The organism is Morganella sp. TYF_1 (genome assembly GCF_043105645.1).
GTDB classification, from domain to species: domain Bacteria; phylum Pseudomonadota; class Gammaproteobacteria; order Enterobacterales; family Enterobacteriaceae; genus Morganella; species Morganella morganii_B.
This window is the reverse complement of record NZ_JBICLU010000004.1, coordinates 1-57,671: the sequence shown is the minus strand read 5'-3', so window position 1 is coordinate 57,671 and position 57,671 is coordinate 1. Positions and strand designations below refer to the sequence as shown.

General features: G+C 51.4%; 52 protein-coding genes (1 of these 52 running past the window's edge). 37 read left to right on the top strand and 15 right to left on the bottom strand.

The window, feature by feature from the left end; translation table 11 throughout:
- From ACF8OF_RS01170 to ACF8OF_RS01145, 6 genes are all read left to right on the top strand, one after another.
- Nucleotides 1-109, top strand: partial view of a C40 family peptidase gene (locus tag ACF8OF_RS01170; protein WP_153642502.1) — the end only. 599 nt of this gene lie to the left of the window's left edge; only the last 109 of its 708 coding nucleotides appear in the window; its start codon lies beyond the left edge, outside the window; it ends in the stop codon at nt 107-109.
- Nucleotides 110-165: 56 nt separating this feature from the next.
- Complete coding sequence (locus ACF8OF_RS01165) at nt 166-507, top strand: hypothetical protein (RefSeq protein ID WP_262881878.1); 342 nt, start codon at nt 166-168, stop codon at nt 505-507.
- A 51-nt stretch (nt 508-558) separates the two neighbouring features.
- Nucleotides 559-1,167 carry a tail assembly protein gene (locus ACF8OF_RS01160; protein ID WP_153642501.1) on the top strand — a complete coding sequence of 203 codons (609 nt, stop codon included), beginning with the start codon at nt 559-561 and terminating at the stop codon, nt 1,165-1,167.
- A 32-nt stretch (nt 1,168-1,199) separates the two neighbouring features.
- A complete protein-coding gene (locus ACF8OF_RS01155; protein ID WP_392495441.1) occupies nt 1,200-4,403 on the top strand; it encodes a host specificity protein J in 3,204 nt (1,067 codons plus the stop codon).
- On the top strand, nt 4,403-5,440 hold the full coding sequence (locus ACF8OF_RS01150; protein ID WP_025155064.1) for a hypothetical protein: 1,038 nt from the start codon (nt 4,403-4,405) through the stop codon (nt 5,438-5,440). The genes ACF8OF_RS01155 and ACF8OF_RS01150 overlap by 1 nt, the downstream gene beginning before the upstream one ends.
- A 69-nt stretch (nt 5,441-5,509) precedes the next feature.
- Nucleotides 5,510-6,895 (top strand): hypothetical protein, encoded by a 1,386-nt coding sequence (locus tag ACF8OF_RS01145; protein ID WP_392495440.1) that lies wholly within the window; start codon nt 5,510-5,512, stop codon nt 6,893-6,895.
- A 39-nt stretch (nt 6,896-6,934) separates the two neighbouring features.
- On the opposite strand, the gene ACF8OF_RS01140 is transcribed toward ACF8OF_RS01145, so the two are convergent.
- Entirely contained in the window at nt 6,935-7,219 is a 285-nt protein-coding gene (locus ACF8OF_RS01140) for a DinI-like family protein (RefSeq protein ID WP_392495439.1), read from the bottom strand.
- Between the two features lie 356 nt (nt 7,220-7,575).
- Between ACF8OF_RS01140 and ACF8OF_RS01135 the strand changes: the two genes are divergently transcribed.
- Nucleotides 7,576-7,932, top strand: coding sequence for a helix-turn-helix transcriptional regulator (locus tag ACF8OF_RS01135; protein WP_025155068.1), 357 nt, complete (start codon nt 7,576-7,578; stop codon nt 7,930-7,932).
- Nucleotides 7,933-8,056: 124 nt separating this feature from the next.
- On the top strand, nt 8,057-8,482 hold the full coding sequence (locus ACF8OF_RS01130) for an ImmA/IrrE family metallo-endopeptidase (protein ID WP_025155069.1): 426 nt from the start codon (nt 8,057-8,059) through the stop codon (nt 8,480-8,482).
- 317 nt (nt 8,483-8,799) lie between these two features.
- Here the strand turns inward: ACF8OF_RS01130 and ACF8OF_RS01125 are convergent, their stop codons facing one another.
- Nucleotides 8,800-9,882 carry a site-specific integrase gene (locus ACF8OF_RS01125; protein ID WP_274765780.1) on the bottom strand — a complete coding sequence of 361 codons (1,083 nt, stop codon included), beginning with the start codon at nt 9,880-9,882 and terminating at the stop codon, nt 8,800-8,802.
- A gap of 98 nt (nt 9,883-9,980) precedes the next feature.
- Here ACF8OF_RS01125 and dusA point away from each other — a divergent pair, with 98 nt between their 5' ends.
- On the top strand, nt 9,981-11,027 hold the full coding sequence (dusA, locus tag ACF8OF_RS01120; protein ID WP_392495436.1) for a tRNA dihydrouridine(20/20a) synthase DusA: 1,047 nt from the start codon (nt 9,981-9,983) through the stop codon (nt 11,025-11,027).
- A gap of 63 nt (nt 11,028-11,090) precedes the next feature.
- On the opposite strand, the gene ACF8OF_RS01115 is transcribed toward dusA, so the two are convergent.
- The gene (locus tag ACF8OF_RS01115; protein ID WP_392495435.1) at nt 11,091-12,074 is read right to left on the bottom strand and encodes an NADPH:quinone reductase; all 984 of its coding nucleotides are present in this window, start codon (nt 12,072-12,074) and stop codon (nt 11,091-11,093) included.
- Between the two features lie 231 nt (nt 12,075-12,305).
- Between ACF8OF_RS01115 and dnaB the strand changes: the two genes are divergently transcribed.
- The 3 genes from dnaB (at nt 12,306) to ACF8OF_RS01100 (ending at nt 16,123) form a co-directional block, all read left to right on the top strand.
- Nucleotides 12,306-13,712 carry a replicative DNA helicase gene (gene dnaB / locus ACF8OF_RS01110; RefSeq protein WP_015422419.1) on the top strand — a complete coding sequence of 469 codons (1,407 nt, stop codon included), beginning with the start codon at nt 12,306-12,308 and terminating at the stop codon, nt 13,710-13,712.
- A gap of 79 nt (nt 13,713-13,791) precedes the next feature.
- Nucleotides 13,792-14,871, top strand: a complete 1,080-nt coding sequence (gene alr / locus ACF8OF_RS01105) for an alanine racemase (RefSeq protein WP_392495434.1) — start codon at nt 13,792-13,794, stop codon at nt 14,869-14,871.
- 55 nt (nt 14,872-14,926) lie between these two features.
- Nucleotides 14,927-16,123 carry an aromatic amino acid transaminase gene (locus tag ACF8OF_RS01100; RefSeq protein ID WP_392495433.1) on the top strand — a complete coding sequence of 399 codons (1,197 nt, stop codon included), beginning with the start codon at nt 14,927-14,929 and terminating at the stop codon, nt 16,121-16,123.
- Between the two features lie 51 nt (nt 16,124-16,174).
- On the opposite strand, the gene ACF8OF_RS01095 is transcribed toward ACF8OF_RS01100, so the two are convergent.
- Complete coding sequence (locus ACF8OF_RS01095) at nt 16,175-16,441, bottom strand: DksA/TraR family C4-type zinc finger protein (protein WP_108655594.1); 267 nt, start codon at nt 16,439-16,441, stop codon at nt 16,175-16,177.
- 131 nt (nt 16,442-16,572) lie between these two features.
- The gene (uvrA, locus tag ACF8OF_RS01090; RefSeq protein WP_392495432.1) at nt 16,573-19,407 is read right to left on the bottom strand and encodes an excinuclease ABC subunit UvrA; all 2,835 of its coding nucleotides are present in this window, start codon (nt 19,405-19,407) and stop codon (nt 16,573-16,575) included.
- 278 nt (nt 19,408-19,685) lie between these two features.
- On the opposite strand from uvrA, the gene ACF8OF_RS01085 reads away from it, so the two are divergent.
- Nucleotides 19,686-20,207, top strand: coding sequence for a single-stranded DNA-binding protein (locus ACF8OF_RS01085; RefSeq protein ID WP_032099136.1), 522 nt, complete (start codon nt 19,686-19,688; stop codon nt 20,205-20,207).
- A gap of 68 nt (nt 20,208-20,275) precedes the next feature.
- On the opposite strand, the gene ACF8OF_RS01080 is transcribed toward ACF8OF_RS01085, so the two are convergent.
- Together ACF8OF_RS01080 and ACF8OF_RS01075 are read right to left on the bottom strand one after the other, a co-directional pair.
- Nucleotides 20,276-21,076 carry a hypothetical protein gene (locus tag ACF8OF_RS01080; RefSeq protein ID WP_392495430.1) on the bottom strand — a complete coding sequence of 267 codons (801 nt, stop codon included), beginning with the start codon at nt 21,074-21,076 and terminating at the stop codon, nt 20,276-20,278.
- A 125-nt stretch (nt 21,077-21,201) separates the two neighbouring features.
- Complete coding sequence (locus tag ACF8OF_RS01075; RefSeq protein WP_025154694.1) at nt 21,202-21,669, bottom strand: hypothetical protein; 468 nt, start codon at nt 21,667-21,669, stop codon at nt 21,202-21,204.
- A 1,332-nt stretch (nt 21,670-23,001) separates the two neighbouring features.
- Here ACF8OF_RS01075 and ilvB point away from each other — a divergent pair.
- Together ilvB and ilvN are read left to right on the top strand one after the other, a co-directional pair.
- Entirely contained in the window at nt 23,002-24,693 is a 1,692-nt protein-coding gene (gene ilvB / locus ACF8OF_RS01070; protein WP_392495429.1) for an acetolactate synthase large subunit, read from the top strand.
- Nucleotides 24,694-24,710: 17 nt separating this feature from the next.
- Nucleotides 24,711-24,995, top strand: coding sequence for an acetolactate synthase small subunit (gene ilvN, locus ACF8OF_RS01065; RefSeq protein WP_004238249.1), 285 nt, complete (start codon nt 24,711-24,713; stop codon nt 24,993-24,995).
- A 42-nt stretch (nt 24,996-25,037) separates the two neighbouring features.
- Here the strand turns inward: ilvN and ACF8OF_RS01060 are convergent, their stop codons facing one another.
- Nucleotides 25,038-25,595: a helix-turn-helix domain-containing protein gene (locus tag ACF8OF_RS01060; protein WP_072872452.1), complete on the bottom strand. Its 558-nt coding sequence runs from the start codon at nt 25,593-25,595 to the stop codon at nt 25,038-25,040.
- 171 nt (nt 25,596-25,766) lie between these two features.
- Between ACF8OF_RS01060 and ACF8OF_RS01055 the strand changes: the two genes are divergently transcribed.
- Nucleotides 25,767-26,516, top strand: coding sequence for a sulfite exporter TauE/SafE family protein (locus ACF8OF_RS01055; RefSeq protein ID WP_262860256.1), 750 nt, complete (start codon nt 25,767-25,769; stop codon nt 26,514-26,516).
- Between the two features lie 6 nt (nt 26,517-26,522).
- Here the strand turns inward: ACF8OF_RS01055 and ACF8OF_RS01050 are convergent, their stop codons facing one another.
- Nucleotides 26,523-27,317: a M15 family metallopeptidase gene (locus tag ACF8OF_RS01050; protein WP_392495428.1), complete on the bottom strand. Its 795-nt coding sequence runs from the start codon at nt 27,315-27,317 to the stop codon at nt 26,523-26,525.
- Between the two features lie 260 nt (nt 27,318-27,577).
- Here ACF8OF_RS01050 and ACF8OF_RS01045 point away from each other — a divergent pair, with 260 nt between their 5' ends.
- The 3 genes from ACF8OF_RS01045 (at nt 27,578) to ACF8OF_RS01035 (ending at nt 31,747) form a co-directional block, all read left to right on the top strand.
- Nucleotides 27,578-28,924 carry an NCS2 family permease gene (locus ACF8OF_RS01045; RefSeq protein ID WP_262860254.1) on the top strand — a complete coding sequence of 449 codons (1,347 nt, stop codon included), beginning with the start codon at nt 27,578-27,580 and terminating at the stop codon, nt 28,922-28,924.
- A 270-nt stretch (nt 28,925-29,194) separates the two neighbouring features.
- A complete protein-coding gene (locus ACF8OF_RS01040; protein WP_025154689.1) occupies nt 29,195-30,844 on the top strand; it encodes a Na+/H+ antiporter in 1,650 nt (549 codons plus the stop codon).
- A gap of 3 nt (nt 30,845-30,847) precedes the next feature.
- The gene (locus tag ACF8OF_RS01035; RefSeq protein ID WP_392495427.1) at nt 30,848-31,747 is read left to right on the top strand and encodes a carboxylate/amino acid/amine transporter; all 900 of its coding nucleotides are present in this window, start codon (nt 30,848-30,850) and stop codon (nt 31,745-31,747) included.
- Here ACF8OF_RS01035 and metR read toward each other — a convergent pair.
- Nucleotides 31,632-32,594, bottom strand: coding sequence for an HTH-type transcriptional regulator MetR (gene metR, locus ACF8OF_RS01030; RefSeq protein WP_392495426.1), 963 nt, complete (start codon nt 32,592-32,594; stop codon nt 31,632-31,634). The two genes, ACF8OF_RS01035 and metR, sit on opposite strands and share 116 nt — an antisense overlap.
- Nucleotides 32,595-32,699: 105 nt before the next feature.
- On the opposite strand from metR, the gene metE reads away from it, so the two are divergent.
- Entirely contained in the window at nt 32,700-34,985 is a 2,286-nt protein-coding gene (gene metE / locus ACF8OF_RS01025) for a 5-methyltetrahydropteroyltriglutamate--homocysteine S-methyltransferase (protein WP_392495425.1), read from the top strand.
- Between the two features lie 66 nt (nt 34,986-35,051).
- On the opposite strand, the gene prfH is transcribed toward metE, so the two are convergent.
- Both prfH and ACF8OF_RS01015 read right to left on the bottom strand, forming a co-directional pair.
- Entirely contained in the window at nt 35,052-35,660 is a 609-nt protein-coding gene (gene prfH, locus ACF8OF_RS01020; protein WP_392495423.1) for a peptide chain release factor H, read from the bottom strand.
- On the bottom strand, nt 35,660-36,796 hold the full coding sequence (locus ACF8OF_RS01015) for an RNA ligase RtcB family protein (protein WP_279800294.1): 1,137 nt from the start codon (nt 36,794-36,796) through the stop codon (nt 35,660-35,662). Before ACF8OF_RS01015 ends, prfH begins: the two co-directional genes overlap by 1 nt.
- A gap of 442 nt (nt 36,797-37,238) precedes the next feature.
- Here ACF8OF_RS01015 and udp point away from each other — a divergent pair, with 442 nt between their 5' ends.
- From udp to tatC, 10 genes are all read left to right on the top strand, one after another.
- Nucleotides 37,239-37,994: a uridine phosphorylase gene (gene udp / locus ACF8OF_RS01010; protein ID WP_392495421.1), complete on the top strand. Its 756-nt coding sequence runs from the start codon at nt 37,239-37,241 to the stop codon at nt 37,992-37,994.
- Between the two features lie 132 nt (nt 37,995-38,126).
- Nucleotides 38,127-38,909, top strand: coding sequence for a tyrosine-protein phosphatase (locus tag ACF8OF_RS01005; protein WP_392495420.1), 783 nt, complete (start codon nt 38,127-38,129; stop codon nt 38,907-38,909).
- A 23-nt stretch (nt 38,910-38,932) separates the two neighbouring features.
- Nucleotides 38,933-39,466 carry a DedA family protein gene (locus tag ACF8OF_RS01000; protein WP_262860281.1) on the top strand — a complete coding sequence of 178 codons (534 nt, stop codon included), beginning with the start codon at nt 38,933-38,935 and terminating at the stop codon, nt 39,464-39,466.
- 182 nt (nt 39,467-39,648) lie between these two features.
- Complete coding sequence (rmuC, locus tag ACF8OF_RS00995; RefSeq protein ID WP_392495477.1) at nt 39,649-41,028, top strand: DNA recombination protein RmuC; 1,380 nt, start codon at nt 39,649-39,651, stop codon at nt 41,026-41,028.
- A 60-nt stretch (nt 41,029-41,088) separates the two neighbouring features.
- Nucleotides 41,089-41,844, top strand: a complete 756-nt coding sequence (gene ubiE / locus ACF8OF_RS00990) for a bifunctional demethylmenaquinone methyltransferase/2-methoxy-6-polyprenyl-1,4-benzoquinol methylase UbiE (RefSeq protein WP_004238233.1) — start codon at nt 41,089-41,091, stop codon at nt 41,842-41,844.
- Nucleotide 41,845: 1 nt separating this feature from the next.
- Nucleotides 41,846-42,520 (top strand): SCP2 domain-containing protein, encoded by a 675-nt coding sequence (locus tag ACF8OF_RS00985; RefSeq protein ID WP_279800291.1) that lies wholly within the window; start codon nt 41,846-41,848, stop codon nt 42,518-42,520.
- Nucleotides 42,507-44,144, top strand: a complete 1,638-nt coding sequence (gene ubiB / locus ACF8OF_RS00980; RefSeq protein WP_392495419.1) for a ubiquinone biosynthesis regulatory protein kinase UbiB — start codon at nt 42,507-42,509, stop codon at nt 44,142-44,144. The genes ACF8OF_RS00985 and ubiB overlap by 14 nt, the downstream gene beginning before the upstream one ends.
- A gap of 105 nt (nt 44,145-44,249) precedes the next feature.
- Nucleotides 44,250-44,510 carry a Sec-independent protein translocase subunit TatA gene (gene tatA / locus ACF8OF_RS00975; protein WP_024475177.1) on the top strand — a complete coding sequence of 87 codons (261 nt, stop codon included), beginning with the start codon at nt 44,250-44,252 and terminating at the stop codon, nt 44,508-44,510.
- 3 nt (nt 44,511-44,513) lie between these two features.
- Nucleotides 44,514-45,038: a Sec-independent protein translocase protein TatB gene (tatB, locus tag ACF8OF_RS00970; protein WP_392495417.1), complete on the top strand. Its 525-nt coding sequence runs from the start codon at nt 44,514-44,516 to the stop codon at nt 45,036-45,038.
- 22 nt (nt 45,039-45,060) lie between these two features.
- Nucleotides 45,061-45,816: a Sec-independent protein translocase subunit TatC gene (gene tatC / locus ACF8OF_RS00965; protein WP_072872463.1), complete on the top strand. Its 756-nt coding sequence runs from the start codon at nt 45,061-45,063 to the stop codon at nt 45,814-45,816.
- A 71-nt stretch (nt 45,817-45,887) separates the two neighbouring features.
- Here tatC and rfaH read toward each other — a convergent pair whose 3' ends face one another.
- Nucleotides 45,888-46,379 (bottom strand): transcription/translation regulatory transformer protein RfaH, encoded by a 492-nt coding sequence (gene rfaH / locus ACF8OF_RS00960; RefSeq protein ID WP_262864642.1) that lies wholly within the window; start codon nt 46,377-46,379, stop codon nt 45,888-45,890.
- Nucleotides 46,380-46,584: 205 nt separating this feature from the next.
- Between rfaH and pepE the strand changes: the two genes are divergently transcribed.
- The 3 genes from pepE (at nt 46,585) to fre (ending at nt 49,566) form a co-directional block, all read left to right on the top strand.
- Nucleotides 46,585-47,310, top strand: coding sequence for a dipeptidase PepE (pepE, locus tag ACF8OF_RS00955; protein ID WP_392495416.1), 726 nt, complete (start codon nt 46,585-46,587; stop codon nt 47,308-47,310).
- Nucleotides 47,311-47,383: 73 nt separating this feature from the next.
- Nucleotides 47,384-48,856 carry a 4-hydroxy-3-polyprenylbenzoate decarboxylase gene (gene ubiD, locus ACF8OF_RS00950; protein WP_262860242.1) on the top strand — a complete coding sequence of 491 codons (1,473 nt, stop codon included), beginning with the start codon at nt 47,384-47,386 and terminating at the stop codon, nt 48,854-48,856.
- A gap of 8 nt (nt 48,857-48,864) precedes the next feature.
- On the top strand, nt 48,865-49,566 hold the full coding sequence (gene fre / locus ACF8OF_RS00945) for an NAD(P)H-flavin reductase (protein WP_262860241.1): 702 nt from the start codon (nt 48,865-48,867) through the stop codon (nt 49,564-49,566).
- A 133-nt stretch (nt 49,567-49,699) separates the two neighbouring features.
- On the opposite strand, the gene fadA is transcribed toward fre, so the two are convergent.
- Both fadA and fadB read right to left on the bottom strand, forming a co-directional pair.
- Nucleotides 49,700-50,866: an acetyl-CoA C-acyltransferase FadA gene (fadA, locus tag ACF8OF_RS00940; RefSeq protein WP_392495475.1), complete on the bottom strand. Its 1,167-nt coding sequence runs from the start codon at nt 50,864-50,866 to the stop codon at nt 49,700-49,702.
- 7 nt (nt 50,867-50,873) lie between these two features.
- The gene (fadB, locus tag ACF8OF_RS00935; protein ID WP_392495415.1) at nt 50,874-53,051 is read right to left on the bottom strand and encodes a fatty acid oxidation complex subunit alpha FadB; all 2,178 of its coding nucleotides are present in this window, start codon (nt 53,049-53,051) and stop codon (nt 50,874-50,876) included.
- 288 nt (nt 53,052-53,339) lie between these two features.
- On the opposite strand from fadB, the gene pepQ reads away from it, so the two are divergent.
- From pepQ to hemG, 4 genes are read left to right on the top strand one after another with little or no spacing between them, the layout of a single operon-like run.
- Nucleotides 53,340-54,674 carry a Xaa-Pro dipeptidase gene (pepQ, locus tag ACF8OF_RS00930; protein ID WP_392495413.1) on the top strand — a complete coding sequence of 445 codons (1,335 nt, stop codon included), beginning with the start codon at nt 53,340-53,342 and terminating at the stop codon, nt 54,672-54,674.
- Entirely contained in the window at nt 54,674-55,300 is a 627-nt protein-coding gene (locus ACF8OF_RS00925; RefSeq protein ID WP_279800285.1) for an IMPACT family protein, read from the top strand. Before pepQ ends, ACF8OF_RS00925 begins: the two co-directional genes overlap by 1 nt.
- Nucleotides 55,301-55,320: 20 nt before the next feature.
- Nucleotides 55,321-56,772 (top strand): Trk system potassium transporter TrkH, encoded by a 1,452-nt coding sequence (gene trkH / locus ACF8OF_RS00920; RefSeq protein ID WP_025154668.1) that lies wholly within the window; start codon nt 55,321-55,323, stop codon nt 56,770-56,772.
- 11 nt (nt 56,773-56,783) lie between these two features.
- The gene (gene hemG / locus ACF8OF_RS00915; RefSeq protein ID WP_262883437.1) at nt 56,784-57,308 is read left to right on the top strand and encodes a menaquinone-dependent protoporphyrinogen IX dehydrogenase; all 525 of its coding nucleotides are present in this window, start codon (nt 56,784-56,786) and stop codon (nt 57,306-57,308) included.
- Nucleotides 57,309-57,671 lie beyond the last annotated feature (363 nt).

Genomic DNA, 57,671 nt, shown 5'->3' with positions numbered 1-57,671 from the left:
GCTCCTGCATCACTTATACGGGCATTTGAGTCAGCGGGTACCGTATGGCGGTTACTGGCGTGATCGCACAGTTATGGTGCTGAGACATAAATTACACATGACAACGTGACTTGGTGCTATTACCCTGAATGACAATTGTTTATTAAATATGTATAGGGGTGGATAGTGAAGAAAATTATAACGCTGCTATTTATTTTTATTGGTACTGGATGCACAGGAATGGCAGAACTTCGTCAGCGGCCAGCAGATAATAAATTTCAATCAGATAAATCAACTCAAGAAGTAGCCAATTGCATTCTCTATGGATGGCAGGAAAAAAGCCAAACATACGGAAGCGTCTTTATACAGCCTGCAAAAGATGGGTGGTCTATTTATTCAGCGGGACAACTTGAATTAGTTGATGTGACCAGTACTGGAGATAAAACAAATATTAGTTTTTATCATCAGGGCGGAATGTTTAAATACAGAATAGATAATAGAATAAATTCCATAACTTCATGTATTTAAATTAATTTAAAAAATATAACCCGCTTCGGCGGGTTTTTTTATGGGGTAAATATGTCACAGGAAATCATGGTAAAAATAGAACTGGGTGGTGTGTTAGGCAAAACTTTTGGCAAAACACATCAGCGTTTAATAAGCACTACATCAGAAGCTATTCGGGCGCTATGTTGCACTATCACTGGTTTTGAACAATTTTTGAATACCAGTAAATCGCGCGGACTGACCTTTGCGGTTTTTCGTGGTAAGAAAAACATCGGTGAAGATGATCTCGGGTTTCCGGTAACAGGTGATGTTATCCGGATTGTACCGGTGGTGATTGGCAGCAAACGCGGCGGATTATTTCAGACCATTTTCGGAGCAGTGCTGGTGGCTGCGGCTGTATTTATGTCAGGTGGTATCGGTGCTGCTTTTGCGGCTGGTGGTATGACCGGTTTTATGGCCACAACCGGCGCGGCGATGATGCTGGGCGGCATTATCCAGATGCTGTCCCCGCAGCCAAACGGGATCGCCATGAAAGACCAGGGCGAAAACAAACCATCCTATGCGTTCGGCGCGCCGACGAACACCGTTTCTCAGGGCTACCCGGTACCGATCGGTTACGGTAAGCGCCGCATCGGCGGAGCCGTTATCTCAGCCGGAATTTACGTCGAAGATCAGCAGTAATCCTCTCTCCGTTATTCAGCAGGAATCCCACAATGACACAAATCACAGGCCGCAAAGGCGGCGGTGGCAGCCCGCGCACGCCCGTCGAACAGCCGGACGACTTACAGTCTGTTGCAAAAGCCAAATTGCTGATCGCCCTCGGTGAAGGGGAATTTGCCGGGGAACTGACCGGGAAGAATATCTTTCTGGACGGTACGCCGCTGCTGAATGTTGACGGATCCGAAAACTTTCCCGGCGTGGTATGGGAATACCGTCCCGGCACTCAGGCACAAACTTACATTCAGGGGATGCCGGCGGCGGAAAATGAAATTACGGTCGGCACTATGGTGCAGAGCAGTACGCCGTGGGCGCATGCATTCACCAATCCGCAGTTGTCTGCAATCCGTGTCCGCCTGAAATGGCCGTCCCTGTTCCGTCAGGAGGATAACGGGGATATGGTTGGCAACGAAGTGAAATACGCCATTGATTTACAGACTGACGGCGGCAGCTGGAGAACCGTTGTGGATGGTCGCGTAAAAGGCAAAACCACTTCCGGTTATGAGCGTACTCACCGTATTGATCTGCCGCAGTCGGTCACATCCTGGACGCTGCGGGTGCGAAAAATCACGCCGGATGCCAATAGCGCTAAAATCGGTGACACCATGGTGCTGCAGAGTTATACCGAGGTGATCGACGCCAAACTGACCTATCCGCATACCGCGCTGCTGTATATCGAGTTTGATTCAAAACAGTTTAACGGCTCGATCCCGCAGGTCACCTGTGAGCCGAAGATGCGGGTTATCCGTGTGCCGTCAAACTATGACCCGGAGCGCCGGACGTATTCCGGTACCTGGGATGGTTCGTTTAAGTGGGCGTGGACCAATAACCCCGCCTGGATATTTTACGATATTGTGATTTCCGATCGCTTCGGCCTCGGTGACCGCATCAAAATGCAGAATATCGATAAATGGGAACTGTACCGTGTTGCGCAGTATTGTGACCAGCCGGTACCGGACGGCAAGGGCGGCAGCGGTACTGAGCCGCGCTATATCTGTGATGTGTATGTGCAGGATCGCAATGAAGCTTATACCGTGCTGCGTGACTTTGCCGCCATCTTCCGGGGCATGACCTACTGGGGCGGCAACCAGATTATCACCCTGGCGGATATGCCGCGTGACATTGATTACAGCTACACCAAAGCCAACGTCCTCGATGGGAAGTTCACCTATTCCGGCAGCAGCAGTAAGGCCCGCTATTCCTCCTCGCTGGTATCGTACTCAGATCCGCTGAACGGCTATGCTGATGCGATGGAGCCGGTATTTGAAAATGAGCTGGTTTACCGGTTCGGTTTTAATCAGTTGGAAATGACGGCAATTGGTTGTACCCGGCAGTCAGAAGCCAACCGCAAAGGCCGCTGGGGCATACTGACCAACAACAAAGACCGGGTAGTGACATTCGGTGTAGGGCTGGACGGTAATATCCCGCAGCCTGGCTACATCATTGCGGTGGCGGATGAAAACCTGTCCGGGAAAGTGACCGGCGGTCGCGTCAGTGCAGTGAATGGCCGGAGTATCACACTCGACCGCAAGCCGGATGCCGCTCCGGGCGATCGCCTGATGCTGAACCTGCCGTCCGGCAAATCACAGGCCCGCACTATCCAGATGGTCACGGACAAGGTAATTACTGTCACCACAGCATACAGCGAAACACCGGAACCGGAGTGCGTCTGGGTGACTGAATCAGACGAGCTGTATGCCCAGCAGTACCGGGTGGTGAGCGTGACTGAGAATGATGATGGTACGTTCACGATATCTGCGGCTATGCATGACCCGGACAAATACGACCGGATAGACACCGGTGCGGTACTTGATGAGCGTCCGATCAGTGTTATTCCGCCCGGCAACCAGTTCCCGCCGAAAGATATCACTGTCAGCTCTTATTCTGTCGTGAACCAGGGGATCAGCATTGAAACCATGCAGGTTACCTGGTCACCCGCAGAGAACGCGATTGCTTATGAGGCGCAGTGGCGGCGTGATGACGGCAACTGGATCAATGTACCGCGCAATGCCACCACTTCGTTTGACGTGCCCGGGGTGTATTCAGGTCGCTATCTGGTGCGGGTCAGGGCGATTAACGCGGCTGAAATTTCCAGCGGCTGGGGATATTCAGAGGAAACCCGGCTGACTGGTAAGGTGGGAGATCCGCCGATGCCGCTGAACTTCCGTGCGGCCACACTGGTATTCGGGATCAAACTGAACTGGGAGTTCGGGAGATTCACGGAAGATACCCTGAAAACCGAAATTCAGTACAGCAAAACCAATGACGGACAGAATCTGTTACTGCTGGCCGATGTGCCGTACCCGTCCCGCTCTCATGAGCTTGCCGGTCTGGCTGCCGGTACCGCGTTTTATTTCCGCGCCCGCCTGGTGGATAAAACCGGCAACCAATCCCCCTGGACTGACTTTGTGCGCGGTGTGGCCGAGTTCGACGCCTCGACCATTATTGATGAAGTCGCTGCCGGGCTGGGTGACTCACAAATCATCAAAGACCTGCAGTCGCAGGCGGATGATAACTTCGAGGCCATTATCAACAACGCCAACAACGCCTACGGTCAGTGGGGATACTGGCAGCGCGAAACCGGCGCGATGAAAGCGGAAATTATCGAAGTCCGCAACTACACGGTCACGGAAACGACTGCACTTGCAGAGAAACTGGACGCGGTTAAGGTGACTGCAGACGATAGTTTCGCCATGGCGCAGAACTCCATCCGGGCGCAGTGGGATATGGCATCCGGTCAGGCATCGGTGGTTCACGATATGAAAATCCGCATTCATTACAACGGTGAGGACTATTCCGCCGGCATGGTTATCGGGGCCGAACTGAAGGGCGGACAGGTAAACACGCTTATCGGGTTCAGCGCCCAGCAGTTTGCATTTTATAACCCGGTGAATAAATCCATGGATCTGTTCATGTACATGAAAGACGGTCAGGTGTTTATGCGTGAGGCGTTCATTAATCAGGCGTGGCTTAACAGCGTGGTTGTCACTGATAAAATGCAGTCGGAGAACTATGTGCCGGTTAAAGCCGGATTTTTGATCGATGCAAAAACAGGAAATGCCGAATTTAACAGCGCGATATTCCGCGGGACTCTGGATGTCCGTAGTGCCGCATCTGGTGGTCGGATGGAGATTAATAACCAGACAATCTCTGTTTATGATACCGGCAATGTACTGCGGGTGAAGCTGGGGAAACTGTAATGTCATACGGATTATACGTAAATCCACAGAATGGCGGAAAACCATTTCAGCTGGATGATTCTGATTGCCAGATGCTAACCAAATTAAAGCATGTTCGCCTGATGTTGGGGCGGCTTGATATTCCTTTTCCTAAAGATGAGTGGGTTTATAACAAAGATAAGCGGGCCTATTACACGCCTGTTCCCGGCATTGGAAACTATGATGCCTTTCTGGTGGTTAAAAAAGGAACTCAAAGTGGTTATATACCGGGTTTAACTGGTGCGTGGCCAAACTGGATAGATAAGGCGTGGCTTGCAGATGGCGGGCTGTATGCTGCCCCGAAGGGTAGTCAGGTTTATCATGTCTGGGATGACCCATACCAGGAATATTTTGCATTTGATGTGTTTGGCACCCCTAAGCGCACAGCCGCAGATAATGTATATGGAATTCAGTTGATGGGAATGAATGGGGTAACCACACTGTCAGATTTTACCAAAACCGGATACTGCGTCTGGGCTGGTGAAGTATATGCGCCAAGATATGCAGGAATATCGGTACCGGGAATCAACATTGGTGATGAATATCGCTACTCTACATACGCCAGGCCAAAGTCCGGGGAGGCCATTTTAACAAGAATGGGGGGATCAATAAGGGCAGATCGTGAAACTACATTACAGGTTGCAGTCTTTGACCATCAGCCTAATTTGTCAAAAATGAGTGGATGGGGAGTTGAGATCTATAACAGCAGGGGACAGGTCACTTATAACACAAGGTATGCACCAATGCTCGGTGGTCAGGTTCTTGACGGCAACAAAGGCGGGTACTCTAAATATGCCCGTCCGATATACAACATAGGCACTTATGGCAGTTATATCCGGGAAATTATCAAAGAGTCATACTTTTTGAATGCCTGCGGGTTGAAGATATCAGGTAACAGGTACGATGTTGTGTCTTTCGGTGAAGTGGCGATGGGTTACCAGGGTATTGCGAACGGTGGTTATGGCGTCATTAATGGTGTCTTCAATATGCACTGTCTTGATGGCGACCGGTATTTTTAATCAACCAAAAGAATAAGTATGGATAACCGCTCCGGCGGTTTTTTTATGCCTGAAATTTAAGGAAACCCCATGATTTACACAGACGGTACGATAGCCATTAAAACCGGTTCACCGATTGTGACCGGCACCGGTACACAGTGGAAAAAGAACATTCACGGTGTGGCACCCGGCCAGCTTATCAGCATCGAGAACGGCACAGCACCGGTCAGTATGATGATCCGCGCGGTAAACAGTGATACCGAACTGGTGTTGTCATTCAATGCCCCGGTAACGCTCAGCGGTGCGAAATACTCCATTGCCACCACGGTACCGGACACCATTTCAGATGCGGCCCGTACCATGTCAGCCAATCAGGGCTATATCGTTTATTTCCTCCAGGCAATGCAGCAGTGGATGACAGACACCGGCAAGGTGGAGATTGAGTTGCCGAATGGACAAAAGGTGACGCTGGATAGCATAAAGTCACTGAATGACGCCATTGCCAATGCCAAGCCGGGTGACGCAACCACGACACAAAAGGGGGTTGTACAGCTCTCGGCGGCAATTGGTACATCAACAACAAAAGTTCCGCATGAGAAAGCGGTTAGTGATGCGCTGAGTAAGAAGGCGGATACCAATAAACTCGGTACGGCTGCCGGAAAAAATACAGGAACTGACGATGGCAATGTTATTGAGGTCGGCGCTTTTGGTCTCGGAGCATCAGCAAACATCGGCGGGGGTAACGTTAGTAGCAATAGATTTTTGGCATACAGCTCATCAGCAGATGCAATTAATTATGGATTTCCTATGCATGGTGCTGGAATTCAGGCTACATACGCAGAGGTGCGCCGTGCACAAATATTCATTACTGCTGATTTGCGATTGATGTATCGTTTCTCAATGCAGAATGGAACCGATAAGGGTGACTGGATCAACGTATGGGGAAACAATAACACAACGGTTGACGGCAACGGTTTTATTAAGCGCTCATCCCCAATTATTCAGGTTTACCCGGACGGAACGTTCGAAACCAACGACGAATCAGAAGGCGCTGAAGTCAGCCACACCGGCACCGGTCAGTATCACATTACCGGTATACTCGGTTATAACTCAGATGGTGCATGGGGTGTAAACGGTGGTATTTCGGTACCGAAAGACAATAACGGCCTTGAGCTGGTTTATGTCGATGATCGCGTACAGGAGGACGGCAGTCTGATTATTGAAACCTGTCACCGTCAGCATGCGCATTTACCGGAACGTTTCCAGAACTGGCGGCTGAAAGAGATCACCCCTGAAGGTGAGCGTATCTTCTATCAGGACGGTGAGCCGTGTGACCTGCCGGAATCCACCCGCCTCGATGTACGTGTTGAAATGCCGCAGGGCTCTGTGTGGAACGTGAAGCAGCGTGAACTGGCTGAACAGATGGAGCGTGAAGCGCAGGAAGCAGCAGAGCAGGGCGTAGACTCAGATCAATAAAATAAAGCCGCGCTGGTGGATGTACGGCGCGGCTGTCGCTTACTTATCAAAATATTCTACATCATCAGAAGCATCTGCCATTTCCGGCATCCAGCCGTCATCCTCCCAAATTTCCTGCATAAGCGTCTCTAGATCTTCTTTTTTGTCACCTTTCTTTAATCCATCTACAGAAAAATTAGTATTTGATCCCCAGGCGATTCGTATATCAGATTCCTGATATTTTTGCGGGATGCGTTTTTCGATTTCATCACGAAGCGCGTCAAAAGTGCCGGTGGGTAAAGTGTCTTTGAGTGCTTTGTCAAAAATTACGTTGATACGAAGCATGTGATTACCTCATTTACACTGTTTAAATATACAGTGTAAATTAACGGGGCAGAATAATACTGTCAAGGCGGACTTCGATCTTTTTGGCGGCGGTTTTACCATGGTTTTACCATTATTTTACCATCGACGTTTTGACGGTCACAAAAAAACCAACCATAAGAGGTTGGTTTTTTTGTAAAAATGCTGGTCGGCATGACAGGATTTGAACCTGCGACCCCCGACACCCCATGACACGGAACTACTGAATAAACACTTAAGTGATAAAAATAAACAAAAATTGTTGATTTATTTTCTGTGAGTGTTTATATTGACACTGAGCCGAAATCTTTCGGCCGTTTTAAGCTAAGGAGTACACAATGTTAACGCCGTTCGGTAAGACAGTAAGGAAAATGCGCATAGATCTAGGCATAACTCTGAAGAGTATGGCTGATGCTATCGGCATGACATCCTCTTACCTTTCAGCGATTGAAACTGGAAAAAGAGCCGTAACACAGCCTATTTTAAATAGTGTCATAGATTTTTTTGGCGCTGATAATGGAAAAAAACAAGAATTAATGGATGCGGCTCTAGAATCTCAACAATCAGTGGAGATTGGCTTGTCTGGTAGAGATGGCACCGCTCGTGATACAGCTATCGCGTTTGCACGTAGTTTTGATGAATTAAGTGAAGAAGATTTAACGCAATTGAATAATATTTTAAATAAATACAAATAATAGAAGGTGGTGACTTTTGAGTGGACAGGATTATCGTGTACCCCCACAAAGTCGAAGTTCGATTAGGGATGGTGCGAAGACACTAAGAGAAATACTAAGGATCTCTAGTGTTTATTTTCCAATAATGGAGGTGTTGGAATTAGCGCTACCAAAATTACTAGATGGATATGAATTTGTGGTGGGAAGCCAAGAGGATATGGAAGGGACGCATGGATTAACATTCCCGCAGGAAAACAGAATTATTTTGCGTGAGGATGTTTATCATGGTGCGCTTGAAGGCAATGGTCGTGACAGGATGACGGCCGCTCATGAATTAGGTCATCTCCTTTTACACAAAAATATAGCATTTGCTAGGTCATTACCTGGGGTTGATGTTAAGCCATATGAGAGTAGTGAATGGCAAGCGAAGTGCTTTAGTGGTGAATTATTGGTACCAGCATCATTCTCGGCATCATTAATACACATGGAGCCTGAACAACTTGCTTTAACCTGTGGTGTCTCAATTGAGGCAGCCAGGTATCAGTTAAAGGTATTAAAAAACCCCTACTAGGTTGCAGCCATAGTAAGGGTCTCTAAAGGTGATAATCCGTAGAGTATCACCGCTTGAATATCTCGTAGCAACCTGAAACTAACACCTCAGGAGAGCTTATTCAAGAAAAATCTCTCTCGGTAAGGAGGTGTTTTATGGATGGCGTTACGTTCTATCGTAAAAAAAGCAGCCCCAAAAGGGTTCCGCTGGATTTTCTGTCGCTACCGCAAGGTTCGGGGTAAATCAGGCAAGATGCTCGATGCGCATGCATACGGGTATCAGGCATGGGCCTTCTTGGTTCGTTGCTAAATAAGAAAGCATGGGGCAACCCATGCTTTTTATTTTCTGGTTAGTTTGAGAAATTTCTCATGCAATGATTGTGGGTAAAGCTCAGTATAAACCTGCCACAGCACATTCAGTGATCTGTGCCCTGTTACCTGGGCCACTTCCTCAATACTGAATCCCGCTTCAAATAACCGGCTGGCACCCTCACGGCGTAAATCGTGATAGCGCAAATCCTCAATACCTAATGCATTACGAACCCGCTGGAAACCCGCAGATACCGATTTAGGGTTATACGGAAACACTCTTTCATCTGTCCGTGGTTGCCGTTGTAGTATCGTCCAGGCATCGCCAAGCAGCGGAACGGACATATGGTTACCGGTTTTTTTGCGCGGATCTTTTCTGTCTCTTACCAGTACGCTGCGGTTTTTCTCATCCACATCAGACCATAAAATTTTACACACTTCCCCGATCCGCATGCAGCTCAGTATGGAAAAGTCGAGAATATCGACAAAGGGTATTTTCCCCTCCCGGTGCTCACTGCGGGATTTCAGTCCTTCTTTCAACCTGGTTAATTCATCGTCTTGCGGCCGCCGGCTGCGGCGCTGTGATTTTCCGATCAGCCCCATCTGCAGGAGTTGTGGTCTCGCTTCGTGAGAAGGGCAATCAGTGTACTCAATACCATAAACAGGCTTAGCTGATCGCAGTACAGAAGTGAGGTAACTTACATCGTGGTTTATTGTTGATGGTGATGCTCCGGCAGCCGAACGCGCCCGGCAGTGCTCTACTACGTGATTAACCGATAACTCAGAGAGAGGCAGCACAGCGAGTTCTGAATCAAAAAGCATGTTCAGCACATACTTTTTAGTACGGCCAGCTTTGCCGCCCATTTTTGGGTCGTTGATATATTTGAAAAGTAGATCTCGTACTGTGAGTTTTGTGACATCATCAGGGTTGGGAATACCGTGCTGCTCTAATTCAATAACCCGGCGTGTACCCCATGTTTTCGCATGGGCCTGTTTTGTGAACGTTTTGCTTTCACTGTGAATACGTTTACCATTTTCTTTTACGGACACAGAGCACCGGTACCTGACAGTGCCGTCTGCTTTGGTGCGTTTGTCTATGGTATAATAGGCCATTACTTTGCAACCTCTCTCTGCATCATTCTTGAGGACACCATTTTGTGGTGTCCTTGGTGGTGTCCTGATAAAGAGAAAATACACTAAAAAGACCAAATATGCACCAAAATACGCCAACAGAAAAAACCACAGAAAACCAGCAATTACGCGCTGTGAGCGGCTATAAGAACCTTAACCGTTTCTCCGTTGCGCCGATGCTGGACTGGACTGATCGCCATTGCCGCTATTTCCACCGCAAACTCAGCCGCCACGCGCTGCTGTATACCGAAATGGTGACAACAGGAGCGATTCTGTTCGGGAAAGGGGACTACCTGGCGTATAACGAGGCGGAGCATCCGGTGGCATTGCAGCTTGGCGGCAGTGACCCGGCGGCACTGGCGCAGTGTGCGAAAATCGCACAGGAACGCGGTTATGATGAAATCAACCTGAATGTCGGCTGTCCGTCTGACCGTGTGCAGAACGGCATGTTCGGTGCCTGTCTGATGGGTAACGCTTCACTGGTGGCGGATTGTGTGGCAGCGATGCGGGATGTGACGGATATTCCTGTTACGGTCAAAACCCGGATCGGGATTGATGATCAGGACAGTTATGAGTTTCTGTGTGATTTTGTCGGCACCGTGGCGGATCGCGGCGGCTGTGAGATGTTTGTTATCCATGCCCGTAAAGCCTGGCTCTCCGGCCTGAGCCCGAAAGAGAACCGGGAAATTCCGCCGCTGGATTACCCGCGTGTGTATCAGCTGAAAAAAGATTTTCCGCATCTGATTATGGCGCTTAACGGCGGCATCAAAACATTGGAAGAGGCAGAAACCCATCTGCAGTATATGGACGGTGTGATGGTCGGGCGTGAGGCTTATCAGAACCCGTCAATCCTGGCACAGGTCGATAATGCGCTGTTTGATGCGGCGTTGCCGGTGACTGATACCGTCGCGGCGGTGGAAGCGATGTATCCGTATATTGAGGCGGAGCTGGCGACAGGGACTTATCTCGGCCATATCACCCGCCATATGCTGGGGATTTTCCAGGGTATTCCGGGGGCGCGTCAGTGGCGGCGTCATCTGAGTGAAAACGCCCATAAAGCCGGAGCAGATCTGCGCGTTATTGAAGCGGCACTGGAATTTGTCACGCGGAAAAATACTGCGGAATAATCAGTCAGTCATAAAAAGCCCGCCGTTTCTCAGAACCGGCGGGCTTTTTTCATTCTGTGACGATTACGGGATCAGAATGCTGGATCCGGTTGTTGCACGACTTTCCAGGCGCTTGTGTGCCAGGGCGGCATCTTTCAGCGGATAAACCTGATCCGCAGGGATAGAAATAGTCAGTTTACCGCTCAGGATCAGATCAAAAATCGCCTTGCTGGCTTCGTTAAGTTCTTCACGGTTGGTGATGTAACCAAAGACAGAAGGGCGGGTCACATACAGCGAGCCTTTCTTATTTAAGATCCCCAGGTCAACACCGGTGACCGGACCGGAGGCGTTGCCGTAGCTGACCATCAGACCGCGTCGCTTCAGGCAGTCCAGTGACGGCAGCCAGGTATCTTTACCGACAGAGTCGTACACCACACCGACTTTTTCACCGTCAGTGAGTGCCAGCACCCGCTCAACAATGTCTTCTTTATTGTAGTTGATGGTTTCCCATGCACCGGCGGCTTTGGCTTTCTGTGCCTTTTCATCGGAACCCACGGTACCGATCATCTTCGCGCCCAGCGCTTTGGCCCACTGGCAGGCGATTTGTCCGACACCACCGGCAGCAGCGTGGAACAGGAAGACTTCCCCGGCTTTTACTTCATAGGTTTTGCGCAGCAGATAAAACGCGGTCAGGCCTTTCATAAAGCAGGCGGCAGCGGTTTCAAAGCTGATACCGTCCGGCAGGATGGCGAGTTTTTCTTCCGGCACGTTATGGATTTCGCTGTACGCGCCCAGCGGAGACTGGCCGTAGACCACGCGGTCACCGACTTTGATGTGTTTTACGTTCGCACCAATTTTTACCACCACACCGGCGGCTTCAGAACCGACACCGGAAGGGGATACCGGCGCAAGGTACAGGCCGCTGCGGAAATAGGTATCAATATAGTTCACGCCGATTGCTTTGTTTTCCACCTGAACTTCACCCGGTGCCGGGTCTGCCGGCGTAAAGTCACGATAAACCAGCACATCGGTGCCGCCGGGTGCATCAAATTCAATACGTTTAGCCATGGAGGGAACCTCATTCGGAAAAAAGAGTGACCACTTACCTGCAAACAGCGCAGAAACAGTAAGCGGGACAGTTAATCATATGATTTATTGTATTTGGCATAATTGCATGTCACTGAAAATTACTCAAGCTTCGTGCAATCAGCGGTAAAGGAGGGCTATACTACCCGCTCTGTCCCGTTCAGGGACGCAGGTATTCTCCCCGGCAGACGCACTGATAAGTAAGAGAGTTTCATGGCCAGATATCCCAAGGACACCAAGACCGACAAACCCCGTGACCATCAGATGGAAGGGCTGAAATTACCGCCGCATTCCCTGGAAGCCGAACAGTCCGTTCTCGGCGGACTGATGCTGGACAACGAGCGTTGGGATAATGTCTCTGAACGTGTGACCGGCGAGGACTTTTTCAGCCGCCCGCACCGGACGATTTTCAGTCAGATGCAGCGCCTGCTCGAGCAGGGCCGGCCGATTGACCTGATCACACTGTCCGAGGCACTGGAAACCGGCGGAGAGCTGGAAAATGTCGGCGGGTTTGCCTATCTGGCCGAACTTTCGAAAAATACGCCAAGTGCGGCGAACATTAACGCTTATGCTGATATCGTCCGCGAACGTGCGGTGATCCGCGATATGATTTCTGTCGCCAATGAGATCGCCGATGCCGGTTACGATCCGCAGGGGCGATCCAGTGAAGATCTGCTCGATCTGGCAGAATCCCGCGTGTTCCAGATCGCCGAAAACCGTGCCAATAAAGATGAAGGGCCGAAGGGGATCGAGGCGATTCTGGAAGAAACTGTCGAGAAGATCGAAAAGCTCTATGCCCAGCCGCATGACGGGGTGACCGGGGTATCGTCCGGGTATCAGGATCTGGATAAAAAGACCGCCGGTCTGCAACCTTCGGATTTAATTATTGTGGCGGCGCGTCCGTCCATGGGGAAAACCACCTTCGCCATGAACCTGTGTGAAAACGCCGCCATGACCGAAGAAAAACCGGTGCTGATTTTCAGCCTCGAGATGCCCGGTAACCAGATCATGATGCGTATGCTGGCCTCCCTTTCCCGTGTTGACCAGACCCGTATCCGTACCGGTCAGCTCGATGATGAGGATTGGGCGCGCATCTCCAGCACCATGGGGATTCTGCTGGAAAAGCGCAATATGTATATTGATGACTCCTCCGGCCTTACCCCGACCGAAGTCCGCTCCCGCGCACGGCGGATTTTCCGTGAGCACGGCGGTTTAAGCCTGATCATGATCGACTACCTGCAATTAATGCGCGTACCGTCTCTCTCTGATAACCGTACCCTGGAAATCGCTGAGATTTCCCGTTCTCTGAAAGCACTGGCCAAAGAATTACAGGTGCCGGTGGTTGCGTTGTCCCAGCTGAACCGTAGTCTGGAACAACGTGCCGATAAACGCCCGGTAAACTCCGACCTGCGTGAATCAGGCTCCATCGAGCAGGATGCCGACCTTATCATGTTTATCTACCGTGACGAGGTGTATCACGAAAGTAGTGATCTGAAAGGCGTGGCTGAAATTATTATCGGTAAGCAGCGTAACGGCCCTATCGGAACCGTCCGTCTGACCTTCAACGGTCAGTGGTCGCGTTTTGATAACTATGCAGGGCCGAGTTATGACGATGAATAAACCGTCTGAATATCATGCGGACGGGATAATAACCCTGATAACAAACAAGACATCAACAACCCCTAACCAAGGAACCCCTATGAAAGCGGCAACAGCCGTCATTGACCGTGGTGCGCTGCGCCACAACTGGCAGCGGATCCGGGCGCTTGCGCCGGATAGCCGTCATGTTGCGGTGGTCAAAGCAAACGCCTACGGCCACGGATTAGTCGAAATCGCCCGTGAACTCAATGAGGCGGATGCGTTTGCGGTGGCGCGTCTGAGTGAAGCGCACGCGTTGCGCGCCGGTGGTATTGTTAAACCTATCATCTTACTGGAAGGTTTTTTCGATGCGACGGATTTGCCGGTCATTGTTGCCAGTCGTCTGGAAGTGGCGGTACATTTTGAAGAGCAGTTAGTGGCGCTGGAGCAGGCGCAGTTATCGGATCCGGTGAAAGTCTGGATGAAAATTGATACCGGCATGCACCGTCTCGGCGTGCGTCCGGAAGAAGCAGAAGCGTTTTATCAGCGGCTGTGCAACTGCAAAAATGTGCAGCAGCCGGTGAATATCATCAGCCATTTCAGCCGTGCTGATGAAGACGATGCACAGCCGACAGAAGCACAAATCACCCGCTTTATGGCATTTGCTGCCGATAAACCGGGGGAAAAATCGATTTCCGCGTCCGGCGGTATTCTTTACTGGCCGCAGGCACACCTCGACTGGGTTCGCCCCGGGATCATTCTGTACGGCGTGTCACCGAAAAGCGGTACCGAAGCCGGTGATTATGGCCTGAAACCGGTGATGACCCTCAAATCCCGCCTGATTGCCGTGCGTAAACATAAAGCCGGGGAAGCGGTCGGTTACGGCGGTACCTGGGTCAGTGATCGTGATACCTGCCTGGGTGTGATTGCCGTCGGTTACGGTGACGGCTATCCGCGCAGTGCGCCGTCCGGCACACCGGTGGTGATTAACGGACGCCGTGTTCCCATTGCCGGGCGTATTTCCATGGACATGATAACTATCGACCTGGGACCGGATTGCAGTGATAAAGCGGGTGATGAAGTCATTTTATGGGGGGATTCACTGCCGGTGGAGCAAATCGCAGAAGCCAGTGGTATCAGTGCCTATGAACTGATCACCAGGCTGACCTCCCGCGTGGCGATGGAATATCTGGACGAATAAAATGTGACGCGATATGTTCTGATAGTGAGAAAAATAACAATCAGGAGTATCGCTTGTGTTCGAACATGTAGACGCCTACGGCGGCGACCCGATCTTAACGCTCGTTGAGCATTTCAAACAGGATCCCCGGAAGGAGAAGGTCAATCTCAGTATTGGCCTCTATTACGACGATTCCGGGGTGACTCCGCAACTGCACAGCATCACACAGGCAAAACAGCGCTATAACGCGCAGGATACCGGGGCCTCCCTGTATCTGCCGATGGAAGGTTTTTCCCCTTACCGCAGCGCGGTACAGACGCTGCTGCTGGGCGATGACAGCGAGCTTATCCGCCGGGGCCGTGTGGCGACGATCCAGACGCTGGGCGGATCCGGTGCGCTGAAGATCGGCGCGGATTTCCTGCACCGTTATTTCCCGGGATCGGATGTCTGGCTCAGTGATCCGACATGGGAAAACCATCAGGCGATCTTTGCCGGAGCCGGATTTAAAACTCATTATTATCCGTATTTTGATCCGCAGACCAAAGGCGTGAAGTTTGACGAGATGTTGGCAACATTTGAGACGTTACCGGCAAAAAGCATCATTTTACTGCATCCGTGCTGCCATAACCCGACCGGTTCCGATCTGACACCGGAGCAGTGGGATAACGTTGTCGCGGTGGTGAAAAAGCGGGAACTGATCCCGTTTCTGGATATTGCTTATCAGGGCTTCGGCAGCGGGATGGAAGAGGATGCTTATGCTATCCGCGCCATGGCGGCGGCTGAAGTACCGTGCTTCGTCAGTAACTCGTTCTCAAAAATCTTCTCGCTGTACGGTGAACGTGTGGGCGGACTGTCTGTTCTCTGCCCGACACAGCAGGAAGCAGAACGTGTGCTGGGTCAACTGAAAGCGGGTGTACGCCGTGTCTATTCCAGCGCACCGTCTTACGGGGCTAAACTGGTCTCTGAAGTGCTGAATGATACTGCGCTGAAAGCACAGTGGCGGGCGGAAGTGGACACCATGCGCAGCCGGATCGCAGAGATGCGGACAGTGCTGGTGGATACACTGAAAAACACACTGCCGGAGAAAAACTTTGACCATCTGCTGCATCAGCGCGGAATGTTCAGCTACACCGGGTTCAGTCCGGAGCAGGTTACTGCACTGCGTGAGCAGCATGCGGTGTATCTGGTCGGTTCCGGGCGTGTCTGCATGGCGGGGGTGAACCGTCATAATGTGGATGCGATTGCGCGGGCTTTTGCGGCGGTCAGCCGTTAATCCTCAGCAATGAAATGATGATGCGCGGAATCATTGTGTTCCGCGCCTGTTTCAGCGCAGCTGACTGTCTTTACTGCCGCGCCGGTTATAACCGCTGAATGCGGCCTGTTTTTTATCCGCTTCTGCCTGACAGTTCACACACAACTGTACACCGGGTATCGCTTCACGCCGCGCCTGCGGGATCGGCTCACCGCACTCTTCACAAAACAGCGCGCTTTCTCCTGTCGCCAGCTGGCTGCGCACCCGGGCGACCGCATCATCCAGTGTGGCATCAATCTGCTCCTGAACAGCAGAATCACTTGCCCATCCGCTTGCCATGTTCGTCTCCTGTTTCCGGTGGTTGCCTGATGCTTTATGTTATCACAGGTTGATTATTATTTCACCAGCACGGAAAGCGGACAAAAAAATACCGCAGCAAACGCTGCGGTATTTTCAGGGGCGGGAGATGATTAATAGCTTCTTTTCAGGATCGGCTTCAGGAAGCGGGCGGTGTGTGAGCGCTCACATGCTGCCACCTCTTCCGGGGTACCGGCGATCAGGATTTCACCGCCGCCGCTGCCGCCTTCCGGGCCTAAATCCACAATCCAGTCTGCGGTTTTAATCACATCGAGGTTGTGTTCGATAACCACAATACTGTTGCCCTGATCGCGCAGCTGATGCAGTACCGCCAGCAGTTGTTCGATATCTGCAAAATGCAGACCGGTGGTCGGCTCATCAAGGATATAGAGTGTCTGCCCGGTGCCGCGTTTGGAGAGTTCCTTCGCCAGTTTCACCCGCTGCGCTTCACCGCCGGAGAGGGTGGTTGCCGACTGCCCGAGACGGATATAAGAGAGGCCGACATCCATCAGGGTCTGTAATTTACGCGCCAGCGCCGGGACGGCATCGAAGAATTCACGGGCTTCCTCGATAGTCATATCCAGCACTTCGTGGATGTTTTTCCCTTTGTATTTCACTTCCAGGGTTTCGCGGTTATAGCGTTTGCCTTTGCACTGGTCGCACGGCACATACACATCCGGCAGGAAGTGCATTTCTACTTTCAGCACGCCGTCCCCCTGACAGGCTTCGCAGCGGCCGCCCTTGACGTTAAAGCTGAACCGGCCCGGCGTGTAGCCGCGTGAGCGGGATTCCGGTACCCCGGCGAACAGTTCGCGGACAGGCGTAAACACACCGGTATAGGTCGCCGGGTTTGAACGCGGAGTCCGGCCGATAGGGCTCTGGTCGATATCGATCACTTTGTCGAAATGCTCCAGACCGTCGACAGACTTATACGGCGCGGGGGTATTGGTGGTCGCACCATTGAGCTGTGTCTGGGCAATCGGGAACAGGGTATCGTTGATCAGGGTGGATTTCCCTGAACCGGACACCCCGGTGATGCAGGTAAACAGCCCGACCGGCAGATTCAGTGTCACATTCTTCAGGTTGTTACCGCTGGCACCGGTGATGGTCAGCATTTTGGCCGGATCCGCCGCATTGCGTTTTTCCGGGATGGTGATCCGCCGTTCGCCGCTGAGGAACTTCCCGGTCAGGGAATCCGGCGTGCCGATAATATCCTCCAGCGCCCCCTGGGCAACAATCTCCCCGCCGTGAACACCCGCGCCCGGGCCGATATCGATAATATGATCGGCGGCACGGATAGCATCCTCATCATGCTCCACCACAATCACGGTATTGCCGAGATTGCGCAGATGAATCAGGGTTTCCAGCAGGCGGTCATTATCGCGCTGATGCAGACCGATTGACGGCTCATCCAGCACATACATCACGCCGACCAGACCGGCACCGATCTGACTGGCAAGGCGGATACGCTGTGCCTCACCGCCGGACAGCGTTTCTGCGGAGCGGGAGAGTGTCAGATAATTCAGGCCGACGTTAACCAGGAATTTCAGGCGATCCTGAATCTCTTTCAGCACTTTTTCGGCTATTTTCGCGCGCTGTCCGCTGAATTTCAGGTTATTAAAGAAGTCCATCGCATGCCCGATGCTGAAATCAGAAATCTGCGGCAGTGTGGTGTCATCGACAAACACAAAGCGGGCTTCTTTTTTCAGACGGGTGCCGCCGCAGGAAATACACGGACGGTTACTGATATATTTGGCCAGTTCTTCGCGCACCGCCATGGATTCCGTTTCTTTATAACGGCGTTCCATATTGTGCAGCACACCTTCGAACGGATGATGGCGGACAGTCACATCACCCCGGTCATTGGAATATTTAAACTCAATGGATTCACGGCCTGAACCATTGAGGATCACTTTCTGAATTTTGGCCGGTAATTCGGAATACGGGGATTCAATATCAAACTTATAATGATCCGCCAGAGACATCAGCATCTGATAATAATAGAAATTACGGCGATCCCAGCCGCGGATAGCCCCGCCGCCGAGTGACAGATTCGGGTTCTGCACCACGCGATCCGGATCGAAAAACTGCTGAACGCCCAGGCCGTCACAGGTCGGGCAGGCACCCGCCGGGTTGTTGAAGGAGAACAGGCGCGGCTCCAGCTCACTCATGCTGTATCCGCAGACCGGACAGGCAAAGTTTGCCGAAAATACCAGCTCTTCGGCGCTGTTATCTTCCATATCGGCGATAATAGCTGTACCGCCGGACAGTACCAGCGCGGTTTCGAAGGATTCCGCCAGGCGCTGTGCCAGATCATCCCGGACTTTGAAACGGTCAACCACCACTTCGATGGTGTGTTTGATCTGCAGTTCCAGTTTCGGCGGATCAGAGAGATCACAGATTTCCCCGTCGATCCGCGCACGGATATAGCCCTGCGCCGCCAGGCTATCGAGCAGTTTGGTGTGTTCGCCTTTGCGTTCTTTAACCACCGGTGCCAGCAGCATCAGGCGTTTGCCTTCCGGCAGGGTCAGCACATTGTCCACCATCTGACTCACCGTCTGTGCTGCCAGCGGAATATCGTGATCCGGACAGCGCGGCTCACCCACGCGGGCAAACAGCAGGCGCAGATAGTCATGAATTTCAGTGATGGTCCCCACGGTGGAACGCGGGTTATGGGAAGTGGATTTCTGCTCGATGGAAATCGCCGGGGAAAGCCCTTCAATATGATCCACATCCGGTTTTTCCATCAGCGACAGGAACTGACGCGCATACGCGGACAGGGATTCCACATAGCGGCGCTGCCCCTCGGCATACAAGGTATCAAAGGCAAGGGACGACTTCCCGGAGCCGGATAACCCCGTGATAACAATCAGTTTATCACGCGGAATAATGAGGTTGATATTCTTCAGATTGTGGGTGCGGGCGCCCCGTATATCGATATTATCCATGTACCACTTCCCGGGAGTTTCAGATAGCGAACAATTTATTCAGCCTGATATTATTGCACATAACTTACTGAATGGATATCCAGTATCAGAAGAAATCTGTGTATAATCTCAGCAGCATTTGCCTGACAGCTGATTGCATTTTGCGCAGCAGATTTTAGAGAAGACACGCAAATCTGAAAAGGAAATATGTTGCGGACAGATCGACTTCATAAAAATTATCCGGACGTGTTAGACTAGATCCTTATATTGTTACAGACAAATTTCATCGGGAGCATTTCATGGCCAGCAGAGGCGTCAACAAAGTCATTCTTATCGGGAACCTGGGTCAGGATCCGGAAGTGCGTTACATGCCTAACGGCGGTGCGGTTACCAACATCACACTGGCGACATCAGAATCATGGCGTGATAAACAAACCGGCGAAATGAAAGAGAAGACCGAATGGCACCGTGTGGTGATCTTCGGCAAACTGGCAGAAATTGCCGGTGAATATCTGAAAAAAGGCTCACAGGTTTATATCGAAGGCTCACTCCAGACCCGTAAATGGCAGGATCAGAGTGGCCAGGAGCGTTACACCACAGAAGTCGTGGTGAATATCGGCGGCAGCATGCAGATGCTGGGCGGCCGCAGCGGCGGTGGCGACAATATGTCTCAGGGTGGCGGCTGGGGTCAGCCACAGCAGCCACAACAAGGCCAGCAGTTCAGCGGCGGCGGCAACCCGCGTCCGGCACAACAACCGGCAGCAGCAGCGCCGCAAAGCAATGAACCGCCAATGGATTTTGATGACGATATTCCGTTCTGATCTGAATATCTGTTATTTCATATAAAAAATCCCGCGTTGGCGGGATTTTTTATATGTGCGATCTGAAATCAGTCCGCGGCGTCGGTGATAATACCGTTAATGGCGCGGGTGACACAGGTTGCGCTGAGTTTTGAGTAACCACCTCCGCCAAGAAAAACAGCGGGGATTTGTTTCTCTGACAGGAACTGCCAGGTTGTTTTATCTCTTTGTGCAATATCACTGATTGTCAGTGAAAGGCCGCCGAGTTTATCTGCTTCAAGCGGATCTGTGCCGGTAATGACAAATGCTATTTTATAGCTACCGTTTATCTTATTTAAGGCATCACGGTATTGGTTCAGGTAATGAATTCCGGTGGTTTTCTCCGGAAGCGGAACAGGGATATCAACACGTTCGCGGGTATATTGTGATTGCGGATAAATATCCTGATTATAAATATCAAGGATCGTTACCTGGCGGTTATCCATAAAATCGACAGCATTACCATTGCCGTGATGTGCATCGGTATCAATAATTAATATTCTGTCATCTGCGGACAGGATATTTCTCCGGCGTAATTCCTGATAGCAAATCGTGATGTCATTATAGATACAGAATCCCTCCATATTCTGGTGAGATGCGTGATGATAGCCACCGGCAAGATTCCAGAAAATAGTATTTTCCTGTATGGCTTTTTGTGCTCCCAACAGTGTGCCGGCGATACCAAAACGCATAGGGGTTAATACATGCTTATCCAGATATGCATAGCTGAGGAAGGGGAGCCGGGGAAACTCAAGTGCTCTCAGGATGCCCTTCTTATTTTTGACTCTGTATTTCATTATCCCGGAAAGATAATCGTCTATGATCTGCTCATCTATAGCGGAATCAGGCATGTGAAACCGGATTTTACTGTTATTTTTCAAATCATTAAAAATAGATTTGAATTTCATTCCGTAAAACGGATGAAAGTAACTCAACAGTCCGATGTCAAAATTATAATTCTCACTATAGATTACATTCATACTATATTTACCGAGAGTTCCTGTGCATACCGTAAGATATCATGAGGTGTCCAGATCCCTCTACCCAGAGTTGAACCTAAATATTTGGAATAATTACTGGCTGATGGTGTAAAGCCGGGTTTTTTATCACAGGCAACAGCCAGGCATTCAGCAACAATATGAGAGCAGTTATTGCGGGCCAGCTGATATCTCGGTGTGTTACTCATTAGTTCTGCGATATGAAATGCAAGTTTTTCTTCATTGATTTCATTAATAGTGACAACCAGGGGTTGTCTGTTGCCTTCATTTTCAATGTCTTCCTTTAACGCGCCCATAAAAGCACCGGGGTGACTATTAGATTTAATTTTCAGATCTTTTTTTCCTGCACTGTCTTTTGGCCAGAAACTGACGTAGTTTCCCTGAAATGAAAGAGATGCATGTCCGATATATTTTCCTTCCGGTAGCCAGATATAAACTTTTAACATGTAACACTCCTTGTTTTTAACTGAGTGCTAAATGTATTTTTTTATCCGTAAAGCGAAATAATGATTAATCTTAATCTTATTTTTTCATGTATATCGTCTGCATATGAAACATGAAATGTACTTCGCTGAAATATCACAGATGAAAATAAGGGGTCATCAGCTCAGAATAAATAAGAAAAAAATTATTTTTCTGCGTAATTCTGCATAGTCAGTGGCAAAAAAATACCCCTTACGTCTGATGACAGTAAGGGGTGATGTCTCATGCCGTTGGATGAACACATGAGATTGCCCGGGGTTAACAGGCAGTGAAGCTTATGTTGTTATAAGTCCTGTTTTTATCCTGTTCGTCTGATTTTTCATCATAACGGATATTTTTAGTATAAATAGCTGTCGTAATCGGATGTGTGTTTATCTTTTTAAAAGAAAAAATCCAATAAAATCATTGGGTATCAATAAACGATATACTCAATTTTTTATTAAAATGCGATAAGAGGCTTAAAGAGCATGTGTCGGATTACGTTTTATCGGTAAACCTGAAACGTGACAATCAGAATAGTCATTATATGTGATTAATATCACATAAATGTACCCATTTCAGCTGTAGTTGTAATTTTAATGTAATTTCACCTGCGTTTTTGCAACAAAAAAATCACATTAAATGTATTCTGTCACGAATGTTACCGGATGAGTAAGAGCTGTTTTTTATCATGCTGAACAATAAAACTGATAAAGAAGCTGTTTTTAGTGACTGACAGCGATAATGTAAACAGATGCTGACAAGTTATTTTGCTGCAATATATTCCTCTGCTGTTTCCTGATATTGGTTTGTATAGCTCCGGATAATCGTTCCTGTAACCTTTTTTATCGCTATTTTTTCGGTGTAATAATGCTATTTCCCGCTGAAGCTATTAACAGAGTATTTTAATTTGTTATTATAAATCAAATGATTATGTGATTTTTCTTTTTGTGTCAGTGATTTATCAGTGATGGTGATCACAAATCAGCGGCTAAATAAAAAATAAATGAAAAAAGGCTTGTACAGATTTCATTCTTATGTTTTTTTAAAGTACGAACCGAATTTATTCACACACAATTTACTGTTGAGAGATATCCCGTGAAACCATTCACCCGTCCGCAAAACGTACTACTAACAACCGCGCTATCAGACGCGGTTGTCGTCGTGCGTGTGGTAGTGGTGGTGGTCGTCGGCAGCGCGCCGTAACGGGCTGGGATCAGCAACAGGATCACTAACCCCGCCGGCGTAAACCGAGCGGGGTTTTTTTATGTCAGGCTCCGCGAAACTGAACCGGTTGTTAAAAAAAGGATGATGTTATGGGAGCTTCACAGCAGACTCAGGCAAAAACCCGGATGACGGGGGCGGAATTAATTATCCGCATGTTAGAACAGCACGGGATCACCTCTGTATCCGGTATTCCGGGTGGTGCGGCGCTGCCGCTGTATGATGCACTGGGCAACAGCCGTATCCGGCATATCCTCGCCCGCCATGAGCAGGGTGCCGGGTTTATCGCGCAGGGGATTGCCCGTACAACCGGTAAAGCGGCGGTATGTATCTCCTCCAGCGGGCCGGGTGCGACCAACCTGATGACTGCGATTGCCGATGCCAAACTGGATTCGGTTCCGCTGGTCTGTATCACCGCCCAGGTCTCTTCGCCGATGATCGGTACCGATGCCTTCCAGGAAGTGGACACTTACGGCATGTCTATCCCTATTACCAAACACAACTACCTGGTGCGCAATGTTCAGGATCTGCCGGGCATTATCGCCGATGCATTCCGTATTGCGGAATCCGGCCGTCCGGGCCCGGTCTGGGTGGATGTGCCGAAAGATGTTCAGGCCGCCATCATTGAGATTGACGAATTGCCGCCAATCATGCCAAAAGATTCGTTACCGCTGTTTGATGCCGAAAAAGTCAGTGAAGCGGCCGCCATGATTAATCAGGCGAAGCGCCCGATCCTGTATATCGGCGGCGGTATTGTCGCGTCGCAGTCCCAGCAGCTGGTGCAGAGTTTTGCCGAACGAGCCGGGTTGCCGACCACCATGACACTGATGGGGTTGGGCACCATCCCGCAGCAGCATCCGCTCTATCTGGGAATGTTAGGGATGCACGGCGCGCGTTATACCAATATGATTTTGCAGGAATCGGATTTGCTGATTGTGGTCGGGGCGCGCTTTGATGACCGTGCGATCGGCAAGGCGGAGCAGTTCTGCCCGGATGCCAAAATTATCCATGTGGATATCGACCGCGCGGAGATCAGCAAGATCAAACAACCGGATATTGCGATCAACGCGGATGCCGGACAGGTTCTCACTATGTTGCTGCCGCAGATTGAGGTAAATACCCGTCAGGCGTGGAATGATCATATCACGCAGATCAAACAGGAATTTCCGCTGGAGCAGATGAATAAATCCGATCCGTTAAGTCATTTCGGATTGATCGCTGCCGTGGCGGATGCGGTGGATAATGATGCCATCATCACCACGGATGTCGGCCAGCACCAGATGTGGGTGGCGCAGGCGTATCCGTTATGCCGCCCGCGTCAGTGGCTGACCTCCGGCGGACTCGGAACGATGGGCTTCGGGTTACCGGCAGCGATTGGTGCCGCACTGGCAGAGCCGTCACGCAAGATCGTCTGCTTCACCGGGGACGGCAGTATTATGATGAATATTCAGGAGATGGCGACCGCCGCTGAGCATAACCTGGATATCAAAATTATTCTCATGAACAACCAGGCACTGGGGATGGTTCACCAGCAGCAGACACTGATGTTCAACGAGCACATTGTGGCATCTGCCTATCCGTATCAGACTGATTTTGTGACAATTGCCAAAGGCTTCGGATTACACACCTGTGATCTGAATAAAGAGAGTGATCCGCATGCTGCATTGCAGGCGGCGATTGATCGCCCCGGGCCGTGCCTGATCCACGCATTAATCGATGTCAGTGAAAAAGTGTGGCCGATGGTATTGCCGGGTGATGCCAATATCGATATGGTCACAGCGTGATGACGGAGAACAGAATCATGGAAAAAAATAATCAGCCTATCGCTCTGGAACTGGTGGTCCGCAACCACCCCGGCGTGATGACACACATTTGCGGTCTGTTTGCCCGCCGGGCGTTTAACGTGGACGGTATTCTGTGTCTGCCGCTGCCGGGACAGGATCACAGCCATATCTGGCTGCTGGTGAAATCGGATGATCGACTAAGCCAGATGGTCAGTCAGGTGGAGAAACTGGAAGACGTGCAGGACGTGAAATACAACGAAGATATCAGTATCTTTGAGCAACTGAATAAATACATTCAGTAGAATGATGAAACCGGGCAGATAAGCCCGGTTTTTTGTCTGCGGTTACGGGGATGTCTGGCCGATATGGGAATAGGACATAATCAGCGTACCGCTCAGCTCGCCTTCCATACAGATATAAGAATGGGGAATATCACAGGAGAACGCATAGAAATCCCCCGGTTCCAGCAGCACAGTCTGATCGTCATTAAAGCGCATCATCAGCGTACCCTGATGGATAAGAATATGCTCATGGGTGCCGGTGCTGTGCGCGGGGCTGTTAATAATCGCGCCGCGGATCATCTTCAGGTGCCAGATCTCCGAAATATTTCCCATGCCGACACGGAATTTAAAATCTTCCGCATATTCCCCTTTAAAGACTTTATTTTTTTCGTAACGGGGATAACCTTCATTACTGGCGGTAAACAGATCCCCCAGCGGAAAACGCAGTGCAACGGCAATGGCCTCCAGTGTATCGATACGCGGATTGGAATCACCGGATTCCAGTTTGGAGAGCGCGGCTTTCGAGATGCCGGAGAGTTTTGAAAGATCATTGAGCGACAGGTTACGCGCCTGACGCAGCAGTTTGACCTTCTGGCCGATGTGGGCACTGGTTTTTAGCATAATGTAATCGATACCAATGAAATTTGCAGGGAAACCCTGTTAGTATTGCACACGTGTTGTACAACGGTAAGCCGTGATTTTCCGGAAAAAACAGCACTGACAGGTAATACTATCAGATGAAAGGATCCGGCATGGTGATAATTAACATAAGTCATTAAACGGGTGCTCACCATGATCTATACCCTGCCATGGGCAGATTTTTTTATCTGTTTTACGGTTCTCTTCGCCGGTTATCTGGTTTTCGGCATGGTCGGTTTTGGCTCCGCACTGATCGCAAGTCCGGTGCTGGCTTTCTTTATTCCTGTCTCACACATTGTGCCGATGCTGGCGCTGATGGATCTGGGTGCGGCGGTGATTAACGTCACCCGCGACGGACGCAAAGCCGATTTTGCCGAGCTGAAATGGATGGTGCCGCTGATGATCGGCGGCAGTCTGATTGGCGCGGCGATCCTGCTGAAAACACATCCTGATTTGCTGGCGGTGTTCCTCGGGGCCTTTATTGTTCTCTATGCGCTTTATTCCCTCTTTATTAAGAAGACGGCACGGCATTATCCGCAGAAATACATCATTCCCTTCGGGATTGGCGGCGGCATTCTGAGTGCGCTGTTCGGGGCGGGCGGGTTTGTTTACGCCATCTATTTTGCCGGGCGGATTGAGGATAAAAACCGCTTTCGCATTACGCAGACCACCCTGATCGGCTTCAGTACATTAACCCGCGTAATAATTTTTCTGATTATGGGGATCTATTGGAACAGTGACATCGCCATTACCGCGCTGCTGTTCCTGCCTGCGATGGTGGCAGGAATTGTCCTCGGGCGGCATATCACCATGCGTATCCCGAAAGAGGCATTTTTCCGTTTCCTGAATATGGTGATCCTGCTGGCCGGTCTGACGTTGCTTATCAGCAATCTGTTACGCTGACGGCTGTCAGCGCAATACGTTTTTGGCACATTGCCGGGCGCGCAGCAGCTCATCTGTGGTTTTGCTTTTGCTGAAACAGTCACGGTAACGGGCGGCATAGGCGCTGTATTGTGCCTGTGCTTCCGGCAGCGGCAGGGACAGCAGATGATTGATAAAGGTAAAACTGCCGATCTCCGCATGCTGATAATCCACCGGATTTTTCCATTCCCCGCCCCAGCGGAGAAAACCATGGCTGAAAACCAGCGGCAGCACCGTTTCCATTTTTCCGTTACGAATATTTTCTCTGTTGGTCAGCGCGGCGGCGGATTGCGGCGGGCTGATAGTCACACGGCTATTTTTATCGCGGAAGCGGTAAGGGTTTTGCTGCGGATTAATGTCGATCGCCATGCCGTAAGCGTGTTTTGACCAGGCTTTCTGACTGGCCTGACGACGGCCGTTAAATGCTGAAGTATTATTAGCCGCCATGGATGCCTCATCATCCCCGCCGAAGGCTTCTATCGGCAGCACGCTGTGCAGCGGGAATTTTTGCCGGTACAACTCATCGAACAGCGCTTCCGTTTCAGGGGCAATAATATCGGCGACAGTAATGGTGCCGGTGCGGGTTTCGCCCTCAAAGGAGATAAACCGGACATCCACATTGACCAGCCGTTCGCAGGGCACCGGGTTTTCTGCTGTGATAATACCGAGTGCGGTCATGGCACGGCAGGTGTCCGGGCTGAGCGGGGTAATTGCCGCCTGAGCTGCCGGTAATGCAGAACAGAGCAGGCTCACAGGGAGGAGAAAAGTAGTCAGTTTCATCATAGATTCCGTCATCAGGCACCGGGACCGATGATGATAACCCGTCAATGGCACAGAGGTGAAAAAATTCCCGGATTTGGCCTTGATTATCAGGATTTTTCCTAAGATAATCGTTTGCCTCAAAAAATCACATCTTTTCTCTGTAAAAAGCCAAACGTTTGCGTCGTGGGTGTCCGGTTTTTTTATCCGGAACCAGCGGATTTTTTCTGAAAACGCAATCGTTTACGTGATGTGACACAAAATTCATTAACACAGGTGATGACATGTCTGCGACACAGCCGCAAAGCGGGTGCAAATTAGACCAATTTTTTAAACTGACTGAGCGCGGCACCACTGTCCGCCGTGAAGTTCTCGCCGGACTGACCACATTCCTGGCGATGGTGTACTCGGTGATTGTTGTGCCGGGTATGCTCGGCCAGGCGGGTTTCCCGCATACGGCGGTCTTTATCGCCACCTGTCTGGTGGCGGGGCTCGGTTCTCTGCTGATGGGGTTATGGGCAAACCTGCCGATGGCGATCGGCTGTGCGATTTCCCTGACCGCCTTTACCGCATTCAGTATGGTGATTGGTCAGAATATCCCGATCCCGGTCGTACTGGGCGCGGTGTTCCTGATGGGAGTGCTGTTTACCCTGATCTCCGTAACCGGTATCCGGACATGGATCCTGCGTAATATCCCGCTGGGGATTGCCCACGGCACGGGGATCGGTATCGGTCTGTTCCTGCTGCTGATTGCCGCCACTAATATTGACCTTGTGATCAAAAACCCGCAGGCAGGCATGCCGGTGGTACTGGGGGATTTCACCTCTTTCCCTGTGATAATGGCGCTGGCGGGTCTGGCGGTGATTTTCGGTCTGGAGCGCCTGAAAGTCCCGGGGGCAGTACTGCTGGTGATTATTGCGATTTCCGTTATCGGGCTGATTTTTGACCCGAATGTGAAATATCAGGGCTTTTTCAAATTACCGTCCCTTGGTGATGACGGGCTGTCACTCTTTTTCAGCATGGATATCATGGGCGCACTGCAACCACTGGTGTTGCCAACAGTTCTGGCGCTGGTGATGACGGCGGTGTTTGATGCGACAGGCACGATCCGCGCGGTAGCCGGTCAGGCGAATCTGCTGGATAAAGATAATCAGATCATTAACGGCGGCAAAGCCCTGACGACAGACTCCGTCAGCAGCATTGTAGCCGGTGTTGTCGGCGCGGCGCCTGCTGCGGTGTATATCGAATCTGCGGCCGGTGCCGCTGCGGGTGGTCGTACCGGTCTGACCGCAACCGTGGTCGGGGTACTGTTCCTGCTGATCCTGTTCCTCTCTCCGCTCTCTTACCTGGTACCGGCCTATGCCACAGCACCGGCGCTGATGTATGTCGGTCTGCTGATGCTGAGTAATGTCAGTAAACTGGATTTCAGTGACTTTGTTGGTTCTATGTCAGGTTTATTGTGTGCGGTCTTCATTGTACTGACCGGTAATATTGTGACCGGGATTATGCTGGGCTTTGCTTCACTGGTTATCGGTCGTATCGCCGGAGGGGAATGGCGTAAGCTGAATATCGGTACAGTGCTTATCGCAGCGGCACTGGTGGCATTTTATGCTGGTGGCTGGGCGATTTAAGTCATAAATCACCATTTCACGGAAGCTGTTGGTGAGGATACGCTTTATTTATACGATTTATCTTAAAACACTAATTAATTGCCCGATTTAATGGCCTGAGAAGATAAAATAGCAGTGGCGAATAACGCATCCGCCGCTGCTTTTTTTGTATGATAGTGGCAACCGGCGGTAATTTTTTCTCCTCCGGGCTCTTATTGCGGTTTTTTTGCCGTTATTAACAGTATCTTTTTGTCAGCGGGCTGATTAGGCCCTAAGTTCAGTAAGGGTAATATGGAAATATTCTTTACGATTCTTATTTTGATTCTGGTCGTGTCGGTGTCCGGTGTTCTCACCAAAATGATCCCGTATCGTATTCCGTTACCCATCATTCAGATCGCAATGGGGGCCCTGCTTGCCTTCCCGCAGTTTGGTCTGCATGTCACGTTCGATCCTGAACTGTTTCTCGTCCTGCTGATACCGCCGTTGCTGTTTGTTGACGGCTGGAAGACCCCGACCCGGGAGTTTATGCAGAAAGGGCGGGAAATCTTCATCCTGGTGCTGTTCCTGGTGCTGGTGACGGTTATCGGCATCGGGTATCTGATCTACTGGCTGATGCCGGGGATTGAGCTGATTCCGGCCTTTGCCCTTGCGGCGGTGCTGTCTCCGACAGATGCCGTGGCGCTGTCGTCGATTGTCGGCAAAGGGCGCATTCCGAAACAGATGATGGGCATTCTGGAAGGGGAGGCGCTGATGAATGACGCCTCCGGTCTGGTCGCGCTGAAATTTGCCGTGGCAATTGTCATGGGCACGATGATTTTCTCCGTCACCGGTGTCACCCTGGAATTCTTCAAAGTCGCTATCGGCGGCCTGCTGGCCGGGGTGGCGGTCACCTGGCTGTACAGTAAATCACTGCGTCTGATGAGCCGCTGGAGCGGGGATGACCCGGCCACGCAAATCGTCTTTATGTTACTGCTGCCGTTTGCCTCTTATCTGATCGCGGAACACATCGGTGTGTCCGGTATCCTGGCCGCTGTGGCGGCGGGGATGACTATCAGTAAATCCGGGGTTATCCGTAATGCACCGCTGGCAATGCGTCTGCGGGCGGATAATGTCTGGGGGATGCTGGAATTTGTCTTTAACGGCCTGGTCTTTATTATGCTCGGTCTGCAACTGCCGGGGATCTGGCAGGTGTCCGTTATTGAGGCGGAACTTGACCCGACAGTAGAAACCTGGATGCTGTTTACCGCGGTTATCGTGATCTACTTTGCCCTGCTGGTGCTGCGTTTCTGCTGGTTGTGGATGATGAAAACCGTCAGCCGCCTGACCTTAAAACGCAAGCCGCTGGATTTTACGTTTTACTCCACCCGTGATCTGTGGCTGGCATCATTTGCTGGGGTACGCGGGGCGATAACACTGGCGGGTGTGCTGTCCATCCCGTTGTTTCTGCCGGACGGCACGCCGTTCCCGGCCCGTTATCAGATGGTGTTTATCGCCGCCGGGGTGATTATCTTCTCACTCTTTATGGGGGTGGTATCGCTGCCGTTCCTGCTCAAAGGGATGAATGTCGGGGATAAACAGGCGGATGCCAATGAAATCCGCGCGGCGAAAGCGGCGATGGCGGAAGTGGCCATTGTCAGTATCGGCAAGATGGAAGAGCGTTTGTCCGCCAGTTCGGATGAAGCGCTGGATGCGGAAGCGATCAGTGAGGTGGCCTCGCGGGTGGCCGGACACCTCAGGCGGCGTACCGCCGGGGGGGATGAGATGGAATATAACCTCCAGGTGGAAGATCTGGAGCGCCGTTTCCGTCTGACCGCACTGCGTGCCGAGCGCGGCGAGCTGTATCACCAGCGTGCGACCCGTAATATCAGCAATGAAACCCTGCAACTGCTGCTGCATGATCTGGATCTGCTGGAAGCCCTGCTGGTTGAGAAAGAAACATAACCGATGCCGTTACTGATAATTACCACGATCCTGTGGGCCGCATCGTTCAGCCTGATTGGCGAGTATCTCGCCGGTCAGGTGGACAGCTGGTTCTCTGTATTAGTCCGTGTGTCGCTGGCGGCACTGGTTTTTCTGCCGTTTCTGCGCTGGCGCGGGATCGCTCCGAAAGTCATTCTGATGTATATGGTGGTGGGTGCCTGTCAGCTCGGTATTATGTATCTCTTTGTTTTCCATGCCTACAACTACCTGACTGTCGCGGAATTCCTGCTGTTTACCGTGCTGACCCCCCTGTATGTGACGCTGATTTATGATCTGCTGGAGCGGCGCGGGTTGCGCTGGGGTTATGTATTCAGTTCGCTGCTGGCGGTGATTGGTGCGGCGGTGATCCGCTATGACCATCTCAGTGATTCTTTCTGGACGGGGTTGATTCTGGTGCAGCTGGCGAATATCTTCTTTGCTATCGGTCAGGTCGGTTACAAGCGGTTGATGGAAGTGTATCCGCTGGTGCAGCGCACGGCGTTTTCCTGGTTCTACCTCGGTGCCTGTGTGGTGGCGCTGGCGGGCTGGCTGCTGTTCGGTAATTTCGCCAAAATGCCGTCCACGCAGTTACAGTGGGGTGTCCTGCTGTGGCTGGGGATCGGGGCATCCGGGATCGGCTACTTTATGTGGAACTACGGCGCCACGCAGGTGGACGCCGGAACACTCGCGATCATGAACAACATGATGGTTCCGGCGGGGTTACTGGTGAACTTTGCCATCTGGCAGCAACATCCGAACTGGCTCACGTTCAGCATTGGCGCAACCCTGATTGTGGCATCTCTGTGGGTACACCGGGTATGGATACTGAAGCCGTCTTTACAAAAGGCAGATTGTCCACCGCGTGCTGACGCGTCGCGCGAATAAACGACTCAACAGCCGGCTGGCGCTGTTCCCTGCTGCGGTTTGCGGCATACAGCCGGCTCCACAATCCTTCCCCTAAGGTTTTGGTCACCACCATCCCCTGTCTTTCAAAATTCTCCACCGCCCAGTGTGGCAGTGCGGCGATCCCCATACGGGCGGCGACCATCTGGATCATCAGCAGGGTGTTATCCACGGTTTTTATCTGCGGGGAAACACCGGCCGGTTGCAGGAAACGCCGCCAGATATCAAAGCGCTGGCGCTGTACCGGATAAATCAGCAGGGTTTCTGCGGTCAGATCCTGCGGCTGGATATGCAGACGGCGGGCCAGCGGATGCTCCGGTGCCACCACCAGTTTCACCTCATAATCAAACAGCGGCGTATACGTCAGCTTCCCGTTGTGCTGCTCATCAATATCGGATGTCAGCACCACATCGAGTTCGCGTTTCAGCAGTTCCGGCTGCGGATCAAAACTGACCCCGGAAGTGAAATCGACATTAATCTGCGGCCAGCTCTCGCGGAAATGCGCCAGAGCAGGGGTCAGCCACTGAATGCAGCTGTGGCACTCAATCGCCACGCGCAGTGCGGTCAGTCCCGGCTCATTACATTCACGGATAGCATCTTTTACCAGCGGCAGTACCTGCTCCGCCAGCTGTAACAGTACCTGTCCCTGCGGGGTAAATTGCAGCGGCTGGGTTTTGCGGATAAAAATCCGGTAGCCGAGCCGGTGCTCCAGTTCACTGAACTGATGGGAAAGGGCGGATTGTGTCTGATGCAACGCACCTGCGGCTCCCGCGAGTGACCCTGACTGATTCAGTGCCTGAATCGTTTTTAAATGTTTTATTTCTATCATGAGGAACCTTCAGGTTAGCGATGAAGAATTTGCGCTTGTTTCTTATACAGTACCCGTTGATTATGGATGTGTAAACATCTGGATGGCTAAATGATAGGATTTTTTATGACGACACATAATCACACTCTGGGTTTTCCGCGCATCGGCCTGAAACGGGAACTGAAAAAAGCGCTTGAAGGTTATTGGGCAGGGCAGATTTCGCAGGATGAGCTGCGCGATACCGGTCGTGAATTACGCCGCCGTCACTGGCAGCTGCAAAAAGAGGCCGGGGTTGAATTATTACCGGTCGGGGATTTCGCCTGGTACGATCATGTTCTCGGCACCAGCCTGCTGTTCGGCAATGTGCCGCCGCGTCATGCCGGTGCAGACGGGAAAATTGACCTCGATACGCTGTTCCGTATCGCCCGTGGACGTGCGCCTTCCGGTGAACCGGCCGCAGCAGCGGAAATGACCAAATGGTTTAACACCAACTATCACTACATTGTGCCGGAGTTTCAGCGCGGTCAAACCTTCACCGTGAGCTGGCCGCAGCTGTTTGACGAGGTGGATGAGGCACTGGAACAAGGCTTTGCGGTTAAGCCGGTGCTGCTCGGCCCGGTGACCTATCTGTGGCTCGGTAAAGTGAAAGGGGCTCAGTTTGACCGCTTATCATTACTGCCGTCACTGTTAGAAGCCTATAAAATCGTACTGGAAAAGCTGGCGCAGCGCGGTATTGAGTGGATTCAGATTGATGAACCGGCGCTGGTGCTGGATCTGCCGCCGGAGTGGCAGGATGCTTACCGCACGGCATATGATGCTTTGCAGGGACATGCAAAACTGCTGCTGACCACGTATTTTGACGGAGTGAGTCATCACTTACCGCTGATCCGTGAGTTGCCGGTACAGGGGCTGCACGTCGATTTCGTCGCGGGCGGTGATGATATTCAGGCTATCCACGATGCATTACCGGCGGACTGGCTGCTCTCTGCCGGTCTGATTAACGGGCGCAATGTCTGGCGTGCCGATCTGCGGCAAAAGTATGATGTAATCGCCCCGCTGGCCGGAAAACGCGACCTGTGGATCGGCACATCCTGCTCATTGCTGCACAGCCCGATTGATCTGCGGGATGAAACCAAACTGGATGAAGAAGTCAAAAGCTGGTTTGCTTTCGCACAGCAGAAATGTGAGGAGCTGGCATTGCTGACCCGTGCGGTCAACAGCGGCTCGGCAGATGATATCGCCGCGCTGGCGGAATACAGTGCGCCGATTACCCGCCGCCGTGATTCTTCCCGCGTGCACAACGCGGCGGTGGCTGCCCGGCTGGCGGCGGTAACCGCCCGTGACAGCGAACGCGCGGCGCCGTATGCCGAACGTGCAGAAGAACAGCGTCGCCGTTTTAATCTGCCGCTGTGGCCGACCACCACAATCGGATCTTTCCCGCAAACCACGGAAATCCGCGGGCTGCGTCTGAACTTCAAAAAAGGGAATATCGATAAAGCGTTCTACCGTACTAATATCTCTGAACATATTAAGCAGGCGATTAATGAGCAGGAACGGCTCGGACTGGATGTGCTGGTTCACGGTGAAGCGGAACGTAATGACATGGTGGAGTATTTCGGCGAGCATCTCGACGGCTATGTCTTTACGCAGAACGGCTGGGTGCAGAGCTACGGTTCCCGCTGTGTGAAACCGCCGGTGATTATCGGGGACATCAGCCGTCCGGAACCGATCACCGTTGACTGGGCAACGTACGCGCAATCCCTCACCAGCAAGCCGGTGAAAGGCATGCTGACCGGGCCGGTGACCATTCTCTGCTGGTCATTCCCGCGCGAGGATGTCAGCCGTGAAACCATTGCCAAACAGATTGCGCTGGCGCTGCGTGATGAAGTGGACGATTTGCAGAAAGCCGGGATTGGTATTATCCAGATCGATGAACCGGCACTGCGCGAAGGGCTGCCGCTGCGCCGGGCAGAATGGACGGAGTATCTTACCTGGGCAGTGGATGCTTTCCGGCTGAATGCCGCAGTCGCGGAGAATGACACTCAGATCCACACCCATATGTGTTACTGCGAATTCAATGACATCATGGACTCGATTGCGGCGCTGGATGCGGATGTGATCACCATTGAAACATCACGCTCTGATATGGAGCTTCTGGAAGCATTTGAAGATTTCGATTATCCGAATGAAATCGGGCCGGGTGTTTATGATATTCACTCGCCGAATGTACCGGAAGTGGAGTGGATCGAAGCGCTGCTGCGCAAAGCGGCGGATAAGATTGCCGTGGAGCGTCTGTGGGTTAACCCGGACTGCGGCCTGAAAACGCGCGGCTGGGATGAAACCCGCAAAGCTCTGGCGAACATGGTAGAAGCGGCGCGCCGTCTGCGGGAGAATCCGCTGACATCCCGCTGAGGAAATCTGCCTTATATAAAGAGGAGAAAAGCCGGTCAGTGATGACCGGCTTTGTGTTATGTGCTGTCAGCTGACCGGACGAAAATCCGGCCCGCTGAAGCAGCGTGTTGCCCGGCCGCGTTCGATCTGGTGATGTGACCGGTGACGCTCGCCGTTCAGTGATGCGGACTGCTGTTGCTGATACTGGCTGAGATGCCATTCAATCAGGCGGCAGGCCAGTTTTTTGTTGGCGTGCTGGCTGCGTTCAGACTGCACTTTAACCGTAATACCGGTGGCAATGTGCGTGGCACGGACAGCGGATTCAGTCTTATTCACATGCTGACCGCCCGGCCCCTGTGATTTAAGACGTTCAAAGACAATCTCACTGTCTGATACCGTCTGCGGCGCAGTAAAACGGCGGATGCCGATAAACCAGTTTTTACGCCGGTGTGTCGGGCGGAACGGGCTGGCACACTGCCACTGCAATGTCCCGCACCAGTGATCCGCCAGCGTATCCGCATGCTCTCCGTCCAGTGACAGCAGGGCGGAATGCAGGCCGTGCTGTGACGGCATTTCCTCCGCAATGGTCACGGTGACCGCTGACTGTGCGGCCTCCTGCAAAAAGAGACGCAGCGCGTGCTTCACCGCCAGACAGCATTCCTCAGGGCCGTGAGCGGCAGAAAACTGTAATAACATCAGCAGCACTCCCCGCTCGTTTTGTAGGTCAGCAACGGTTTCAGCCGCGCCACCACGGTAATCAGCCCGGCACCTGACAGGCTTTCAATCACTGTCTCAATGGATTTATAGGATTGCGGTGCTTCCTCATAAATCAGCTGCTTATTGGCACAGATCACCCGGCTGCCGAGATCGGTGCGGGATAACTGTGCCGGGGTATAGCGGTGAGAAAGGCGTCCTTTGCACTCGGTGCGCATCCATTTACGCCCTGCGCCGTGTGCGAGAGAGTAAAGGCTGTCAGCGGTTGCCTGTGGTTTCACCAGATAACTGTAATCACCGCGTGAGCCGGGGATCACCACATAATCATGATCCACCGGGGTGGCCCCTTTCCGGTGCAGCCAGCCGTCACGACCGTTCACCGTACAGGCTTCCACCAGGTTGTGATTGATATCGAGTACCGTCTCTCCTTTGGTACGCAGCTGCTGCATCATCCGCAGTGCAATCAGCGCCCGGTTGTGTTGTGCAAAATCCAGCGCCTGCTGATGTGCAGTCAGGTATTCCGCCGCTTCCGGCGTGTTGTCTGTCAGACCGTCGTGGCTGAACTGCTCAACATGATGACGCAGAATCATTTGCCCCAGTCCGCGTGAACCGCTGTGAACCAGCAGTATCATCCGCTGTTTATCCAGCCCGGACGCAGCAAACAGCCCGTCATCACAAACTTTGTCAATTTGCTGAAACTCAGCAAAATGATTCCCGCCGCCGACAGAAGACAGAGAGGCGGCAAACGGATGTGAAGCGAAGTGATCGCTCACATGCTCTGCCAGCCAGTCTGTATCCGCATGGTCATGCATGCTGCGCAGTTGCTTTTCGGCTTTGTCCGCGTTGAGTTTGCTGATTTTCAGCTCAGTCTGATACAGCGCCATACCGCAGCCGATGTCGTTACCGACCAATGCGGGATAAAAACGGCCTTCAGAGAAAAATGCCGCACCCACCGGATAGCCTCTGCCGGGATGCAGATCCGGCATACCGGCAACCGCAGTCATACCCGGTAATTGTGCGGTGGTGATCAGTTGCTGAATCGCGTTACTTTCGATCCACGTCGCATCCGAGGCGATATAAGAGACGCCCGGCGCGACAAAATGCATATAATTGCCCATAATCCATTCCGGAAAATAGTGAAAATTCGGGTTTATGGCGGGCAGTCAGGAAGAAACAGACAGGAAACAGGGACGGGTAATACGGAGAAATAACGCTGTAATACCGGTGTGATAATCAGTTCTGCAAGAGCCCGCAAAGTGTGCACAGTAATGTAGTCATATGAACCTCCTTACGTTCTGAAAGTGACAGGTCAGCACGCATCGCGTGCCGGAGTGGTGCGGATAGTAGAGTGAGGCGGATAAAAAAGCAACCCGTGTTTTGCTTTTTCACAGAGCAGTCCGGCGACATTTTCAGCATAAACTGCTGTTTGTGTGATTTGAATCTCATTTTTATGTAATTGATTCATAGAAACGTATCAATGAAGTGATAATAATCACTAAATTTTGTGCAGTGGCACGCTACAGTGTCCTCAATAATCATTTTTTCGCTAAGGAGTTCAGGATGGCTGATGTATTTCATTTAGGTTTGACTAAAGCAGATTTACAGGGTGCGACGCTGGCTATCGTACCGGGCGATCCGAACCGGGTCGAAAAAATTGCCCGCCTGATGGATAACCCTGTTCATCTCGCGTCTCTGCGTGAATTCACCTCATGGCGCGGTGAACTGGACGGCAAAGCGGTTATCGTCTGTTCAACCGGCATCGGCGGCCCGTCCACCTCTATCGCGGTGGAAGAACTGGCACAGCTGGGGATCCGCACGTTCCTGCGTATCGGTACCACCGGAGCGATTCAGGAAAACATTAATGTCGGTGATGTCCTTGTGACCACGGCGGCGGTGCGCCTGGATGGTGCAAGCCTGCACTTTGCGCCGATGGAATTCCCGGCCGTGGCTGACTTTGAATGCACCACCGCGCTGGTAAATGCAGCGAAAGCAGCCAAAGCCACCGTTCATATTGGTGTGACCGCTTCTTCTGATACTTTCTATCCGGGCCAGGAGCGTTATGATACGTTCAGCGGCCGTGTGACCCGCCGGTTCAAAGGATCAATGAAAGAGTGGCAGGAAATGGGCGTGATGAACTTTGAAATGGAATCCGCCACACTGCTGACCATGTGCGCCAGCCAGGGGCTGCGTGCCGGGATGGTTGCGGGGGTTATCGTTAACCGCACCCAGCAGGAAATTCCTGATGAAGCGAAGATGAAGAAAACCGAATCCAATACCCTGGATATTGTGGTGGACGCTGCCCGTCATCTCATCTGATCGTTACCGGTTTCATGAATCAGCCGTATTGCCGGATTTTCCGGTGGTACGGTTTTTTTTTAATCATTCATTCTGTAAATCTGATACAGTGATCGTGCCGAACATACTGATAATAATGATAAAGAGGTATCAATGACCAGACAGACATTACCGCATCCTTCCGTGCTGCCGCTCGATGGCGGGATCAATTTCCGTGACCTGGGAAACAAAGTGCTGCCGGACGGCAGTAAAATCAAACCCGGCCTGCTGTTCCGTGCCGGGGCGCTGGATCGCCTGAGCGACAACGACTTAACCCGGCTGACAGAGCAGAATCTGTTTCAGATCCTGGATTACCGCGACAGCGGCGAAATTGCTGATAAACCGGATCGTCTGTGGCAGGGTGCGCTGTACACGAACGCACCGGCAAATCCGATGTCAAAGGAAGTGGATGCTAACCTTGAGAAGCTCGGCAATGAAGCACTGACGGAGTTTGATCCGAAAACCTTTATGCTGCGCCTCTATGAACTGCTGCCGCTGGGCAACCCGGCGTATCATGCACTCGGTGATATGCTGCGCAACCCGGAAAAAGGCGGTATTGTGCAGCACTGTGCGGTCGGTAAAGACCGGACCGGTGTGGGGTCGGCACTGGTGCTGTTTGCACTCGGCGCGGATACCGATATGGTGATGGAAGATTACCTGCTGACTAATGACACGCTGGCGCCGTACCGCCATGAACTGCTGGCAGAGCACGCGAAAAATATGCCGGAATCGGTGGTGGAGAAATTCGCCTATGTGTACTCCGTACAGCCTGACTTCCTGAATACCGCGCTGAAAAGCATTCATTCGCATTATGGCAGTATTGATACCTGGCTGGCGAAAGATATCGGGCTGACAACGGCAGTCCGCGATAAAATCCGCAACCATTTCCTTGAGTAAACTCAGACAGTAAGGGGGATTTTCTGGCTCCGGCAGATATTATTACCACCGTCACCGCGTTTGTCCGTGAACATGAATTCTGGGCATTGCCGATCGTTTTTGTGCTGGCATTCGGTGAATCTCTCGCATTTCTTTCCCTGTTGTTCCCGGCAACGGTGATTCTGCTCGGGGTCGGGGCGCTGATCGGGGAAGGCGGGCTGAATTTTATGCCGGTCTTTCTGGCGGCAGCCACCGGTGGCTTTTTCGGCGACTGGATCTCCTATTACATCGGCTACTACTACAAGGATAATGTCCGTCATATGTGGCCGATTTCACGCTCCCCGCAAACTCTGGTCAGAGGGCATCAGTTCTTTGAAAAATGGGGAATATGGGGTGTCTTCTTCGGGCGCTTCTTCGGGCCGTTCCGCGCCGTGGTACCGCTGGTGGCCGGGATCTGCGCGATGCCGCAGCGCCATTTTCAGCTGGCGAACCTGTCTTCTGCCGTGATCTGGGCATTCGGCCTGCTGGCCCCCGGCGCGTTCGGGCTGAAATGGATGGCCGGACTGATGGGCGGATAGCGCCGCATTTTCACGGATTACATTGATTTTTGCGTGACGCGCCGAAAAAAACGGCGGACAGTAAAAAGACAGTGGACATCTGTACAGTGCTATTTTACCGTAAGCGGCGTAAGTGACTCGCGGAGGAGACGGCCATCGTGGATATTCAGTGGCTTTATGGTTTTATCGGCATTCTGAGCGGAATTCTGCTGGGCGGCGGTGTGGTCTGGTTCAGCCTGCAACAGCGGCTGACGGACAAAAACCGGCTGTTACAGGACAATATTGCGCAACTGGCTCTGCTGGATGAAACCCGGCGTCAGGCAGCATATTGGCAGCAGGCCAGAGAACAGAGTGAACAATCACTGGAAAATGCCCGCCATATCAGCGCACAGCAGGAAGCGGAAATCCGTGAGCTGACCACCCGGCTGGAAGAGAGCCGCCTGGCGGCTGAAGAAAAACAGCGGCTGCTGCTTAACAGTGAGCAACGCCTGAATACCCAGTTTGAAAATCTGGCTTCCCGCATCTTTGAACAGAGCGGTCGCCGGACAGATGAACTCAACCGCCAGAGCCTGTCCATGCTGCTGCGTCCGTTCCGTGAACAGCTGGATAACTTCAACCGGCAGGTTCAGGAAAGTTACAGCCAGGAAAGCCGTGAACGCCACACCCTGACACATGAAATTCAGCGCCTGCAACAGCTTAATCTGCGGATGGCGCAGGAAGCGGTCAACCTCACCAATGCCCTGAAAGGTGACAATAAAATGCAGGGTAATTGGGGGGAAACTATTCTTGCCCGTATCCTGGAGGCCTCCGGTCTGCGCGAGGGCCATGAATTCGCCACCCAGGTCAGCCTGAAAAACGAACAGCAAAGCCGTTATCAGCCGGATGTGGTGATTTACCTGCCACAGAACAAGCAGGTGATTGTGGACGCCAAAGTATCGCTGGTGGCCTACGAGCGTTACTTCAACAGTGACACCCCGGACGCCCGGCAGGCGGCACTGACGGAACACATCAACTCTGTGCGTCAGCACATCCGCGGTCTGAGCCGCAAAGAATACCAGGATCTCAGCGGGATTAACTCGCTGGATTATGTACTGATGTTTATCCCTGTCGAACCGGCATTTCTGGCAGCGGTCGGTCAGGAAAGTGTGTTACTGGACGAAGCCCTCAGAAGCAATATCATGCTGGTCAGCCCGTCCACACTGCTGGTGGCGCTGCGGACAATCGCCAATCTCTGGCGTTATGAACATCAGCATGAAAACAGTCAGGCAATTGCACAACGGGCCGCGCGTCTGTATGACAAACTCCGCCTGTTTACCGAGGAAATGGACGGTATCGGTCAGGCGCTGGATAAAGCCCAGAGCACATACCACGGGGCGATGAAAAAACTGACCACCGGCCGCGGAAACTTGTTGTCACAGGCAGAAAGCTTCCGTGAACTGGGGGTTGAGGTAAAACGCCCGCTGGATGAAATTCTGGTGCAGAAAGCCCGCCTCAGTGAACAGCAGGACAGTGCCGCGGATGAACTGCCGGAGGTTCCGGCTAATTTTGCAGAACAACACAATGGGCATAGGGTTTTGCGGTAAAGGCTGATACACTTTTCCGATCACTAATTCATGCACACAGGCAAAACAGGCAAGAAGAGAATGGAAGAGCAATCCCGGGATACAATCGATTTTGGTTTTCGCACTGTTAACAGAAACGAAAAAGCAGGTATGGTGGCAAACGTCTTTCATTCTGTTGCCGCAAAATACGATCTGATGAATGACCTGATGTCTTTCGGCATCCATCGTGTCTGGAAACGTTTTACTATTGATGCCAGTGGTGTCCGCCGCGGTCAGCGGGTGCTGGATCTTGCCGGGGGAACCGGTGATTTTACCGCAAAATTTTCCCGTATGGTCGGTGAAAACGGGCAGGTGATCCTTGCGGATATTAACGACTCCATGCTGAAAATGGGCCGGGAAAAGCTGCGTAACCACGGGGTTGTCGGCAATGTGAATTATGTTCAGGCGAACGCCGAAGAACTGCCGTTCCCGGATGATTACTTCAACTGCATCATCATCTCTTTCGGGCTGCGTAATGTCACTGATAAAGACAAAGCACTCCGCTCCATGTTCCGTGTGTTAAAACCGGGCGGTCGCCTGCTGGTGCTGGAATTCTCCAAACCGGTAATTGAACCGCTGAGTAAAGTATATGACGCTTATTCCTTCCACGTGCTGCCGCGTATCGGGCAGGCGGTTGTGAATGATGCGGACAGCTACCGCTATCTTGCCGAATCCATCCGCATGCATCCGGATCAGGAAACCCTGAAAGGCATGATGGAAAATGCCGGATTTGAGCATGTTTCCTATACCAATATGACCGGCGGCATTGTGGCGCTGCATAAAGGATTCAAATTCTGATATGGCTGATACGTTTGCAGAAAATATTCCGTCTCCTGTCAGTCCGCAGGCACTTTATCCTGTGGTTGCCGGATTTCTGGAAACGGTACTTAACCGGCTGCTGTACAGCGAAACGGTACTGAAGCCGGCCCGCGCCCGTCTGACCGGTAAAACACTCACCCTCCGGCTGACAGAGCCGGATATGCAGTTCACACTGATCTTCAGTGAAAAGCAGCTGGATGTGATTTCCCGCTGGGAAGACCCGGCTGACTGTGTACTGCAAACCCGTTTTCTCACTCTGCTGAAACTGAAAGACAAACAACAGCTTTCTGCACTGATCCGGCAGGGTGATATCGTGATTGACGGTGATATGCAGGTTATTCAGCACTTTTCCGCGCTGCTGGATATGGCGGAATGGGATCCGGCACATTATCTGGCGCCGTATACCGGCGATATTGCCGCGCAGACACTGACTCAGATCGCCGTAAAAGGCGGGCAGTTTATCCGTCGTGCAGTATGCCGTCAGCAGGAATACCTGACCGGTGCGGTCACCCGTGAGTGGGCGCTTGCTCCTTCTGCACTGGAAGCCGCTCATTTCTGTGATGAAGTTGCGGATGCTGCACAAACCGCAAATGAACTTGAGGCGCGCCTCGCCCGTCTGGAAAAAAAAGCAGGAACCGGGTATGAGACCGAGTGAAATAAAACGCCTCTATTTTATCATCCGCACTCTCCTGAATTACGGGCTGGATGAACTGATCCCCAAAAATCGTCTGAGCTGGGCTATCCGCCTCTGGCGCCGTTCACTGTTCTGGATGCCGAACAAGCATAAAGACAAAGTGCTGGGTGAGCGTCTGCGTCTGGCGCTTCAGGAACTGGGGCCGGTATGGATAAAGTTCGGGCAGATGCTTTCCACCCGCCGGGATCTGTTCCCGCCGGCCATTGCCGATCAGCTGGCGCTGCTGCAGGATCGCGTTTCATCATTTGACGGTAATCTGGCAAAGAAAACTATTGAAGATGCCCTGGAAGGACCAGTGGAAACCTGGTTCGATGATTTTGATATTACCCCGCTGGCATCCGCATCAATTGCGCAGGTACACACCGCTGTCCTGAAAGAAAACGGACAGGCGGTGGTACTGAAAGTGATCCGTCCGGATATCCTGCCGGTGATTCAGGCGGATATTCATCTGATGTACCGGCTGGCGAACATGGTTCCCCTGTTACCGGACGGCAGACGTCTGCGGCCGAAAGAGGTCGTACGTGAGTATGAAAAAACACTGCTGGATGAGCTGAATCTGCAACGCGAAGCGGCTAATGCCATTCAGTTGCGCCGTAATTTTGAAAACAGCCCGATGCTCTATGTGCCGGAGGTTTATCCGGATCTCTGCCGTGAAAATGTGCTGATCATGGAGCGTATCTACGGCATTCCGGTTTCTGATATTGCGGCTCTGCATGAGCAGGGCACAAACATGAAGCTGCTGGCCGAGCGTGGCGTGCAGGTCTTCTTCACTCAGGTTTTCCGTGACAGTTTCTTTCATGCGGATATGCATCCGGGTAATATTTTTGTCAGCCGCGAGCATCCGGACGATCCTCAGTATATCGGTATCGACTGCGGTATTGTCGGTTCACTGAATAAAGAAGATAAGCGCTATCTCGCGGAAAACTTTATTGCCTTCTTTAACCGTGATTACCGCAAAGTGGCTGAACTGCATGTGGATTCCGGCTGGGTGCCGCCGGATACCAATGTGGAAGATTTTGAATTTGCTATCCGTACGGTGTGTGAACCGATTTTTGAAAAACCGCTGGCAGAAATCTCTTTCGGTCATGTGTTGCTGAACCTGTTTAATACCGCCCGGCGCTTTAATATGGAAGTTCAGCCTCAGCTGGTTTTATTACAAAAAACTCTGCTGTATGTTGAGGGACTGGGGCGCCAGCTCTATCCGCAGCTGGATCTGTGGAAAACCGCGAAACCATTCCTTGAATCGTGGCTGAAAAGTCAGATTGGTGTGAAAGCCGTGATCCGCAGTATCAAAGAAAAAGCACCGTTCTGGGCGGAAAAACTACCGGAATTACCGGAACTGGTGTATGACAGTCTTAAACAGCAGCGTCGTCTTCAGTCCGGTGTTGAGCGGCTGGCAGAGCAGATGAAACAGCAGCAGGCTGCTCAGCGGAAAGCAAATTTCTCGCTGGGTATCGGCGCGACATTGTTTGTCTGTGCGAGCTTATTCTATCTGGCCGGCGCACCTGTTGCCCCCTGGGTTCTGATGTTTTTTGGTGCGCTCACCTGGGTAACAGGATGGTGGCAATCCGGTAAAATGAAGTAAAGATTGAGTTAAAGCAAGGTTTCAGCCGATGTTGTGTATTTCCGTATACGGCTGTGGTTGTATATAATGAAGTAAGTAGGTCCATATCAATTTGAGGTAAAACTAATGGCCGGTATTAATATTTGGCAATTGTTAATTATTGCTGTGATTGTTGTTCTCCTGTTCGGAACAAACAAACTCCGTACCCTGGGATCTGATTTAGGCGCATCCATCAAAGGCTTTAAAAAAGCCATCGGTGATGACGATCAGAACAAAGCAGATACAACAACAGCCGGAAAAGACGCGGATTTTGAACAAAAAAATATCGCAGAAAAGAAAGCTGATTCAGCTGAGCAGCCAGAGAATAAAAACAAAGAGCAGGTATAACCCGTGTTTGACATCGGTTTTGGTGAACTGATCTTAGTATTGGTTATCGGACTTGTGGTTCTGGGACCTGAACGCCTTCCGGTTGCTGTGAAGACAGTAGCCGGCTGGATCCGTGTGATGCGTTCAATGGCTGCCAATGTGCAAAATGAGCTGACCCAGGAACTCAAACTTCAGGAGTTGCAGGATAACCTGAAAAAAATGGAAGAGCAGGCCGGTAAAGCCATTTCACCTGAATTGAAGGCATCGATGGATGAACTGAAAGAAGCAGCGGATACATTACGCCGCTCTTATCAGGAACCGGTTGATACACTGAAAAAGCAGCTGGATCCGGAAGCACTGGCTGACCGGGAACTTGACATCCCGTCTGCCCGCCCGGCATCCTCCGGTTCTCCGGCGGCGGAAAATCCGGCAGCACCATCCCCGGCTGCTGCAGACGAAATCCCGGCCCGTCCGTCACCGGAAGTCAGTGATACAGAACCTGCACCGTCACCGGTAACTGCTGCTGCGTCAGATTCACAGAAACATTAATAGATTACGGTAAAAGTACGTTATGGCTGTTGAAGACACGCAACCGCTGATCACTCATTTAATCGAATTACGAAAACGCATTCTCAACAGCCTGATTGCAGTCTTTGTTGTGTTTGTTGCGCTGGCGTATTTCTCAAATGATATCTATCAGCTGGTATCCTCGCCGTTGGTGAGCAAACTGCCGCAGGGCTCGAACATGATCGCAACGGATGTTGCGTCACCGTTCCTGGCGCCGATTAAGCTGACTATTATGGTCTCTATTTTTATTTCGGCACCGTACATTCTGTACCAGGTCTGGGCTTTTATCGCACCGGCACTGTATAAGCATGAACGCCGCTTATTAATGCCGCTGCTGTTTTTCAGCACTGTGCTGTTTTATATGGGGATGGCATTCGCGTATTTTGTTGTCTTCCCGCTGGCGTTCGGGTTCTTTACCTCGACAGCACCGCAGGATGTGGTCATTGCAACAGATATTAATAACTATCTCAGCTTTGTCATGGCGCTGTTTATGGCGTTTGGTATCTCCTTTGAGGTGCCGATTGCCATTATTCTGTTGTGCTGGAGCGGTGCGACGACCGTTGCCTCACTGAAGCAGAAACGGCCTTATATTCTGGTCGGAGCTTTTGTGGTGGGGATGCTGCTGACACCACCGGATGTATTCTCGCAGACGCTGCTGGCTATCCCGATGTATCTGCTGTTTGAAGTCGGTGTGTTCTTTGCCCGTTTCTATGTACCGCGCAGTAAAGAACAACCGCAGGATGAAGAAGCCGAAGAGTAACGCGATACTGCTTCAGGTAAAAACCGCCTTAACAACAGGGCGGTTTTTTGTTTCCGGGGGGCGGAAAATACTCAGCGTTTCCGGATAAAGCTGGTGTTATCCACTTTTTTGGTCAGTTCTTTACTGATCAGTGTCAGCAGCAGCACCGAACGGGTGTCACCGTCCGGTTCCTGATAAATCGCGTCCAGGCCTTTAAACATCCCTTCAGTAATTTCCACAATATCTCCCGGTTGCGGTACATTTTGCTCCGACAGACTGATACATTCGGCATTTTTCAGCTCTTCAATCAATGATGCGGGAACAACCGCAGGCAGCGGCCCGAAACGGACGAAATGATTGACGCCGCGCGTTGAGTTAATCGTGGTTGTATGAATAATTTCGGGATCAAAAGAGATAAACAGATAATTTGGGAACAGAGGCTCATTGACTGTCACACGTTTGCCCCGAACCACTTTTTCAATGTTCGCCATCGGTGTCAGGCATTCCACCTGCTGCCGCTGCAAATGTTCCATTGCCCGCGGAAGCTGTCCGCGTTTGCAGTACAATAAATACCAATCCTTCATTACGCTATCCAACACAAACGGGGCTTATATAAAGCCTGATAATAACAAATTTGTTTTACTATGAATGCAACAAATGGCTGTTTAAGATAAATGAGTGTGAATTCAGTCCCTTATTTGAGTTGCTTTTTACCGTAGAATGATGTCATTTAATGGGTTATAAACTGATTATCATATTTATAATGACAGAATAATAAGGGCAATGTCGATGGACATTTTTTTACTCAGTAACGGCAAACTTTCCGGTAACCCGCAATGGCTCAGTTATGCACAGGATCGCATCCGGATAATGATAAAAACCCGCGGGATCCGCTCTGCAGTGCTGATTGCCTATGCGGTTATCCGCGCTGATCACGACCAGCGTGCCCGTGAACTCTCTGAAGCGCTGGGGATTGATGTTACCTGCATCGACCATTTTGATTCCCCGGTTCAGGCTGTCGAAAATGCGGAATGTATTCTTGTCAGCGGCGGAAATACCTGGCTGCTGAATCAATTGCTGCATGAAAATGGCCTGGTTGTGCCGATCCAGCGCGCGGTTCGTGAACGAAATATCCCGTATATCGGCTGGAGTGCCGGGTGTAACGTTGCCACGCCGAGTATCCGGACCACCAATGATATGCCGGTACGTAACTGTGTGGTGATGCCGTCTCTGGGGCTGTTCCCTGTTCAGATTAACCCTCACTATATTGACGCGGTGATCAGCGGCCATATGGGTGAAACCCGTGATGAGCGGATTGCGGAATTCTGTGCCATCAATCCGGATGAGATTGTTGTGGCGCTGCGTGAAGGCAGCGGTTTCCATATCACCGGAAATGAGCTGCACTACTTCAGCGGCAAAAATGAAGGATTCAAACTCTTTCAGCACAACAAAACATTCCCGGAACAATTCGATACCAGTGCTCTGGCAGACCGGGTTCCGTTCCGCTGCTGCTGATCCCTGTACTTGTAACAGTGGGCGGGATTCCTATAATGGAGTCCCTTCCACCTGCTGACAGATTAATAACATAATGAAATATCGGGACCTGAGAGATTTTCTCACCATTCTGGAAAGTCAGGGCGAGCTTAAACGGATCAAAACTGAAGTCGATCCTTACCTCGAAATGACGGAAATTGCGGATCGCACACTGCGTGCGGGCGGCCCTGCATTGCTGTTTGAAAATCCGAAAGGTTATTCAATGCCGGTGCTCTGTAATCTGTTCGGCACAACCAAACGGGTTGCGATGGGAATGGGGCAGGAGGATGTCAAAGCGTTGCATGATGTCGGTAAACTGCTGGCTTTCCTGAAAGAGCCGGATCCGCCGAAAGGGTTCCGTGACCTTATCGATAAGCTGCCGAAGTTTAAGCAGGTTCTTAATATGCCGACCAAGCGGCTGAGTTCCGCGCCGTGCCAGGCACATGTTTTCACCGGCGATGATGTGGATCTGACAAAAATCCCGGTTATGCACTGCTGGCCGGATGATGCGGCACCGCTGATCACCTGGGGACTGACCGTCACCCGCGGGCCGTTTAAAGATCGTCAGAATTTGGGCATTTACCGCCAGCAGGTGCTGGGGAAAAATAAACTGATTATGCGCTGGTTATCGCATCGCGGCGGCGCACTCGATTTTCAGGAATGGTGTCAGGCACACCCGGGAGAGCGTTTTCCGGTTGCGGTGGCGCTGGGTGCTGATCCTGCGACAATTCTCGGCGCGGTGACGCCGGTTCCGGATACTTTGTCCGAGTACGCCTTTGCCGGATTACTGCGCGGTAATAAGTCAGAAGTGGTCAAATGTATCTCGAATGATCTGGAAGTTCCTGCCGGTGCGGAGATCATTCTTGAAGGGTATATTGAGCCGGGTGAAACTGCACCGGAAGGGCCATACGGGGATCATACCGGTTATTATAATGAAGTGGATGATTTCCCTGTCTTTACGGTCACTCATATTACCCAGCGTGATGAGCCTATCTATCACTCAACCTATACCGGTCGTCCGCCGGATGAACCGGCAACACTGGGTGTGGCGCTGAATGAAGTGCTGGTGCCGATTCTGCAGAAGCAGTTCCCTGAAATTGTGGATTTTTACCTGCCGCCGGAAGGGTGTTCATACCGCCTGGCCGTTGTCACCATGAAAAAGCAGTATGCGGGACATGCAAAGCGGGTCATGATGGGAGTCTGGTCGTATTTACGGCAATTTATGTACACTAAATTTGTTATTGTCTGCGATGATGATATCAATGCCCGTGACTGGAATGATGTGATCTGGGCGATCACGACCCGGATGGATCCGGCCCGGGACACTGTCATGATGGAAAATACCCCGATTGACTATCTCGATTTTGCATCTCCGGTATCGGGGCTGGGGTCGAAGATGGGACTGGATGCAACAAATAAATGGCCCGGCGAAACCTCGCGCGAGTGGGGCAAACCGATTGTTATGACCGATGAAGTCAGACAGCGTGTTGACGCCATATGGGACGAATTAAATATTCTCGATAATTGAGGGAGCACATGGCAACGTTAAACTGCAAAGTTACCTCTGTTGAATCTATAACGGATACGGTATACCGCATAAAATTATTACCGGATGGTGATTTTTCATTCAAAGCCGGGCAATACCTGATGGTGGTGATGGATGAACGGGATAAGCGCCCGTTCTCAATGGCATCCGCGCCGTCATCCCGGCAGGAAATTGAGCTGCATATCGGTGCATCTGAATTTAATCTTTATGCGATGGCGGTGATGGATCGGATCCTGGATAACCGGCGGGTGACTATTGATATCCCGCACGGCAACGCCTGGTTCAGGGAAAACAGTGACGCACCCATGCTCCTGATTGCCGGAGGAACCGGTTTTTCTTACACCCGTTCTGTTCTGCTGGCGGCCCTGGAAGAAAATCCGCAGCGTGATATCACGTTTTACTGGGGTGCCAGAGAGCATGTTTATCTCTATGACCTCGGTGAATTGCAGGCGCTCGCCGAAACACATCCGAACCTGAAAATTATCCCTGTTGTTGAACAGCCGGATGATACCTGGCGCGGACGAACCGGTACGGTGCTCAGTGCGGTTCTGGATGATTTTGGTTCACTGGCCGGAAAAGATATCTATATTGCCGGCCGGTTTGAAATGGCTAAAATCGCCCGTGAGCGTTTCTGCCAGGAACGCGGTGCGGATGCTGATCGTCTGTTTGGTGATGCATTCGAGTTTATTTAAAGAAAATCCCGCCCCCTGACGGCGGGAGAATGCTGATAACAGGTCAGCCAAACGGTTAAAGCAGTGTCAGCGACGTTCTTGTGTGGTGAGATGAAGCAGAAAACGTCGCTGTTATTTATAACGTTCTCAGTGATCAGCCACGGACACGTTCAATCACGGTTGCTATCCCCTGACCAAAACCAATACACATCGTTGCCAGCCCGAATTGTGCATCCCGCTGCTCCATGACTGTCAGCAGTGAATTAATGATCCGGGTGCCGGAACAGCCGAGCGGGTGCCCGAGAGCAATCGCGCCGCCATGCAGATTCACTTTGTCATCATAACAGTCAGATAATCCCATGCCCTTCAGGCAGGCAAGTGCCTGTGCCGCAAATGCTTCGTTCAGTTCGATAACATCAATATCTGCCAGCGTCAGCCCGGCCTTTTTCAGAACTGCCTGTGTTGCCTGTACCGGGCCGTATCCCATCAGTGCCGGTTCACAGCCGGTAACACTCATCGCCCGTACTACTGCCCGCGGAGATAAACCATGCTCACGGGCATAGTGCTCCCCGGCCAGCAGCGTTACTGAGGCACCATCTGAAATTGCAGAGGAGTTACCGGCGGTAACCGTACCGCTGACCGGATCAAATACCGGACGCAATACGGCCAGCTCGGTAAGGCTGCCGTTATCGCGGACGGTTTCATCCCGGGTGGCAATGACAGGTACTCCGGCCTGGTTATGCCCCTGAACCGGGTGGATTTCACGGCTGAATCTGTTGTCTCGGAATGCCTGTGCGGCCCGCTGATGTGAACGCAGAGCAAATTCATCCTGTGACTCACGGCTGACAGAAAATTGCCGCGCCAGTGCTTCGGCGGTTAATCCCATCATACCGGACGCTTTGGCGGTGTGCAGTGCGGCAGCCGGATTGATATCGATACCGTGTGTCATCGGGATATGACCCATATGTTCAACGCCCCCTGCAAGTACCAGTTTACCGTCACCGGTCTGAATCAGACGGGCAGCATCATGCAGGGCCTGCATCGATGAACCGCACAGCCGGTTAACGGTAACCGCCGGCACCGTATGCGGAATATCTGTCAGCAGGGCGGCATGACGGGCGATATTAAACCCCTGTTCCCCGGTCTGCTGCACACACCCCCAGATAATGTCATCAATGTCATCCGCATTGATTTTATTGCGTTTTATTACCGCACTCATCACTTCTGCCGAGAGAGTTTCTGCCCGCACATGCCGGAAAATACCGTTTTTTGAACGTCCCATTGAGGTGCGGAGACCATCAATTATCATGACTTTTCCCATATAAACCTCACTGTGCAGTAACAAGGTGACTATCCGGTTGCGGATAATAAGGTGTGTTATTAACAGCATGTGCCCGCAGACTGTCCGGAATGGCATAAAGCGGACTCAGTGCGCTGTATTGCGCTGCTTTTTCACAGAAAGCGCGGGTGCCGGTATCATCCAGATAACGGAAAATACCGCCCCGGAACGGCGGAAAGCCAAGACCGTAAACCAGCGCCAGGTCTGCTTCGGCCGGGCTGCTGATTATGCCTTCCTCGTAGCAGCGGATAACCTCGTTCACCATCGGAATCATCAGGCGGTCGATAATCTCGTCCGCGGTAAAATCGCGGGGTGTTCGCTCCAGCGGTGCAAGTACTTCTTCGAGCTGTTCATCGGGCTGTTTCTGCAGGCGGCCTTTGCCGTCATCAGTATGGCGGTAAAACCCGAGACGGCTTTTCTGCCCCAGTCGTTTCAGTCCGGCAAACAGACTGATGACATTGCGCTCTTCAACGACCATCCGTCCCGGATAGCCCTCAGCCATCACATGCTGTACATGATTGGCGGTATCCAGCCCGACAACATCGAGCAACAGCGCCGGTCCCATCGGCCAGCCGAATTCCTGCTCCATAACACGATCCACGGCTTTAATATCCGCACCGGCGGACACCAGCAGAGAAAACGCGTTCAGATACGGAAACAGTACGCGGTTGATAAAAAATCCCGGGCAATCCCCCACCACAACGGGGGTTTTTCCCATTTTGTGGGCATAGTGCACCACAGCGGCGATTGTGTCGTCTGAGGTTTTCTCTCCCCGGATCACTTCAACCAGCGGCATTTTAGGTACGGGATTGAAAAAATGCATTCCGCAGAAATTGTGCGGGCGTTTCAGCACCTGAGCCAGTTCACTGACAGGGATCGAAGAAGTATTTGATGTCAGAATACAGTGTTCGCTGACTTGTTGTTCAATATCGGCCAGCACTTTTTGTTTGATGGCTTTGTTTTCAACAACCGCTTCAACCACAATATCGCAGTCACTGAGTTCATTATCATGGCGGACGGGGTGGATAGCGGCGCGTATCCCGGCGGCCTGAACCACGGTCATTTTTCCGGACTGACACTGTTTTTCCAGCAGTTTTACCGTTTCATCAATACCGGCCTGCAGGGCGGCAGGCTGAATATCTTTCAGGTGTACCGGAATGCCGCTGTAAGCGGACTGATAAGCGATACCGCCGCCCATAATGCCTGCGCCGATAACGGCAGCGTGTTCCGGTGCATTACGTAACGCGGTCTGCCGGCGGGTAAGGCCTTTGACATATTGTTCATTCAGGAAAAGAGAAACCAGGGCGCGGGCGGCCCGTGTCCGGGTCAGCGGAACAAAATGAGCCGTTTCGCAGAGTAATGCCTCATCACGGGGTAATCCGGCTCCGGCTTCTATTCCGTTTACTGCCGCCATCGGCGCGGGGTAATGTTTACCTGCTTTTTGCCGGACAAGGGCTTTGGCTGTGATTAAACTCATCTGCAGTTCTGCCGGGCGTAACTGCAACGCCGCTTTTTTCTGCTGCCGCCGTGCCTGCCAGTCCATCCGGTCACTGATGGCCTGTTCCAGCAGTATCAGTGAGCCGTTAATCAGTTCATCATCCGGCACAATACCGTCTGTCAGACCGAGTTTCAGTGCTTCCCCGGCAGTCACGATTTTTCCCTGTGTGATCAGTTCAAGGGCATTATCACAACCAATCAGGCGGGGCAGACGGACTGAGCCGCCGAAGCCCGGCATTATCCCGAGTTTGGTTTCCGGCAGGCCGATACGCAGATCGTCAGTGGCGAGGCGGTAGTCTGTTGTCAGTGCGCACTCACACCCGCCGCCGAGTGTGAATTTCCGCAGTGCAGCGACAGTAGGCACAGGCAGATCTTCAATCCGGTTAAACAACCGGTTGGCAAAATTCAGCCATTCGGTGAGTTGTTCGTCCGGCGCATTAAACAGTGTAAGAAATTCTGTAATATCTGCGCCCAGGATAAAGCTTTCTTTGGCGGAGGTAATAATCAGGCCTTTCAGCTGTGGTATTTGTTCAAGGCAGGCAACGGCTTCATCCAGTGAGGCAATTGTCCGGGTATCCAGTTTATTTATCGCTCCCTGCGCATCAAAAACAAGTTTTGCAATTCCCTCTTTTTCCCAGCTGACCTTCATTGATTCACTGTGATAAAGCATACGGTTCTCCTTAAATATCGCATCGCTCCGGTAAAGGATGAGAACACCAGGTGGTATGACCAGATGGGGTAATTGTGATTTTTTTGTTAACAAAAGCAAATGAAATGATGATTTTTTGCGCTGAAGATCACGCAAAATGTCTCAATATGCAGAAACAGAAAAGAAAAACGTCGTGACGCGCCGAAGATTCCCGGTAAATAACCGGGGATGACATAGCCTGCCATATCCATCATCGCGGAGATCATGCTAAGCTTTTGTCACTATCATAATGAAAAAAGGTTAATTCCCATGGAAAAAATGGCATCCCTCTACCGTGAGCACATCGCAACATTATTACAGCGGACCCGCGATATTCTTGCGCGCGAGAAACTGGACTCGTTACTGATCCACTCAGGTGAACCGATACGCATTTTTCTCGATGATCGTGACTATCCCTTTAAAAGTAACGTGCATTTTAAAGCATGGGTGCCGGTCACTGATGTACCGCATTGCTGGCTGTGGACTGATGGTGTGAATAAGCCGAAGTTATGGTTCTATTCCCCGGTTGATTACTGGCACAGCGTCGAGGCGTTACCTTCTTCTTACTGGACAAACGATGTTGAGGTTATCCATCTGAAGAATGCCGGTGATATTGCCTCCATGCTGGCTTCACAGGATAAAATCCGCACTGCGTATATCGGGCCGAATACTGATCGTGCCGCAGCGCTGGGGATCAGCAGCAATCATATTAACCCGAAAGCGGTGCTGGATTTCTTTGCGTTTCATCGTTCATATAAAACAGATTACGAACTGGCCTGCATGCGTGAAGCACAAAAAATGGCGGTTAACGGGCATCTTGCCGCCCATGAAGCCTTTTTATCCGGCCTGAGTGAATTTGATATCAATATGGCGTACCTGATGGCAACCGGCCATCGTGATACTGATGTACCGTATGACAATATTGTTGCTATTAATGAAAACGCCGCTGTTCTGCACTACACCAAACTGAATAAAAACGCACCACATACACGGCACAGCTTCCTGATTGACGCCGGAGCCGAATTCAATGGTTATGCCGCTGATTTAACGCGGACGTATGCTGCTGATGCTGACAGCGATTTCGCACAACTGGTCTCTGATCTGAATAATGAGCAGCAGTCACTGATCGGTGATATTAAAGCCGGGGTCCGCTATACCGATTACCATATTCAGATGCATCACCGCATCGCGAAGCTGCTGAAAAAACATAAGATCATCACCGGAATGTCTGAAGAAGCAATGGTCAGTGAAGGGGTAACCACACCATTCCTGCCGCATGGTCTGGGGCATCCACTGGGTCTTCAGGTTCATGATGCTGCCGGGTTTATGCAGAATGATCAGGGTGAGCATCTGGCAGCACCGGAAATGTATCCGTTTCTGCGCTGCACCCGTATTCTGGAGCCGCGTATGGTGCTGACAATCGAGCCGGGACTGTATTTTATTGAATCTCTGCTGGCACCGTGGCGTGAAGGTAAGTTCAGTCAGCATTTTGACTGGAAACGTATTGAGCAGTTTAAACCTTGTGGCGGCATCCGCATTGAAGATAACATTATTATCCATGACAACAGTGTGGAAAATATGACGCGGGATCTGAATCTGCCGTAATGAAATCGTACCTTATACCGGCTGAGCCGGTTACGTTTACTGAAGAGATAAAAAAAAGCCGTTTCATCACCCTGTTGCAACATACGGACGGGGTGGATGAAGCAAAGCAATTTATCCAGTCTGTCAAAGATGAATATCCCGATGCCCGGCACCATTGCTGGGCATTTGTTGCGGGGCGTCCGGATGATTCGCAGCAACTGGGTTTTTCTGATGACGGTGAGCCGACCGGAACCGCCGGTAAACCGATGATTGCACCGCTGCTCGGCAGCGGCATCGGGGAAATTACGGCGGTGGTTGTCCGTTATTTCGGCGGAATAAAATTAGGCACCGGCGGGCTGGTCCGTGCATACGGCAGCGGGGTTCAGCAGGCACTGAAATTGCTGGTGACGAAAATCAAAATCCCGCAGGTGATATGTGAAATAACCTGTGATTACAGCTTTATCAGCCAGGCAGAATTAGTGGTCCGGCAGGTGGATGGCACGATAATCAACAGTGATTTCGGTGCGGATGTGACGTTACGTATTTCGATTCCTGCTACCTTACTGAGTGAGGTTAGTGATAAATTACGTGACCTGAGCCGGGGAATGTTTGAGCTTAAATGCCCTGATGACACCACCGGAAACTGATTTCTGAGGACTCTGCTGCAATGCATTTTCGCGCCATAACCCGTATTGTCGGGTTACTCGTCATTATTTTTTCTGTCACCATGATCATTCCCGGGATTGTGGCGCTCATCTATAAAGACGGTGCAGGTAAAGCATTCAGTCAGACATTCCTGGCGGCACTGATTATCGGCCTGCTGCTCTGGATCCCGAACCGCAATAAAAAAAGTGAGTTAAAGCCGAAAGAAGGTTTTCTGATTGTGGTGCTGTTCTGGACAGTGCTGGGCAGTGTCGGGGCATTACCTTTTATTTTTTCTGAGCGTCCGAACCTGTCGGTGACCGATGCGTTTTTTGAATCATTCTCCGGGTTAACCACAACGGGTGCCACCACACTGGTCGGGCTGGATACACTGCCCAAAGCCATTTTATTCTACCGGCAGATGTTACAGTGGCTGGGCGGGATGGGGATCATTGTACTGGCTGTTGCTATCCTGCCGCTGCTGGGTGTCGGGGGAATGCAGTTGTACCGGGCGGAAATGCCGGGGCCGCTGAAAGACAATAAAATGCGCCCGAGGATTGCGGAAACGGCAAAAACGCTCTGGTTGATTTATGTGTTCCTCACCATCGTCTGTGCAATTGCTCTCTGGTTTGCGGGGATGGATGTTTTTGATGCGATATCTCACAGCTTTTCCACTATCGCCATCGGCGGATTTTCCACCCATGATGCCAGTATCGGTTACTTTAACAGTCCGGCAATTAACACCATCATTGCCATTTTCCTGCTGATCTCGGGCTGTAACTATGGCCTGCACTTTGCAGTACTGACCGGACGCAGCCTGGGCGTCTACTGGCGTGACCTGGAATTCAGGATGTTTATTTCCCTCCAGCTTGTGCTGGTCGTGATCTGTGCGTTGGTTTTGTGGAAGTTTGATGTCTATGCTACGGAGGGACAAACCCTCAACCAGGCATTTTTCCAGGTTGTCTCAATGGCGACAACCGCCGGGTTCTCCACTGACAGTTTCTATAAATGGCCGTTATTCCTGCCGATGCTGTTGCTGTGTGCCGCATTTGTCGGCGGATGTGCGGGGTCGACCGGTGGTGGTCTGAAGGTTATCCGTATTATGCTGCTGTTCCTTCAGGGCGCACGTGAACTGAAACGCCTTGTGCATCCGAATGCGGTTTACACTATCAAACTGGGCCGCAGGGCATTGCCGGAACGCATTATCGAAGCTGTCTGGGGATTTTTCTCCGCTTATGCGCTGGTCTTTGTGGTCAGTATGCTGTTACTGATAGCGACAGGTGTTGATGAATTTTCCGCTTTCTCTGCGATAGCCACCACACTGAATAATCTGGGACCGGGGCTGGGAACGCTGGGTGAGAACTTTACTACCCTGAATCCGGGCGGAAAATGGATCCTTGTCGTGACGATGTTATTTGGTCGTCTGGAAGTCTTTACTTTGCTGGTATTGCTGACGCCGACGTTCTGGCGTGATTAACGGAGTGTTTCATGTCGTACTTGTTGCTTTATTCCGGCCATGACGGGCAGACAAAAAAAATCATTACTGAACTTGCCCTGCATCTGCGCAAAGCAGGAGCAGAGTGTGATGTCCGATCTTTGCAGGATAATCAGCCGCTGAATCTGGCACCGTATGAGAAGGTGCTGGTCGGGGCATCTATCCGCTACGGTCACTTTAACCGCGCGCTGGATAAATTCGCGAAGTTGCACGCAGTGCAGCTGAATCAGATGAAAACCGCTTTCTTCGGCGTAAACCTGACAGCCCGCAAGCCGGAGAAACGGACACCAGAGACAAATGTGTATGTCCGGAAGTTTCTGGCCGCAACCCCCTGGAGGCCGACCATCTGTACGGTATTCGCCGGGGCATTACTGTATCCGCGTTACGGCTGGTTTGACCGGATGATGATCCGTCTGATTATGAAAATGACAAAAGGTGAAACGGATACCACCAAGGAAGTGGAATACACGGATTGGCAGCAGGTTGAAGCCTTTGCTGCTGAGTTTGTTCAGATTTAAAGCAAATCACCGGGATTTTGCCGGATAAAACACCGTTGTGGTGAAAAAAGTGGCGAACAGAAAAAAAGTTGAAATAAACACTTGTCTTCTGAAAGCGACTCCCTATAATGCACCTCCACTGACACGGAACAACGCGCTAACACGCGGTCCGGCAGGAAAAAAGAGAACGGCAGATAAGAAATTATTGCTTGACTCGAAGGGGCTGAAAACGTAATATACGCAGCCTCGCAACAACGCAGAAGACCGGCAACGGCAGCGAAGGTTGCAACTGCTCTTTAACAATTTATCAGACAATCTGTGTGGGCACTCGCAGGACATATCACAAAAAATATTATTTTTGAGAAGTCTTGAAGAGTGACCAAT

Bases quoted from the DNA above. Each gene is read 5' to 3' on its own strand.
- ilvB (WP_392495429.1), top strand. From the start codon at position 23,002: ATGGGAGCTTCACAGCAGACTCAGGCAAAAACCCGGATGACGGGGGCG.
- pepE (WP_392495416.1), top strand. From the start codon at position 46,585: ATGGACATTTTTTTACTCAGTAACGGCAAACTTTCCGGTAACCCGCAA.
- dnaB (WP_015422419.1), top strand. From the start codon at position 12,306: ATGGCCAGATATCCCAAGGACACCAAGACCGACAAACCCCGTGACCAT.
- uvrA (WP_392495432.1), bottom strand. From the start codon at position 19,407: ATGGATAATATCGATATACGGGGCGCCCGCACCCACAATCTGAAGAAT.
- ACF8OF_RS01085 (WP_032099136.1), top strand. From the start codon at position 19,686: ATGGCCAGCAGAGGCGTCAACAAAGTCATTCTTATCGGGAACCTGGGT.
- prfH (WP_392495423.1), bottom strand. From the start codon at position 35,660: ATGTTATTACAGTTTTCTGCCGCTCACGGCCCTGAGGAATGCTGTCTG.
- ACF8OF_RS01080 (WP_392495430.1), bottom strand. From the start codon at position 21,076: ATGCCTGATTCCGCTATAGATGAGCAGATCATAGACGATTATCTTTCC.
- ACF8OF_RS01095 (WP_108655594.1), bottom strand. From the start codon at position 16,441: ATGGCAAGCGGATGGGCAAGTGATTCTGCTGTTCAGGAGCAGATTGAT.
- ACF8OF_RS01130 (WP_025155069.1), top strand. From the start codon at position 8,057: ATGGAGGTGTTGGAATTAGCGCTACCAAAATTACTAGATGGATATGAA.
- ACF8OF_RS01125 (WP_274765780.1), bottom strand. From the start codon at position 9,882: ATGGCCTATTATACCATAGACAAACGCACCAAAGCAGACGGCACTGTC.
- metR (WP_392495426.1), bottom strand. From the start codon at position 32,594: ATGATAGAAATAAAACATTTAAAAACGATTCAGGCACTGAATCAGTCA.
- ACF8OF_RS01150 (WP_025155064.1), top strand. From the start codon at position 4,403: ATGTCATACGGATTATACGTAAATCCACAGAATGGCGGAAAACCATTT.
- ubiE (WP_004238233.1), top strand. From the start codon at position 41,089: ATGGAAGAGCAATCCCGGGATACAATCGATTTTGGTTTTCGCACTGTT.
- ACF8OF_RS01075 (WP_025154694.1), bottom strand. From the start codon at position 21,669: ATGTTAAAAGTTTATATCTGGCTACCGGAAGGAAAATATATCGGACAT.
- ACF8OF_RS01115 (WP_392495435.1), bottom strand. From the start codon at position 12,074: ATGGCTAAACGTATTGAATTTGATGCACCCGGCGGCACCGATGTGCTG.
- rfaH (WP_262864642.1), bottom strand. From the start codon at position 46,379: ATGAAGGATTGGTATTTATTGTACTGCAAACGCGGACAGCTTCCGCGG.
- fadA (WP_392495475.1), bottom strand. From the start codon at position 50,866: ATGGGAAAAGTCATGATAATTGATGGTCTCCGCACCTCAATGGGACGT.
- ACF8OF_RS01145 (WP_392495440.1), top strand. From the start codon at position 5,510: ATGATTTACACAGACGGTACGATAGCCATTAAAACCGGTTCACCGATT.
- ubiB (WP_392495419.1), top strand. From the start codon at position 42,507: ATGAGACCGAGTGAAATAAAACGCCTCTATTTTATCATCCGCACTCTC.
- ACF8OF_RS00985 (WP_279800291.1), top strand. From the start codon at position 41,846: ATGGCTGATACGTTTGCAGAAAATATTCCGTCTCCTGTCAGTCCGCAG.
- ACF8OF_RS01155 (WP_392495441.1), top strand. From the start codon at position 1,200: ATGACACAAATCACAGGCCGCAAAGGCGGCGGTGGCAGCCCGCGCACG.
- ACF8OF_RS01140 (WP_392495439.1), bottom strand. From the start codon at position 7,219: ATGCTTCGTATCAACGTAATTTTTGACAAAGCACTCAAAGACACTTTA.
- ACF8OF_RS01055 (WP_262860256.1), top strand. From the start codon at position 25,767: ATGATCTATACCCTGCCATGGGCAGATTTTTTTATCTGTTTTACGGTT.
- dusA (WP_392495436.1), top strand. From the start codon at position 9,981: ATGCACCAAAATACGCCAACAGAAAAAACCACAGAAAACCAGCAATTA.
- fre (WP_262860241.1), top strand. From the start codon at position 48,865: ATGGCAACGTTAAACTGCAAAGTTACCTCTGTTGAATCTATAACGGAT.
- ACF8OF_RS01135 (WP_025155068.1), top strand. From the start codon at position 7,576: ATGTTAACGCCGTTCGGTAAGACAGTAAGGAAAATGCGCATAGATCTA.
- ACF8OF_RS00925 (WP_279800285.1), top strand. From the start codon at position 54,674: ATGAAATCGTACCTTATACCGGCTGAGCCGGTTACGTTTACTGAAGAG.
- ACF8OF_RS01040 (WP_025154689.1), top strand. From the start codon at position 29,195: ATGGAAATATTCTTTACGATTCTTATTTTGATTCTGGTCGTGTCGGTG.
- ACF8OF_RS01005 (WP_392495420.1), top strand. From the start codon at position 38,127: ATGACCAGACAGACATTACCGCATCCTTCCGTGCTGCCGCTCGATGGC.
- ubiD (WP_262860242.1), top strand. From the start codon at position 47,384: ATGAAATATCGGGACCTGAGAGATTTTCTCACCATTCTGGAAAGTCAG.
- ACF8OF_RS01015 (WP_279800294.1), bottom strand. From the start codon at position 36,796: ATGGGCAATTATATGCATTTTGTCGCGCCGGGCGTCTCTTATATCGCC.
- udp (WP_392495421.1), top strand. From the start codon at position 37,239: ATGGCTGATGTATTTCATTTAGGTTTGACTAAAGCAGATTTACAGGGT.
- metE (WP_392495425.1), top strand. From the start codon at position 32,700: ATGACGACACATAATCACACTCTGGGTTTTCCGCGCATCGGCCTGAAA.
- tatC (WP_072872463.1), top strand. From the start codon at position 45,061: ATGGCTGTTGAAGACACGCAACCGCTGATCACTCATTTAATCGAATTA.
- ACF8OF_RS01045 (WP_262860254.1), top strand. From the start codon at position 27,578: ATGTCTGCGACACAGCCGCAAAGCGGGTGCAAATTAGACCAATTTTTT.
- tatA (WP_024475177.1), top strand. From the start codon at position 44,250: ATGGCCGGTATTAATATTTGGCAATTGTTAATTATTGCTGTGATTGTT.
- ACF8OF_RS01050 (WP_392495428.1), bottom strand. From the start codon at position 27,317: ATGATGAAACTGACTACTTTTCTCCTCCCTGTGAGCCTGCTCTGTTCT.
- ACF8OF_RS01160 (WP_153642501.1), top strand. From the start codon at position 559: ATGTCACAGGAAATCATGGTAAAAATAGAACTGGGTGGTGTGTTAGGC.
- hemG (WP_262883437.1), top strand. From the start codon at position 56,784: ATGTCGTACTTGTTGCTTTATTCCGGCCATGACGGGCAGACAAAAAAA.
- ACF8OF_RS01060 (WP_072872452.1), bottom strand. From the start codon at position 25,595: ATGCTAAAAACCAGTGCCCACATCGGCCAGAAGGTCAAACTGCTGCGT.
- trkH (WP_025154668.1), top strand. From the start codon at position 55,321: ATGCATTTTCGCGCCATAACCCGTATTGTCGGGTTACTCGTCATTATT.
- fadB (WP_392495415.1), bottom strand. From the start codon at position 53,051: ATGCTTTATCACAGTGAATCAATGAAGGTCAGCTGGGAAAAAGAGGGA.
- ACF8OF_RS01035 (WP_392495427.1), top strand. From the start codon at position 30,848: ATGCCGTTACTGATAATTACCACGATCCTGTGGGCCGCATCGTTCAGC.
- pepQ (WP_392495413.1), top strand. From the start codon at position 53,340: ATGGAAAAAATGGCATCCCTCTACCGTGAGCACATCGCAACATTATTA.
- ilvN (WP_004238249.1), top strand. From the start codon at position 24,711: ATGGAAAAAAATAATCAGCCTATCGCTCTGGAACTGGTGGTCCGCAAC.
- alr (WP_392495434.1), top strand. From the start codon at position 13,792: ATGAAAGCGGCAACAGCCGTCATTGACCGTGGTGCGCTGCGCCACAAC.